The organism is Cellulomonas sp. P4_H4, from assembly GCF_056400865.1.
In genome coordinates this window covers 511,827-569,497 of the sequence record NZ_JBFUKL010000002.1, presented here as the reverse complement: position 1 = coordinate 569,497, position 57,671 = coordinate 511,827, and the positions used below count along the sequence as shown (strand labels likewise).

42 protein-coding genes and 1 tRNA gene (2 of these 43 cut by a window edge) are annotated in these 57,671 nt (G+C 71.2%); 14 read left to right on the top strand and 29 right to left on the bottom strand.

The genetic code is table 11. The annotated features are described in order from the left end of the window. The 4 genes from AC1DPN_RS08820 to AC1DPN_RS08805 form a co-directional block, all read right to left on the bottom strand. On the bottom strand, positions 1 to 4,136 hold the 5' portion of the coding sequence (locus tag AC1DPN_RS08820; RefSeq protein WP_477084358.1) for a LamG-like jellyroll fold domain-containing protein. The gene continues 7 nt to the left of window position 1, outside the view; only the first 4,136 of its 4,143 coding nucleotides appear in the window; it begins with the start codon at positions 4,134 to 4,136; its stop codon lies off the left edge, out of view. A gap of 288 nt (positions 4,137 to 4,424) precedes the next feature. After that, the gene (locus tag AC1DPN_RS08815; RefSeq protein ID WP_477084357.1) at positions 4,425 to 9,170 is read right to left on the bottom strand and encodes a PKD domain-containing protein; all 4,746 of its coding nucleotides are present in this window, start codon (positions 9,168 to 9,170) and stop codon (positions 4,425 to 4,427) included. Between the two features lie 165 nt (positions 9,171 to 9,335). Continuing rightward, positions 9,336 to 14,057: a PKD domain-containing protein gene (locus AC1DPN_RS08810; RefSeq protein WP_477084356.1), complete on the bottom strand. Its 4,722-nt coding sequence runs from the start codon at positions 14,055 to 14,057 to the stop codon at positions 9,336 to 9,338. A gap of 140 nt (positions 14,058 to 14,197) precedes the next feature. Next, positions 14,198 to 14,869, bottom strand: a complete 672-nt coding sequence (locus AC1DPN_RS08805; RefSeq protein ID WP_477084355.1) for a hypothetical protein — start codon at positions 14,867 to 14,869, stop codon at positions 14,198 to 14,200. A gap of 426 nt (positions 14,870 to 15,295) precedes the next feature. Between AC1DPN_RS08805 and AC1DPN_RS08800 the strand changes: the two genes are divergently transcribed. Both AC1DPN_RS08800 and AC1DPN_RS08795 read left to right on the top strand, forming a co-directional pair. Further along, a complete protein-coding gene (locus tag AC1DPN_RS08800; protein WP_477084354.1) occupies positions 15,296 to 16,507 on the top strand; it encodes a Coenzyme F420 hydrogenase/dehydrogenase, beta subunit C-terminal domain in 1,212 nt (403 codons plus the stop codon). Further along, entirely contained in the window at positions 16,504 to 17,964 is a 1,461-nt protein-coding gene (locus tag AC1DPN_RS08795) for a lipopolysaccharide biosynthesis protein (protein WP_477084353.1), read from the top strand. The genes AC1DPN_RS08800 and AC1DPN_RS08795 overlap by 4 nt, the downstream gene beginning before the upstream one ends. Here the strand turns inward: AC1DPN_RS08795 and AC1DPN_RS08790 are convergent. Next, positions 17,944 to 18,870, bottom strand: a complete 927-nt coding sequence (locus tag AC1DPN_RS08790) for a glycosyltransferase family 2 protein (RefSeq protein WP_477084352.1) — start codon at positions 18,868 to 18,870, stop codon at positions 17,944 to 17,946. The two genes, AC1DPN_RS08795 and AC1DPN_RS08790, sit on opposite strands and share 21 nt — an antisense overlap. Continuing rightward, positions 18,867 to 19,913: a glycosyltransferase gene (locus tag AC1DPN_RS08785; RefSeq protein ID WP_477084351.1), complete on the bottom strand. Its 1,047-nt coding sequence runs from the start codon at positions 19,911 to 19,913 to the stop codon at positions 18,867 to 18,869. The genes AC1DPN_RS08790 and AC1DPN_RS08785 overlap by 4 nt, the downstream gene beginning before the upstream one ends. 127 nt (positions 19,914 to 20,040) lie before the next feature. Here AC1DPN_RS08785 and AC1DPN_RS08780 point away from each other — a divergent pair, with 127 nt between their 5' ends. Beyond that, positions 20,041 to 20,937, top strand: a complete 897-nt coding sequence (locus tag AC1DPN_RS08780; protein WP_477084350.1) for a glycosyltransferase family 2 protein — start codon at positions 20,041 to 20,043, stop codon at positions 20,935 to 20,937. Continuing rightward, complete coding sequence (locus AC1DPN_RS08775; RefSeq protein ID WP_477084349.1) at positions 20,934 to 22,085, top strand: glycosyltransferase family 4 protein; 1,152 nt, start codon at positions 20,934 to 20,936, stop codon at positions 22,083 to 22,085. Before AC1DPN_RS08780 ends, AC1DPN_RS08775 begins: the two co-directional genes overlap by 4 nt. Here the strand turns inward: AC1DPN_RS08775 and AC1DPN_RS08770 are convergent. Continuing rightward, on the bottom strand, positions 22,063 to 22,818 hold the full coding sequence (locus tag AC1DPN_RS08770) for a right-handed parallel beta-helix repeat-containing protein (protein ID WP_477084348.1): 756 nt from the start codon (positions 22,816 to 22,818) through the stop codon (positions 22,063 to 22,065). The two genes, AC1DPN_RS08775 and AC1DPN_RS08770, sit on opposite strands and share 23 nt — an antisense overlap. A 61-nt stretch (positions 22,819 to 22,879) precedes the next feature. Here AC1DPN_RS08770 and AC1DPN_RS08765 point away from each other — a divergent pair, with 61 nt between their 5' ends. After that, positions 22,880 to 23,086, top strand: a complete 207-nt coding sequence (locus AC1DPN_RS08765) for a hypothetical protein (protein ID WP_477084347.1) — start codon at positions 22,880 to 22,882, stop codon at positions 23,084 to 23,086. Positions 23,087 to 23,173: 87 nt separating this feature from the next. Then, positions 23,174 to 23,557 (top strand): hypothetical protein, encoded by a 384-nt coding sequence (locus AC1DPN_RS08760; protein ID WP_477084346.1) that lies wholly within the window; start codon positions 23,174 to 23,176, stop codon positions 23,555 to 23,557. 248 nt (positions 23,558 to 23,805) lie between these two features. Here the strand turns inward: AC1DPN_RS08760 and AC1DPN_RS08755 are convergent, their stop codons facing one another. Continuing rightward, positions 23,806 to 24,555 (bottom strand): CDP-alcohol phosphatidyltransferase family protein, encoded by a 750-nt coding sequence (locus tag AC1DPN_RS08755; RefSeq protein ID WP_477084345.1) that lies wholly within the window; start codon positions 24,553 to 24,555, stop codon positions 23,806 to 23,808. Next, positions 24,552 to 25,754, bottom strand: a complete 1,203-nt coding sequence (locus AC1DPN_RS08750) for a DUF1972 domain-containing protein (RefSeq protein ID WP_477084344.1) — start codon at positions 25,752 to 25,754, stop codon at positions 24,552 to 24,554. Before AC1DPN_RS08750 ends, AC1DPN_RS08755 begins: the two co-directional genes overlap by 4 nt. Positions 25,755 to 26,099: 345 nt before the next feature. On the opposite strand from AC1DPN_RS08750, the gene AC1DPN_RS08745 reads away from it, so the two are divergent. From AC1DPN_RS08745 to AC1DPN_RS08735, 3 genes are all read left to right on the top strand, one after another. Next, positions 26,100 to 29,567, top strand: coding sequence for a PKD domain-containing protein (locus AC1DPN_RS08745; protein ID WP_477084343.1), 3,468 nt, complete (start codon positions 26,100 to 26,102; stop codon positions 29,565 to 29,567). Positions 29,568 to 29,796: 229 nt separating this feature from the next. Further along, on the top strand, positions 29,797 to 30,870 hold the full coding sequence (locus tag AC1DPN_RS08740; RefSeq protein WP_477084342.1) for a polysaccharide pyruvyl transferase family protein: 1,074 nt from the start codon (positions 29,797 to 29,799) through the stop codon (positions 30,868 to 30,870). Between the two features lie 46 nt (positions 30,871 to 30,916). Then, positions 30,917 to 32,983 (top strand): acyltransferase family protein, encoded by a 2,067-nt coding sequence (locus tag AC1DPN_RS08735; RefSeq protein ID WP_477084341.1) that lies wholly within the window; start codon positions 30,917 to 30,919, stop codon positions 32,981 to 32,983. A 388-nt stretch (positions 32,984 to 33,371) separates the two neighbouring features. Here the strand turns inward: AC1DPN_RS08735 and AC1DPN_RS08730 are convergent, their stop codons facing one another. The 12 genes from AC1DPN_RS08730 to AC1DPN_RS08675 all read right to left on the bottom strand — a co-directional run bounded on the left by AC1DPN_RS08730 (position 33,372) and on the right by AC1DPN_RS08675 (position 45,326). Next, positions 33,372 to 34,901 (bottom strand): sugar transferase, encoded by a 1,530-nt coding sequence (locus AC1DPN_RS08730; RefSeq protein WP_477084340.1) that lies wholly within the window; start codon positions 34,899 to 34,901, stop codon positions 33,372 to 33,374. A gap of 145 nt (positions 34,902 to 35,046) precedes the next feature. Next, positions 35,047 to 35,664: an aminoacyl-tRNA hydrolase gene (pth, locus tag AC1DPN_RS08725; RefSeq protein WP_477084339.1), complete on the bottom strand. Its 618-nt coding sequence runs from the start codon at positions 35,662 to 35,664 to the stop codon at positions 35,047 to 35,049. Positions 35,665 to 35,748: 84 nt separating this feature from the next. Continuing rightward, positions 35,749 to 36,372, bottom strand: coding sequence for a 50S ribosomal protein L25/general stress protein Ctc (locus tag AC1DPN_RS08720; RefSeq protein WP_477084338.1), 624 nt, complete (start codon positions 36,370 to 36,372; stop codon positions 35,749 to 35,751). 286 nt (positions 36,373 to 36,658) lie between these two features. Next, positions 36,659 to 37,327 (bottom strand): SIMPL domain-containing protein, encoded by a 669-nt coding sequence (locus tag AC1DPN_RS08715; RefSeq protein ID WP_477084337.1) that lies wholly within the window; start codon positions 37,325 to 37,327, stop codon positions 36,659 to 36,661. 8 nt (positions 37,328 to 37,335) lie between these two features. Next, positions 37,336 to 38,319, bottom strand: coding sequence for a ribose-phosphate diphosphokinase (locus tag AC1DPN_RS08710; RefSeq protein ID WP_477084336.1), 984 nt, complete (start codon positions 38,317 to 38,319; stop codon positions 37,336 to 37,338). After that, positions 38,316 to 39,917 (bottom strand): bifunctional UDP-N-acetylglucosamine diphosphorylase/glucosamine-1-phosphate N-acetyltransferase GlmU, encoded by a 1,602-nt coding sequence (gene glmU / locus AC1DPN_RS08705; protein WP_477084335.1) that lies wholly within the window; start codon positions 39,915 to 39,917, stop codon positions 38,316 to 38,318. Before glmU ends, AC1DPN_RS08710 begins: the two co-directional genes overlap by 4 nt. Before the next feature lie 101 nt (positions 39,918 to 40,018). Continuing rightward, a complete protein-coding gene (locus AC1DPN_RS08700) occupies positions 40,019 to 41,701 on the bottom strand; it encodes a SulP family inorganic anion transporter (RefSeq protein ID WP_477084334.1) in 1,683 nt (560 codons plus the stop codon). A 109-nt stretch (positions 41,702 to 41,810) separates the two neighbouring features. Beyond that, positions 41,811 to 42,023: a hypothetical protein gene (locus tag AC1DPN_RS08695; protein ID WP_477084333.1), complete on the bottom strand. Its 213-nt coding sequence runs from the start codon at positions 42,021 to 42,023 to the stop codon at positions 41,811 to 41,813. Continuing rightward, positions 42,020 to 43,915 carry a ferrous iron transporter B gene (feoB, locus tag AC1DPN_RS08690; RefSeq protein ID WP_477084332.1) on the bottom strand — a complete coding sequence of 632 codons (1,896 nt, stop codon included), beginning with the start codon at positions 43,913 to 43,915 and terminating at the stop codon, positions 42,020 to 42,022. Before feoB ends, AC1DPN_RS08695 begins: the two co-directional genes overlap by 4 nt. Beyond that, the gene (locus tag AC1DPN_RS08685; RefSeq protein ID WP_477084331.1) at positions 43,912 to 44,136 is read right to left on the bottom strand and encodes a FeoA domain-containing protein; all 225 of its coding nucleotides are present in this window, start codon (positions 44,134 to 44,136) and stop codon (positions 43,912 to 43,914) included. Before AC1DPN_RS08685 ends, feoB begins: the two co-directional genes overlap by 4 nt. A gap of 381 nt (positions 44,137 to 44,517) precedes the next feature. Further along, positions 44,518 to 44,973, bottom strand: a complete 456-nt coding sequence (locus AC1DPN_RS08680; protein ID WP_477084330.1) for a DUF6325 family protein — start codon at positions 44,971 to 44,973, stop codon at positions 44,518 to 44,520. Between the two features lie 281 nt (positions 44,974 to 45,254). Beyond that, positions 45,255 to 45,326 (bottom strand) — tRNA-Gln (locus AC1DPN_RS08675). 135 nt (positions 45,327 to 45,461) lie between these two features. On the opposite strand from AC1DPN_RS08675, the gene AC1DPN_RS08670 reads away from it, so the two are divergent. From AC1DPN_RS08670 to AC1DPN_RS08655, 4 genes are all read left to right on the top strand, one after another. Continuing rightward, complete coding sequence (locus tag AC1DPN_RS08670; protein WP_477084593.1) at positions 45,462 to 46,073, top strand: TetR/AcrR family transcriptional regulator; 612 nt, start codon at positions 45,462 to 45,464, stop codon at positions 46,071 to 46,073. 9 nt (positions 46,074 to 46,082) lie between these two features. Further along, positions 46,083 to 46,598 (top strand): MarR family winged helix-turn-helix transcriptional regulator, encoded by a 516-nt coding sequence (locus AC1DPN_RS08665; RefSeq protein WP_477084329.1) that lies wholly within the window; start codon positions 46,083 to 46,085, stop codon positions 46,596 to 46,598. Continuing rightward, positions 46,595 to 47,764 carry an MFS transporter gene (locus tag AC1DPN_RS08660; protein ID WP_477084328.1) on the top strand — a complete coding sequence of 390 codons (1,170 nt, stop codon included), beginning with the start codon at positions 46,595 to 46,597 and terminating at the stop codon, positions 47,762 to 47,764. Before AC1DPN_RS08665 ends, AC1DPN_RS08660 begins: the two co-directional genes overlap by 4 nt. A 120-nt stretch (positions 47,765 to 47,884) precedes the next feature. Next, positions 47,885 to 48,331 (top strand): hypothetical protein, encoded by a 447-nt coding sequence (locus tag AC1DPN_RS08655; protein WP_477084327.1) that lies wholly within the window; start codon positions 47,885 to 47,887, stop codon positions 48,329 to 48,331. 3 nt (positions 48,332 to 48,334) lie between these two features. Here AC1DPN_RS08655 and AC1DPN_RS08650 read toward each other — a convergent pair whose 3' ends face one another. Beyond that, positions 48,335 to 50,173 (bottom strand): ABC-F family ATP-binding cassette domain-containing protein, encoded by a 1,839-nt coding sequence (locus AC1DPN_RS08650; RefSeq protein WP_477084326.1) that lies wholly within the window; start codon positions 50,171 to 50,173, stop codon positions 48,335 to 48,337. Positions 50,174 to 50,266: 93 nt separating this feature from the next. On the opposite strand from AC1DPN_RS08650, the gene AC1DPN_RS08645 reads away from it, so the two are divergent. After that, positions 50,267 to 51,259, top strand: coding sequence for an NAD-dependent epimerase/dehydratase family protein (locus AC1DPN_RS08645; protein WP_477084325.1), 993 nt, complete (start codon positions 50,267 to 50,269; stop codon positions 51,257 to 51,259). A 16-nt stretch (positions 51,260 to 51,275) separates the two neighbouring features. On the opposite strand, the gene AC1DPN_RS08640 is transcribed toward AC1DPN_RS08645, so the two are convergent. The 7 genes from AC1DPN_RS08640 to AC1DPN_RS08610 all read right to left on the bottom strand — a co-directional run. After that, on the bottom strand, positions 51,276 to 51,749 hold the full coding sequence (locus tag AC1DPN_RS08640) for an SRPBCC domain-containing protein (RefSeq protein ID WP_477084324.1): 474 nt from the start codon (positions 51,747 to 51,749) through the stop codon (positions 51,276 to 51,278). Between the two features lie 44 nt (positions 51,750 to 51,793). After that, complete coding sequence (locus tag AC1DPN_RS08635; RefSeq protein WP_477084323.1) at positions 51,794 to 52,129, bottom strand: ArsR/SmtB family transcription factor; 336 nt, start codon at positions 52,127 to 52,129, stop codon at positions 51,794 to 51,796. A 50-nt stretch (positions 52,130 to 52,179) separates the two neighbouring features. Continuing rightward, a complete protein-coding gene (locus AC1DPN_RS08630) occupies positions 52,180 to 53,118 on the bottom strand; it encodes a 4-(cytidine 5'-diphospho)-2-C-methyl-D-erythritol kinase (protein ID WP_477084322.1) in 939 nt (312 codons plus the stop codon). Further along, complete coding sequence (gene rsmA / locus AC1DPN_RS08625; protein ID WP_477084321.1) at positions 53,115 to 54,065, bottom strand: 16S rRNA (adenine(1518)-N(6)/adenine(1519)-N(6))-dimethyltransferase RsmA; 951 nt, start codon at positions 54,063 to 54,065, stop codon at positions 53,115 to 53,117. Before rsmA ends, AC1DPN_RS08630 begins: the two co-directional genes overlap by 4 nt. Before the next feature lie 137 nt (positions 54,066 to 54,202). Then, positions 54,203 to 55,474, bottom strand: coding sequence for a transglycosylase family protein (locus AC1DPN_RS08620; protein ID WP_477084320.1), 1,272 nt, complete (start codon positions 55,472 to 55,474; stop codon positions 54,203 to 54,205). A 375-nt stretch (positions 55,475 to 55,849) separates the two neighbouring features. Further along, positions 55,850 to 57,028 carry an aggregation-promoting factor C-terminal-like domain-containing protein gene (locus AC1DPN_RS08615; protein ID WP_477084319.1) on the bottom strand — a complete coding sequence of 393 codons (1,179 nt, stop codon included), beginning with the start codon at positions 57,026 to 57,028 and terminating at the stop codon, positions 55,850 to 55,852. A 153-nt stretch (positions 57,029 to 57,181) separates the two neighbouring features. Next, positions 57,182 to 57,671: the 3' portion of a TatD family hydrolase gene (locus AC1DPN_RS08610; protein WP_477084318.1), read on the bottom strand. Its footprint extends 422 nt past the window's final position; the window shows 490 of its 912 coding nt (coding positions 423–912); its start codon lies beyond the right edge, outside the window; the stop codon is at positions 57,182 to 57,184.

Genomic DNA, 57,671 nt, shown 5'->3' with positions numbered 1-57,671 from the left:
ATGCCGCGCGCGGTCACGTCGTCCCAGATGAACAGGATCGGACCGTTGGTCGTGGCGGATGGAGAGTAGCCGCCGATCCCGATCCCGCCCGGGACCTGGAGCTCAGGCGCCGAGTCGGTGGCCGTGATCTGCCACGCGCCCGGTTCAGGCTGCCCGGAGATCCACACCTTCGCGCGGACCGTCGTCGGCGAGACGCCCTGAGCCTGCAGGCGCAGGTTGAGCTTCTGGCCGGGCACGTAGACGGTCCCCGGCAGCGACACCGTCGCGAGGCTCGTCTCGACCCCCGCGATCCTGCGCTGGAGCTGCACGGACACGGCGCCTGTCGTCGCGTACCGAACGTTCAGGTAGTAGTCGGTGTTCGTGCCGACCGTTCGTGCGGCCAGGAACGCGCGGGCGACTCCCGCGTCGGAGAGGTGGTCGAGCGTGACGTTGACCGTGACGTCAACGTCCTGCTGCACGATCGGCAGCCGGGCTCGAGGCGTGGATCCCGGTCCGACCGAGACCCGGCCCGCGTTCGCCTGCACCGTAAACAGCGTCGCCGAACCTGTCAGGCCCCACGTCCCGCCGAAGTCGGCGGTCCCCCAGCCGCTGGCCGACGTGCGCGTGAACGTGTCAGTGCCGAAGACCGGCGGCCCGGCCGGAGCCGTCACCGTGACCTGTGCGCTGGTGCTCGCGGTGCCGCCGTTGTTGTCGGTGACCGTCAACCCGATCGTGTACGTCCCGTCGGCCGGGAAGGTGTACGACGAGGTCACACCGGTACCGGTGCCGCTCGGCCCGAAGGTCCAGGCATAGGACGCGATCGTGCCGTCCGGGTCGTCGGACGCCGAGGCGTTCACGCCGACCGTCCGGCCGTCGGCGCCGACCGACGTGGTGAACGACGCCGTCGGGAGCACGTTGGCCGCCGAGAGGTTCGCGGTCTTGGTCAGCGTGCCCGTGACACCGTCGTCGTCGGTCACCGTCAGCGTCACCGCGTGGTTGCCCGCTGTCGTGAAGGTGTGGTCCGTCACCGGACCGGACGCCGTCGCGCCGTCGTCGAACGCCCAGGCGTAGGACACGATCGACCCGTCGTCGCTCGACGTCGAGGCGTCGACGTGCACGCTCAGGTTCGTCGGCGTCAGCGAGAACGCCGCGACCGGCGGGTTGTTGACGGTGTTGGTGCCCAGCTGGAAGTGCTGCAGCACGACCGACGCAGGCAGAGCGGTGGAGTACACGGCGGCCTCGTCGATCGAGCCGCTGAACCACGGCTGCGGACCCCAGGTGGTGTCACCACCGACGCGCCAGAAGCCCGTGTACACCTGCGCCCCGCTCTGCGGGTTCGAGGCCCGCAGCGCGCCGTCCACGTAGAGCTTCATGCCGTCGGCGGCCTGCGTCGCGACCATGTGGTGCCACTGCCCGTTGTTGTACGCCGACGGCGTGGTGATCGTGGTGGTGGCAGAGGCGCCGGTGCGGACTCCGAACGTGAGGCGCCCGTCGGTCCCCATGTACACGTGCCGGTCGTAGGTGGCCGACACCCCGGTGTTCGCACTGCCGAAGCCGATCAGCTTCCCGCCGTTGGTCGTCGTCGTCCTGAACCACAGCTCCTCGGTGTAGACCCGCGGGCTCGAGAGGCTCGCCTTCGAGACGACGAAGTTGTTCGCGGAGCCCGAGAACGAGACCGCGGTGTTCGCCACCGAGGCCAGGGCGCCCGGGACGTTCTTGGTGACCGTGCCGACGTACCACCCGTCCGACGGCCACGGGCCCGCGCTCGCGGCCGTGGAGCCCGACGACTCACCGAGACGCCAGTAGACCTCGGGGGCGTCGCCGCTCTGCCCGAACACCGCTGCGCCGTACGCGTCCGCCGGGGCCGCCGGGAACGTCGACGCACGCCCGGACTTCACCCAGTGCGCGTTGATCGTCGCCGCAGGAAGAGCCGAGGGGTAGATCGCGACGTCGTCGATCGAGCCGTTGAAGTAGGCGGCACCGGACCAGGACGAGTCACCACCGATCCGCCAGTAGCCCGAGTACGGCTGGGCGGACGTCGTGTCCGTTCGCAGCGCCACGCGCCGACCGTCGACGAAGAGCTTCTCGCCCGACGGGCTCAACGTGCCGACGACGTGGTGCCACGCGCCGTCGTTGTACGACGCGGGCGACGTGACGATCCGGCTGGCGCCCGGGTGCACCCCGAAGGACACGCGACCGCTGGTGTCCATGTAGATGTGCCGGTCGTAGTTGTTGCTCAGGCCCGTGTTCGCGTCGCCGAAGCCGACGATCTTGCCGCCGGCCGTGGTCGTCGTCTTGAACCACGCCTCGACGCTGAACACCTGCGGGCCCGGGACGGTCGTCTGGGTCGCCGCCATGCCCGAGCTGCTCCCGGAGAAGGTCGACGCCGTGTTGGAGTCGGCGCCGATCGCGCCGGCAGCACCGCGCGTCACACCTGTGCCGGCGACCGCGTTCGCGCCACCCGCCCAGTCCTCGACCGTCGTCCCCGAGGGCTCACTGAGCCGCCAGAACGCCGAGGCGCCGTCCTGCAGCACCGCCGCGCCGTACTGGCTCAGCACGTAGCTGTTGTTGACGTTGACCGAGACCCACGGGCTCCTGGCGACGTTGTTGAACGGGTCGGTCGCCGTCACCCGGTACTGCTGGGTCGTCCCGGCGGGCGCGTTCATGTCCGTGAAGGCCGTCAGCTGCGGCTTCCAGAACGGCGTCTTGATCGTCACGACCTGCAGCGGGGTCGAAGCCTCCGTGCCGCGGTAGAGACGGTAGGTGAGGGTCTCGTTGTCGCGGTCCCAGTTGGACCGGTACGCGACGTGCACCTGACCCTTGATGTGCGAGCTGACCGTCGGCGTCCAGTTCGCGCCGGAGAGCATCGGCCCCTGCTTGTTGGGTGCCTTGCTCGAGACGGCGAACCGTACGAGGCCCTGCTGGGCTCCCCCGTTGACGGCCGGGAACTCGCCGCCGTACACGATGTAGTCGTCGTTGCCCGTGACGCTCCAGCCGGCCTGGCCCTGGCCCGTGAACTGGCCCGTGGTGAACGTCGGATAGAAGTTGAGCAGCGTCGGGGCAGGCTCACCGTCGTGGTCGGGGTAGCCGTAGATGTCGGGCGTGTTGATCCCCGTGGCCACCTTCGTGAACGCGGTGGCGTGGTACATCGTCCACGGGTTGGTCTGCGGGAAGCCGCCCATGTTGCCGCAGTAGTGCTCGTGGCTCGAGACGTACACGACGCCGCCCACCGGGAACGACGAGTAGCTGTCGCCGTGGCAGTCCGCGACCCAGATGAGCGCCCCCGTCGTCGCGTCGATCCGGAACGGGCCCTCGGAGTTGCCGCCGCCGCCGAAGTGGTAGCTGGTGCCGTAGATGCCGGTCGCGTCCGCGTACAGGCTCGTGATGCCGGAGTCGTCTCCAGCATTGCGGATGTAGTTGTTCGCCGGGAACGAGACCGGCGCACCCGTCGTCGGGTTCACCGAGCCGAGCCCGTAGAACGGGCTGCCGCTGAGGTTGGTGAACCGGCCGCCGACCGCGACGCGTTGCCCGTCCGTCGTGACCGCGAGGGCGGTCACCGGGGCGTTGGCGTCGGCGACGAACGACGTGAGGACGCCCGTCGTGCCGTTCAGCGCGGCCAGGTACTTGCGGGGCACCAGCGTGCCGCCGGTCGTGCTCGCGACGGTCTGGAAGTTGCCGCCGACGAAGACGGTCGTGTCGGAGGCCGCGATGGCGAGACCCGCCGACGCGAGGGTGGGCTTGAAGCCTGCGATGATCGCGTTGTTGGACGTGGTGAAGGCCGCGATCCGCACGTGGTAGACGCCGTCGACCCTGCTGAAGTCACCCGTGATGTAGATCTTGGACCCGTCCGGGGAGCGCGTGATCGAGCGCACCTGGCCGTCGGTCACAGGTGCCCACGGGAGGAGCTGCCCGGTGCTGATGCTGAACGCCAGCAAGTTGCTCCGCAGGACCGTGTTGACCCCTGCCGGCGAGCCCGCCGGTCGCGCGTTGGTGAAGCTTCCCGCGGCGTAGACCGTGTCACCGACGACGGTCTGCGACCACACCACACCGTTGATCTGAGGCGCGGGCAGCGCGTCAGCCGCCACGGTGGGCGGCGAGGCGGGGTCCGACGGGTCGGTCGGGGCCGTGTCGGCCTGGGACGACGTGCCGAGCCCCATGCCAAGCAGTCCTGCCGTCGCCACGATGGCAACGACACGTCTGGTGATGAGCCTCGTCCTGGACACGTCCACCCCCACGCCCCTGCGCCCGCGCTGATCGCGACGCGCCAACGTCCGCCAAAACGGACATTAACCGCATATTGACCACCTGAGGGCCGGCCGGCCGGTACTTCACCCCGTGACTTGCGGGCGAACCCGCTACGACCGACCGCCTCACTCGGGCACGTCGTGACACGACGACGGCCTCCCGAGGAGTCGAAGGACTCCCGGGAGGCCGTGCGTCGTGCACTACGCGATGCCGCGGGCGCTCACGTCGTCCCACGTGAAGCTGATCGGACCGTTGCCCGTCGAGGCCGGCGAGTAACCGCCGATCCCGATGCCACCCGGAACCTGGAGCTCGGCCGCCGAGTCGGTGGCCGTGATCTGCCACGTGGCCGGCTCAGGCTGACCCGCGATCCAGACCTTCGCCCGGAGCGTCGTGGGCGAGACACCCTGGGCCTGCAGCCGCAGGTTCAGCTTCTGACCCGCGCCGGCCACCGTGCCCGGCAGCGACACCGACGCCAGGCTCGTCTCGACGCCGGCGATCCTGCGCTGGACCTGCAGGGACACCGCACCCGTCGTCGCGTACTTGACGTTCAGGTAGTAGTCGGTCGTCGTGCCGACCGTGCGAGCCGCCAGGAACGAGCGGGCGACGCCCACGTCGGACAGGTGGTCGAGCGTCACGTTCGCGGTTACGTCGACGTCCTGCTGCGCGATCGGCAGCCGGGCGCGAGGCGTGGACCCCGGTGCGACCGAGACCTTCCCGGCTCCCGCGTTGACCGTGAACAGCGTCGCTGAACCGGTCAGGCCCCACGTGCCGCCGAAGTCGGCGGTCCCCCACCCGCTGGCCGAGGTTCGGGTGAACGTGTCGTTCCCGAAGATCGGCGGCCCGGTCGGAGCGGTCACCGTGATCGGCGTGCTCGTCGTCGCCGTGCCGCCGCGGTTGTCCGTGACGGTCAAGGTGATCGTGTACGTCCCGTCAGCCGGGAACGTGTACGACGAGGTGACGCCCGTGCCCGTGCCGCTCGGCCCGAACGCCCACGCGTAGGACGTGATCGTCCCGTCCGGGTCGTTCGACCCGGCCGCGTTGACGTTGACCGTGCGGCCGTCAGGCTGCACGGCGGCCGAGAAGGCCGCGTTCGGGAGGACGTTCGCCGGGATGGCGACCGTGACCGGGACGCTGGTCGTCGCGGTGCCACCACGGTTGTCCGTGACGGTCAGCGTGATCGTGTACGTCCCGTCGGCCGGGAACGTGTACGACGAGGTGACACCCGTGCCCGTGCCGCTCGGCCCGAACGCCCACGCGTAGGACGTGATCGTCCCGTCCGGGTCGTTCGACCCGGCCGCGTTGACGTTCACGGTCAGGCCGTCAGCGGCGACCGCCGTGGTGAAGGCGGCCGTCGGCAGGACGTTCGGCGCCTGGGTGACCGTCACGTCGTGCGTCACCGTGGTCGAGATCGCGCCGTCGTCGTCGGTGACCACGAGCTTCACCGGGTAGGTGCCGGCCGTGGCGTACGGGTGCGACGGTGTCGCGTTCGGACCGGTGAGCGTCGCCCCGTCGCCGAAGGTCCACGCGTAGGACGCGATGGTGCCGTCCGAGTCCGTGGAGGCCGTGGCGTCGAGCTGAGCGGTCAGGTTCGTGTTCGACCAGGAGAAGCCCGCCGTCGGGGTCACGTTGGGGGCGCTGTACGTGTCCGTCGTGGAGAGCGTCGCCGTGGCGCCACGGTTGTCGGTCACCGTGAGGATCGCGGTGTGGAGACCGGGCGTCGCGAACGTGTGGTCCACGACCGCGCCCGGCACCGTGGTGCCGTCGTCGAACGCCCAGGACCAGGACGCGATCGTCCCGTCCGGGTCGGTCGAACCCGAGCCGTCGAGGTGGATCGACAGGTCCGTGACGGACTTGGTGAACGCGGCGACCGGCGAGTCGTTGGGCACCGTGTTGGTACCGATCTGGAAGTGCTGCAGCACCACCGCCGGCGTCAGAGCCGTCGAGTAGACCGCGGCCTCGTCGATCGTGCCCTTGAACCAGGCCTGCGGACCCCACGTGGTGTCGCCGCCGACGCGCCAGTAGCCCGTGTAGACCTGCGCCCCGGTCTGCGGGTTGGAGGCCTGCAGGGCGCCGTCGACGTAGAGCTTCATGCCGTCGGATGCCTGCGTCGCGACCATGTGGTGCCACTGACCGTTGTTGTACGAGGTCGGCGTGGACACGGTGGTCGTGCTCGAGCCGCTGGTCCGGACGCCGAACGTGAGGCGCCCGTCGTTCTCCATGTACACGTGCCGGTCGTAGCTGGTCGACGTACCCGTGTTCCGGTTGCCGAACCCGATGAGCTTGCCGCCCGTGGTCGTCGTCGTCTTGAACCACAGCTCCTCGCTGTAGACCGACGGGCTCGAGAGGCTCGCTTTCGAGACGACGAAGTTGTTCGACGAGCCCGAGAACGAGACCGCGGTGTTCGAGACGCCGACGAGCGCGCCGGAGGCTCCCTTGGTGACCGTGCCTACGTACGAACCGTCGGACGACCAAGGTCCGGCGCTCGCGGCGGTGTTGCCCGACGTGTCGCCGAGCCGCCAGTAGAGCTCAGGTGCGTCACCGCTCTGCCCGAGCACAGCCGCGCCGTACGCGTCGGCCGGGGTCGCCGGGAACGTCGATGAACGGCCCGAGGTCACCCAGTGAGCGTTGACCTTGGTGGCGGGCAGCGCCGTCGGGTAGATCGCGACGTCATCGATCGAGCCGTTGAAGTAGGCGGCACCGGACCAGGAGGCGTCGCCACCGATCCGCCAGTAACCCGCCGTGATGACCTGAGCGCCCGTGGTGTCGGTCCGCTGCGCGATCCTGGCGCCGTCGACGTAGAGCTTCTCGCCCGTCGGGCTGAGCGTGCCGACCACGTGGTGCCAGGCGCCGTCGTTGTACGACTTGGTCGAGGTGAGGATGCGCCGCTGGCTCGGGTTGACGCCGAACGACACGCGACCGCTGGTCTCCATGTAGATGTGCCGGTCGTAGTTGCCGCTGTTGCCGGTGTTCTTGTTGCCGAAGCCGACGATCTTCCCGCCGGCCGTCGTAGTCGTCTTGAACCACGCCTCGACGCTGAACGTCTGCGGACCCTCGATCGGGGTCTGGGTCGCCGCGAAGCCCGTGCTCGTCCCGTTGAAGACCGACGCCGCGTTCGGGTCGGATCCGATCGCACCGGAAGCACCACGCGAGACCCCGGCACCGGCGACCGCGTGCGCGCCACCGGCCCAGTCCTCGACCGCACTGGTCCCGGACGGCTCACCGAGCCGCCAGAACGCCGAGGCTCCGTCGTTCAGGACCGCGGAGGAGTACGGGCTGAGCGGGTCCGTCGCGTTGACCGTGACCGAGACCCACGAGCTCTTCGTGACGTTGTTGAACGGGTCCGTCGCCGTCACCCGGTATTGCTGGACGCTTCCCTGTGGTGCCGTCTTGTCGGTGAAGAGCGTCGTCTTCGGCTTCCAGAACGGCGTCTTGATCGTGACGACCTGCAGCGGCGTCGTGTTCTCGGCCCCGCGGTAGAGCTTGTAGGTCAGCGTCTCGTTGTCCCGGTCCCAGTTGGTCGGGTACGAGATACGAACCTCGCCCTGGACCTGCGAGACGACCGAGAACGCCCACTCGGAGGTCGAGTTCATCGGACCCTGCTTGTTGGGCGCCTTGCTGGGCACGGCGAACCGCGTCAGACCCTGCTGCGCCGCACCGTTCACGCCGGGGAACTCACCGCCGTAGACGACGTAGTCGCTGTTGCCCGTGACGCTCCAGCCCGCCTGCCCCTGCCCGGTGTACGTGCCGGTGTAGAAGGACGGGTAGAAGTTGAGCAGCGTCGGGGACGGCTCACCGTCGTGGTCGGGGTAGCCGTAGATGTCGGGGGTGTTGACCCCGGTGGCCGCCGTGCTGAACGCGGTGAACCGGTAGGTCGTCCACGGGTCGGTCTGCGGGAAGCCACCCATGTTGCCGCAGTAGTGCTCATGGCTGACCACGTAGACCACGGGTCCCACCGGGAACGACGAGTAGCTGTCGCCGTGACAGTCCGCGACCCAGATGAGCTCGCCGGTCGTCGCGCTGATCCGGAACGGGCCCTCGGAGTTGCCACCCGAGCCGAAGTGGTAGCTGGTGCCGTAGATGCCCGTCTCGTCGGCGTAGAGGTACGGGATGCCGGAGTTCGCGCCCGCGTTGCGGATCTGGTTGTTGGCCGGGAACGAGACTGGTGCACCCGTCGTCGGGTCGACCGACCCGAGTCCGTAGAACGGGCTGCCGCTCAGGCTCGTGAAGCGCCCACCGACAGCGACCCGCTGCCCGTCCGGCGTGACCGCCAGCGCGGACACCGCGTCGTTGGCGTCCGCGACGAACGGCGTGAGGACGCCCGTCGCTGCATCCACCGCGGCCAGGTACTTGCGCGGCACGAGCGTGCCGCCGGTGGTGCTCGCGACGGACTGGAAGTTCCCGCCGACGTAGACCGTGCTGTTGGACGCCGCGATCGCGAGACCGGCCGAGGCCAGCGTCGTCTTGAACCCGGCGACGACGGTGTTGTTTGCCGTGTTGAACGCCGCGATGCGCACGTGGAAGACACCGTCGACCTTGCTGAAGTCACCCGTGATGTAGATGCGGGACCCGTCCGGGGAGCGTGTGATGGCGCGCACCTGCCCGTCGGTGACGGGCGCCCACGGCAGGAGCTGACCCGTGCTGATGCTGAAGGCGAGCAGGTTGGTCCGAGGAACCGTGTCCACACCTGCCGCCGCCCCTGCGGGGCGCGCGGTCGTGAAGCTGCCGGCGACGTAGACCGTGTCGCCGACCACGGTCTGCGACCACACGACGCCGTCGATCTGCGGGGTGGGGAGCGCGTCGGCCGACACGGTGGTCGGCGAGGCCGGGTCCGACGGATCGGTCGGCGCGGTGTCGGCGGAGGCCGCCGTGCCGAGCCCCGCTCCGAGCAGTCCTGCCGCAGCCACGATCGCAACGAGGCGTCGGGTGATGAGCCTGGTCCTGGACATCGAGTCCTACCTTCCGGCGGCGCTGTTGGTGTGGCGGCTCAGCGTCCGACCAATCCGGACATTAGCCGCATATCGTCCTGGAGAAACCCTGCTTGACCGGAGTTCACCCAGTGGCTCCGGTGTGCGTGCGGCCCCCCGAGGTCTCGAGGGGCCGCACGCGAGCTGCTACGCGATGCCGCGGGCGCTCACGTCGTCCCACGTGAAGCTGATCGGACCGTTGCCCGTCGAGGCCGGCGAGTAACCGCCGATCCCGATGCCACCCGGAACCTGGAGCTCGGCCGCCGAGTCGGTGGCCGTGATCTGCCACGTGGCCGGCTCAGGCTGACCCGCGATCCAGACCTTGGCGCGGAGCGTCGTCGGCGAAGCACCCTGGGCCTGCAGGCGCAGGTTGAGCTTCTGACCGGGGACGTAGACGGTTCCCGGCAGCGACACCGTCGACAGCGTCGTCTCGACGCCGGCGATCCTGCGCTGGAGCTGCAGGGAGACCGCACCCGTCGTCGCGTACCTGACGTTCAGGTAGTAGTCGGTCGTCGTGCCGACCGTGCGAGCGGCCAGGAACGAGCGCGCGATGCCCACGTCGGACAGGTGGTCGAGCGTCACGTTCGCAGTCACGTCGACGTCCCGCTGCACGATCGGCAGCCGTGCACGAGGCGTGGACCCTGGTGCGACCGAGACCTTGCCCACGCCTGCGTTGACCGTGAACAGCGACGCAGCGCCGGTCAGGCCCCAGGTGCCACCGAAGTCGGCGGCACCCCACCCGCTGGCCGACGTACGAGTGAACGTGTCGGTCCCGAAGATCGGCGGGCCGACCGGAGCGGCCACCGTGACTGGTGCGCTCGCCGTGCCGGTAGCACCGCCGTTGTCGGTGACCGTGAGCTCGATCGTGTACGTCCCATCAGCCGGGAACGTGTACGACGAGGTCACGCCGGAGCCGGTCCCGCTCGGACCGAACTTCCACGCGTACCCGACGATCGAACCGTTCGGGTCGTTCGACGCCGCCGCGGTCACGTTGACCGTCCGGCCGTCGGGCTGGACCGTCGCCGAGAACACCGCGTTGGGCGGCGTGTTGACGGGGGCAGCGACGTTGACCGATGCGCTGGTCGTCGCCGTGCCACCGCGGTTGTCGGTGACGGTCAGCGTGATCGTGTACGTCCCGTCAGCCGGGAACGTGTACGACGAGGTGACACCCGTACCGGTCCCGCTAGGACCGAAGGTCCAGGCGTACGACGTGATCGACCCGTCCGAGTCGTTCGACGCGCCGGCGTTCACGTTCACGGTGCGACCGTTGGCCGCCACCGACGACGTGAAGGACGCCGTCGGCAGCTGGTTCGGCGGGTCGGTGACGATGACGTCGTGCGTCACGGTCGCCGTCGCGCCGTCGTTGTCCGTGACCACGAGCTTCACCGGGTAGGTGCCGGACGTGGCGTACAGGTGCGACGGCGTCGCGTTGGCCCCGGTGAGCGTCGCCCCGTCGCCGAAGGTCCAGGCGTAGGACGCGATGGTGCCGTCCGAGTCCGTGGAGGCCGTGGCGTCGAGCTGAGCGGTCAGGTTCGTGTGCGTCGACGAGAAGCTCGCCGTCGGAGCGACGTTCGGTGCGGTGAACGTCGCCGTCTTGGACGTCGTCGCCGTGGCACCGTCGTCGTCCGTCACAGTGAGCGTCACCGTGTGGTCACCCGGCGTCGTGAAGGCGTGCTGTGCGGTCTCACCCGTCAGCGTGGTGCCGTCGTCGAACGACCACGAGTAGCCCTCGACCGTCCCGTCCGAGTCCGTCGACGCCGAGGCGTCGACGTCCGCGGTCAGGTCGGTGACGGTCATCGCGAACGCGGCGACCGGGTCGTTGTTGGGGACCGTGTTGCTGCCCAGCTGGAAGTGCTGCATCACGTCGGCACCCGAGATCGCGCTGGAGTAGATCGCCACCTCGTCGATCGTGCCCTGGAACCACGGCTGGGGTCCCCAGGTGTTGTCACCGCCGATGCGCCAGTAGCCGACGTAATCCTGCGCGTCCGTCTGCCCGTTGGTACCACGCAGCACGCCGTCGACGTACAGCTTCAGGCCGTCGGTCGTCGACTGCGACGCCACCAGGTGGTGCCACTGTCCGTCGTTGTAGGCGAGCGGCGTGGTGATCGTGTTCGTGAAGCCGGTCCAGACGCCGAACGTGAGGCGCCCGTCGTTCTCCATGTACACGTGCCGGTCGTAGCCACCCGACGTCCCGGAGTTCGAGGCCCCGAAGCCGATCAGCTTTCCACCGTTGGTGGTCGTCGTCTTGAACCACAGCTCCTCGCTGTAGGCCCGCGGGTTCGAGTAGGTGCCGTTCGAGACCACGATGTTGTCGGGCGAGCCCGAGAACGTGACCGCAGAGTTCGTCACGCCCGCCAGCGCACCAGCGGCGCCTCGCCCGACGGTGTTGACGTACGTGCCGTCCGACTTCGTCGGACCCGAGTCCTTGGCCACCGAGCCGGAGGCCTCGTTGAGCCGCCAGTAGATGTCCGGGGAGAGCCCGAACACCGCCGCGCCGTAGGCGTCGGCCGGGGGCTGGACGAGGGTCGTCGCGTTACCGGCCTTCACCCAGTGCGCGTCGACCTGAGCAGCGGTCAGAGCGCCCGGGTAGATCGCGACGTCGTCGATGGAGCCGGCGAAGTACGCGTTGGCGGCCCACGGCGAGTCGCCGCCGATGCGCCAGTAGCCGGAGTACGACTGCGCCGACGTGGTGTCGGTGCGCTGGGCGACCCGTGCACCGTCGACGTAGAGCTTCTCGCCCGCCGAGCTCAGCGTTCCCACGACGTGGTGCCAGGCACCGTCGTTGTAGGCCTGCGCCGAGGTCACGGTCCGAGAGGTCCCCGGGTAGACGCCGAACGTCACCTGGCCGGAGTTCTCCATGTAGATGTGCCGGTCGTAGTTCGAGCTGTTGCCCGTGTTCGCGTTGCCGAAGCCGACGATCTTGCCGCCGCCGGTCGTGGTCGTCTTGAACCACGCCTCGATGGAGAAGACCTGCGGGCCTTCGATCGGGGTCTGCGTCGCGACGAGGCCGTTGTCGCTCCCGGAGAAGGTCGACGCCGTGTTGGTGTCACCGACGCCGCCGGCAGCACCGCGCGTCACACCCGAGCTGGCGACGGCGTTCGCGCCACCGGCCCAGTCCTCGACCGTCGAGCCCGAAGGCTCACCGAGCCGCCAGTACGAGGAAGCCCCGTCGTCCAGGACCGCGTTCGCGTACGGGCTCAGTGCGTCGGTGGAGTTGACCGTCACCGAGACCCACGGGCTCTTCGACACGTTGTTGAACGGGTCGGTCGCGGTGACGCGGTACTGCTGCACCGTTCCCGCCGGAGCGGTCTTGTCGGTGAACAGCGTCGTCTGCGGCTTCCAGAACGGCGTCTTGATCGTCACGACCTGCAGCGGGGTCGAAGCCTCCGTGCCGCGGTAGAGACGGTAGGTGAGCGTCTCGTTGTCCCGGTCCCAGTTGGACGGGTACGAGATCCGGACCTGCCCCATGACCCGCGAGCTCACGGCCGGCGTCCAGTTCGCGCCGGACAGCATCGGCCCCTGCTTGTTGGGCGCCTTGCTCGAGACCGCGAACCGCACGAGGCCCTGCTGGGCGCCACCGTTCACGCCGGGGAACTCCCCGCCGTAGACGACGTAGTCGCTGTTGCCCGTGACGCTCCAACCAGCCTGGCCCTGGCCCGTGAAGGAGCCGGTGTAGAAGGTCGGGTAGAAGTTGAGCAGCGTCGGGGAGGGCTCGCCCGCGTGGTGCGGGTAGCCGTAGATGTCCGCGGTGTTGACCCCGGTCGCCGCCTTGCTGAAGGCGGTCGCGTGGTAGACCGTCCACGGCTCGGTCTGCGGGAAGCCGCCCATGTTGCCGCAGTAGTGCTGGTGGCTGGCCACGTAGACGACCGCCCCGATCGGGAAGGCGGAGTAGCTGTCACCGTGGCAGTCAGCCATCCAGGTCATCGCACCCGTCGTCGCGTCGATCCGGAACGGGCCCTCGGAGTTGCCGCCGCCACCGAAGTGGTAGCTGGTGCCGTAGATGCCCGACGCGTCGGCGTACAGGCTCGTGATGCCGGACTCGTTGCCGGCGTCGCGGATCTGGTCGTTGGCCGGGAACGAGACCGGGGCCCCCGTCGTGGGGTCCACCGCGCCGAGACCGTAGAACGGGCTGCCGCTCAGGCTCGTGAACCGGCCACCGACGACGACCCGCTGCAGGTCGGCCGCGACCGCGACGGACATCACCGCGGCGTTGGCGTCGGCGACGAACGGCGTGAGGGCACCCGTCGTCGCGCTGAACGCGGCGAGGTACTTGCGCGGGACCAGGGTGCCGCCCGTGGTGCTGGCCGCGGTCTGGAAGTTTCCGCCGACGTACACCGTGGTGTTCGATGCCGCCACGGACAGGCCGGAGGCCGCGAGGGTGGGCTTGAACGCGGCGACGATCGTGTTGTTGGACGTGTTGAAGGCCGCGATCCGCACGTGGTAGACGCCGTCGACCTTGTTGAAGTCACCCGTGATGTAGATGCGTGACCCGTCCGGGGAGCGCGTGATCGAGCGCACCTGGCCGTCGGTCACGGGCGCCCACGGGAGGAGCTGCCCGGTGCTGATGCTGAACGCGAGGAGGTTGCTGCGCGGGACCGTGTTCACGCCCGCCGCAGAACCCGCCGGTCGCGCGTTCGTGAAGTTGCCGGCCACGTAGACCGTGTCACCGACCACCGTCTGCGACCACACGACGCCGTTGATCTGGGGGGCCGGCAACGCGTCCGCCGCCACGGTCGTCGGCGACGCCGGGTCCGTGGGGTCGGTGGGCGCCGTGTCGGCGGATGCCGCAGTGCCGAGCCCGATGCTGAGCAGTCCCGCCGCGGCCACGATGGCAACGAGGCGTCGGGAGATGAGCCTGGTCCTGGACATGTGTCCCCTCACCCTTCGGCCGCGCGGATTCGCGGCTGGTCATAGTCGGCCAAAGCGGACATTAACCGCTATTCGACCAGCGCAGACCATGGGCGACGGGACTTCACCCACGGGCGTCCGGGGATTCACCCGGACGCTCGTCAAGAAGGGTGAACGCCCTGGTAGACGACGGGGGCGGTGTCGGGAGAGACGTCGATGACGACCGCGTAGACCTCGTCGTCGGAGCCGGTGGAGACGAACCGGTACGTGCCGGTGCTCGTCGCGCCCGCGTCCAGCTTGGCCGGAACCGGACGATTGTCCTGGTCAGACGTCACCGTGGCGAGCGGGATGCCCTCGGCACCCTGGTACACGTTCACCGTGAGGGCCGACAGGTCGGCGGCCTCGGAGCCCGTGTTGGTGATCGAGATCGCGACCTCGACCCCCGGTCCGGAGATCTCCCCCGGACCCGTGCCCGACGTCGTGACGTTCGTGAACCCCGTCAGCGTCACCTGCACGCCACCGGCGTCGACCACCTCGTCCGGCGGAACGACGACGGGCGGGCGCGCATCGATCGGCGGCACCGGGACCGGCGACTCGACGGGAGCGTCGGGCGTCACCTCCGGCGTGGCCGACGAGGTGGCCACCGGCGGCGCCGTCGACTTCGACGGAGTCGGTGAGGCGGACTGCGACGTCGACGGGTCGGTCGCCTGGTCGTCGGCGTCGGACGGGCCCGTCACGGCGAGCACGATCGCGACCCCCGCGGCGACGACGAGCGCACCACTGCCGATCAGCACCGCCAGGCGCCGGCGTCGGTTGGTCTCGTCGTCAGTCATGTTCGGGCTCCTCGTGCAGGGGTCGCGGACGCGTGGGGTTGTCAGTATGGCGAGGTTGTACGGACCGTCACCGGCTCGGGCAGCGATTCCCCCTACAGCCCCCGGACCCAGACGACGGTTCCGGGCGGCAGGTCGAAAGCGCGCGGGCTCGGAGCGGCTCCGACGCTAACCCAGACCGGGACGAACGTGACAGAACGCACTCGGGTGATCTCCTGCTCACACCCACCGAACGGGGTGGTCCGCCGCCTAAACTTCCGCGGAGCCGAGGCTGTCCGACACGAAACCCTCGGCTGCCCCGTCACGACTTGGAGGCTCCATGCGGGTGCTCGTGCTCAGCGCAGACGATCCGTCGTCGATCCTCGGCGTCCGCACGCTCGCCCACGGTGCAGCATCGTTCGAATCTGCCGCCGCACTGCGGGCCACGAGATGAACGCACCCACGCTCGACGATCAGGTCCACCAGGTCGTGGAGACGGGCCGCTGCACTGGCTGCGGAGCGTGCACGCTGCTCGACGACGGCCTCGAGATGCGGCTCTCGGGCCAGGGCTACCTGCGCCCGGAGCGGGTGGGCGCCTCGACTGCCTCTCCCGACGCCGCCCGCGCGTTCGGCCGTGCCTGCCCAGGTCGCACGGTCCGCGCCCAGCGTCCGCCAGGTTCCGTCTACCACCCGACCCTCGGGCCCGTCGCCGGATGCTGGGAGGCCGCGGCGGCCGACCCCGAGATCCGGCACCGCGGCAGCAGCGGTGGCGTGCTCACCGCCCTGTCCGCGTGGCTCGTCGAGAGCGGCGAGGCCGTCCGCGCGGTCGGCGCGTCCGCCGACCCGGCCGAACCCCGACGGACCGTGCCCGTCACCATCCAGTCGCGCGACGAGGCTCTGGCCGCCGCGGGCTCGAGGTACGCACCCGTGGCCGTCGCCTCGCACCAGCAGGCGCTCGACGCCGACGGCGTGACCGTCGGCAAGCCGTGCGAGGCTGCGGCGCTGCGCTCGCTGTCCCAGGGCTCCGAGGCGCCGCTGATCATGTCGTTCTTCTGCGCCGGGACGCCGTCGGCCCTCGCGACCGACGCGATGCTCGAGCAGCTGGGCGTCGGTGCCGACGAGAAGGTCGACGACCTCTGGTACCGCGGTCGGGGCTGGCCGGGCCGCTTCACGGCCCGGACCGGCGACCGCGAGGTGTCCGCGACCTACGACGAGTCGTGGGGCGGCACGCTCGGACCGACCGTCCAGTGGCGGTGCAAGATCTGCCCCGACGGGATCGGGGAGAGCAGCGACATCACCGCCGGCGACTTCTGGCGCAGCGACGACCGCGGGTACCCGGTGTTCACGGAGACCGACGGCTTCAGCGCCCTCATCGCCCGCACCCCGCGCGGGCTCGACGTGGTGCGCCGCGCGATCGCCGCTGGTGTGGTGGTCGTCCGTGAGATCACGCCCGACGAGGTCGCGGGCGTGCAGCCGCTCCAGCGGAACCGCCGCGGAACGCTCGCTGGCCGGCTGACCGGCGCACGCCTGGCCGGCGCACGGATCCCGAGGTACCGCGGGTTCGGGCTCGTGCGGCTCGGCCTGCACCAGGCCCGCGCGACGGCACGGACCGCCCGGGGCACGTTCCGCCGCGTCCGAGGGGGCGCAGCGCAGCACTCATGACCACCGACCTCGGAGGCCGCGCAGCCCGCGGCGCCCTGTCGACCGGCGTCGGCCTGATCGTGCGCCTCGTCATTCAGCTGAGCACCGTCGTCGTGCTCTCCCGGCTGCTCGCCCCACGCGACTACGGCCTCGTCGCGATGGTGCTCGCGATCGCCGGGGTCGGCGACATCCTGCGCGACTTCGGGCTGAGCTCGGCAGCGATCCAGGCGCCCACGCTCTCGTTCGCGCAGCGCTCCAACCTGTTCTGGACCAACACCGCGATCGGGTTCTTGCTCGGGATCGCCATGTTCGCGCTCGCCGTCCCGATCTCGCACTTCTTCGACGAACCTGCTCTCGTCCCGGTCGCCCGGGCGATCTCCGTGACGTTCCTGTTCAACGGGATGATGACGCAGTACCGGGCGGACCTCGTGCGGTCGATGAAGTTCCGCCGGGTCGCGACGATCGACGTCACCGCCCCCGCGCTCGCCCTCGTGGTCGCGGTGGGCCTCGCGGTCGCCGGTGCCGGCTACTGGGCGCTCGTCTCGCAGCAGATCGTGGTGGCACTCACCGCGCTGGTCGGGTTCGGGCTCTCGGCGCGCTGGCTGCCCCGGTGGTTCGACCGGCGCGCGCCGATGAAGAGCCTGTACGTGTTCGGTGGCGGCCTGCTCGGGTCGCAGCTGATCGGCTACGTGGCCAACAACGTCGACGCGCTGACCATCGGCCACCGCTTCGGTGCCACGCCGCTCGGCATCTACAACCGCGCGTTCCAGCTGCTCATGAACCCGCTCAACCAGGTCCGGGCGCCCAGCACCACGGTGGCCCTGCCCGTGCTGTCCCGGGCGAGCGCGACCCCGCAGTTCGACTCGATCGTGCGCAACGGGCAGCTCGTCCTCGGCTACCCGATCGCGATCGGCCTGGCCATGCTCGTCGGGGTCGCCGAGCCCACCGTGACGATCGTGCTCGGCCCGCAGTGGGAGCAGGTGCCGCCCATCCTGCGCTTCCTGGCCGTGGCGGGGATCTTCCAGACGCTCGCGTACGTCGGCTACTGGGTCTACCTCGCCCGCGGGCTCACGCGGCAGCTGCTGCAGTACACGCTCATGTCGGCCGCGATCCGGATCGTCTGCGTGATCGGCGGCAGCGCGTGGGGCGTGGTCGGCGTCGCGGCGGGTTACGCCCTCGCGCCTGCGCTGGCCTGGCCGTTGTCGCTGTGGTGGCTCAACCGTTCGACGAAGCTCGACGTCCGGTCCCTGTACAGCGGCGCCGGGCGGATCCTCGTCGTGGGTTCTGTGGCGGGAGTCGCTTCCGCCGCGGCCGCGTGGGGCCTGCGGGAGGAGAGTCCGTGGCTGCAGGTGCTCGCCGGTGGGCTCGCCGGCCTCGCGGCCGTGGCGCTGGTGGTCCTGCCGATCCGCCCCCTGCGCCGGGACATGCTGGTCCTGCGCCGCGCCGGGACCGCCGCGCTACACCGCCCGCGCGGCTGAGGCGCTCGGGCGCTTGTACTCGTAGACGACCCGGCCGAAGGCGCCGGAGATCATGCCGCGCCCACGCATCACGTTGCGTCGCCCGGTGAGCTGCTGCACGTCCTGCCGGCGCAGAGCTCCGAGCACGACGCGGGCCGCGCCGCCCGCCACGCGCACCAGGCCGCGTCCGACGTAGCGAACGCGGACCCCCAGCCTCTGGCCCGCCGACGAGGCCAGCGCCAGCTCGGCGCGGCTCGCAGAGTTGCCGCTGCGGCGGGCACGCGCGAGCACCCACGACCGGGTCATCCGTGCGGCGGGCACCATGTCGATCACGACGGCCTCGTCGCACCAGACCATCGGCAGCCCGGCGCGCTCAAGCGTGCGCGTGAACAGGGTGTCGCTGCCGCCGCTCAGGCCGAACGCCTCGTCGAACCGAGCGCCGGTCGGTCCCACCCGAGCCATGTCGAGCAGCAGGTTGTTGGTCGCCGCGACGTCGACGCGCGTGCCGGTGGGGAGCCGTCGACGGTCGAAGAACCCGCCTGCGACCACCCACTGCGGGGGCGGCTCCTCGAACTCCGAGACCACGGCACCCACGACGACGGCCGCACCGGTGGCCTCACGGCAGTCCAGCAACGCCTGGAGCCACCCGTCAACGGGACGCTCGTCGTCGTCCACGAAGACCAGCAGCTCGTCGGTCACTTCGGCGAGAGCGCGGTTGCGACCCGCGGCGATCCCGGGCCGCGGTTCGTGCACGTACCGGACCGCAGGGTCGGCGAGGCCGACGACATAGTCACGGGCGCTCCCCTCGGGGTCGTTGTCGACGATCAGGAGACTGCCGCCGAGCGGGCGCGCCTCGGCCAGGAACGCCGGCACCGCCACGCGCAGGTCCTGCGGGCGGCGGTAGGTCAGCATGGCGACCACGATCATCGGGCGGCACCCTGCTTCTGGACGTGGCCCGCGAGCGCCTCCTCGTACAGCTCGAGGTGCTGCAGGCCCAGGGCCGGCCACTGCCGTGCCGAGAGGTCGGGTGCACCCGACGCCGGAGAAGCGCGCAGGTCGGCGAGAGCCTGGGCGAGCACGTCGCTGGTCAGCGGTCCCGTGTACCGGTGCACCCAGGCGGGCCCGACCTCGGCCGCCAGGTCGTCGTTCACCTCGTTGCCCGGCACGAGCACCGGACGCCCGAGCGAGAGGGCCAGCAGGACGGCGCCGGAGTTGTGCATCGAGCGGTACGGCAGCACGACGAGCTCGGCCGACGTCACCCAGGCGACGAGCTCGTCGTCGTCGAGGTGCCGCAGCTCGACGTCCACCCGGTCGTCGCGGGCCGCGAGCGTGGTCACGGCCTGCCGCAGTGCCTCGGTGGTCGGCCTGCCCGCGACGACGAGCCCGGCACCCGGGTCCGCGAGGTCGGCGAAGGCGCTCAGGAGCTCCTCGGCGCCCTTGTAGGGCTTGATCAGCCCGACGTGCACCATCCGGCCCGGGACCACCTCGCTGCGGCGCACCCCGGCGAACCACTGCGTGTAGTCACCGTGCAGGACCGTGCGGGCCAGGGCCCCGGGGGGCGTCGGCGTGTGGTCGTTCAGCCGGATCCACGCCGCGGTGCGGCGGTCGCACAAGGCACTGACCAGGCGCGTCGGCCGGTCGACCTCGTCGTGCGGTGCACGGTTGTGCACCGTGCGGACGAGCACACGCCCTCGTCGCGACGCCTGCAGGACCGTTGCCGCGAACGCTGCGCATGCCGCCCAGTGGCGCATCCTGCTGCGCCGTTCGACGACGACCTCGGGCCAGTGCACGTGGAGCACGTCGTAGCGGCCGCCCAACGCGCGGGGCCACGAGAAGGTCGTGACGTCGGCGACCTGGTCGAGCGAGTCGCGCAGCTGCACGAGGTACGGGTTCGTCGTCCGTCGGGGCTCGCGGAACGACTGCAGGACGCGCACGGGCCGGTCGCCCTCGTGGTCCCGACCTGCCGTCACACGCCGCCCCTGTCTGAGTGTTCACCCGGTTTGTCCCGGTCCGGACAGTACCTGCTGGGCTAGCATCCGTGCAGTCCCTGACCTCGCCATCCGTGCGTTTTCATCCCATGACACCGGAGGTACGCCAGTGGCTTCCCCAACCGCGCTGGTGGTGGTCAACCACGGCTCTGCGGAGCTCCTCGACACCCACCTGCGGGCGACGGCCGACGGGCTCGACTCGTTCGTCGTCGTGGTCGACAACTCGTCGACGGTCGAGGCGACCGAGGCGGCGCGGCAGGTGGCCGACCGGCACGGGTGGCACCTGGTGACGTGCCCCAACGACGGCTTCGGCGCCGGGGTGAACAGAGGCGTCGAACGGGCGCGCGAGCTCGGCGCGGAGGCCGTCCTGATCCTGAACCCGGACCTGTCGCTGGCCCCGGCGTCGGCGCAGGTCCTGCTCGACGCCGCGCTGACCGCCCCCGGCCGGCTCGTCGCTCCCGTGGTCCTGCGCCCGGACGGGTCGGTGTGGTCGCGCGGCGGCACGATCGACCTCGGGCGCGGGGTCACCCGCGGGGTGCCTGCACCCGACGGTCGCATCGACTGGGTCACCGGCGCCTGCCTGGCGGTCTCGGTCGAGACCTGGACGTGGCTGGGCGGGTTCGACACGCGCTACTTCCTCTACTGGGAGGACGTCGACCTGTCCTGGCGGGCTCGCGCGGCAGGGGTGTCCCTCGAGGTGCGGGCCGACGTGGAGGCCATGCACGACGTCGGCGGCACCCAGGAGCACGCCGGGTCGCGCCGCAAGTCCGACCTGTACTACGAGCAGAACTGCCGCGGACGGCTCGTGTTCGCCGCGCACCACCTGCCCGCGGGTCGGCGCGTCAGCTGGATCCTGCGCTCGCCCCGGTACGGCTGGCGCGTGGTCAAGCGCGGTGGCCGACGGCAGCTGCTGTCCGGGCCCGGCCCGCTGATCGCGGCGGCTCGGGGAACCGTGTCGGGCGCCTGGTACGCCCTGCTCCGACGCGCCCCCTGGCCGGCCTCGTGAGCGGGCGCCGGCTGGTCGTCGCGCACCCCTCGACCGAGCTCTACGGCTCAGACCTGCAGCTCGTCGAGTCGGTCGCAGCGGCGACCGGTGCCGGGTGGGACGTGCTCGTCGTCGTTCCCGCCGAGGGCCCGCTGGTCGAGCGGCTCACCGCGGCAGGCGCGACGGTCCGGCTCGCCCCGTTCCCCGTCCTGCGCAAGTCCCTGCTGACGCCCCGCGGCCTCGTGGGTCTGAGCGTCACGATGGCACGGTCGACGTGGCAGACCGCGCGATGGCTGCGCCGGTCGCACGCCGACGCCGTGTACGTGAACACGCTGACGATCCCGTCGTGGATCCTGGCGGCCCGCGCGGCCCGGGTCCCCGTGGTCTGCCACGTGCACGAGGCCGAGGAGGACCAGTCGAGGGTCATCACGGCCGGTCTGACCGCTCCCGTGCTGCTCGCGCACCGGGTCGTCGCCAACAGCGAGGCGTCGCGGCGAGCCACGGGTCGCGCGTTCCACGCCCTGGCACGCCGGACGACCGTCGTGCACAACGGGGTCCCCGGACCGCCGGAACCGCCCGTCCCGAACGTGCGGGTGCCAGGACGGCGGCTGCGCCTGGTGCTCGTCGGACGGCTCTCGCCGCGCAAGGGCACCGACGTCGCGGTGTCCGCGATGGCCGAGCTCGTCGCCCAGGGGCACGACGTCGAGCTACGACTGGCCGGCGACGTCTTCGAGGGCTACGAGTGGTTCCGCGACCAGGTGCGCGAGCAGATCGCCCACGAGCACCTCGAGGACCGCGTCACGTTGCTCGGCTTCGTGCACCCGACGTGGCCCGAGCTCGCAGCCGCCGACGTGGTGCTGGTGCCCTCGCTCGTGGAGCCGTTCGGGAACACGGCCGTGGAGGCCCTGCTCGCGTGTCGACCCGTCGTGGTCAGCGAGACCCAGGGCCTCGCCGAGATCATCAGGGACGGCGAGAACGGTCTCCTGGTCCCGCCTGGGGACCCGCACGCGCTGGCCGGGGCCGTCGCCCGTCTGGACGACGACCCCGGACTGGCTGACGACCTGGCGCGACGTGGACTCGCGGACGCGACCGAACGCTTCAGCCGCGAGCACTACGCCGCTCAGATCGTGACGGTCCTCGACTCGCTCAGGACCCGACGCGTGAGGTGACCGTGACGGCCGAGCCGTTCGCCCAGGTGTTGCTCTTGAGCGAGAGCAGCGGGATGGTCGTCGGGTCGGAGACGATCGCGCAGTTCTTGAAGGTCTGCGTCGGCTGGAACACGTTGTTCGCGATCGACACACCCTTGATCGCGCCCAGGCCGGCCTCGGCGAAGTTCAGCGAGCACGCGCCGCCACCGATCGAGTTGCCGGAGATGGTCATCCCGGAGACGGTGCCACCGCTCTGCGCGACCATGATCGCGGCGTTGTGCGTACCTTCGAAGACGTTATTCACGAACGTCAGGTTCGTACCCTTGGAGATCTGGACGTTGTCGTCGTGCGTCGGCGTCCCGTTCCAGGTCGGGTCCTGGGCGTAGTACAAGTTGGCGTGAAGCCATGAGTCCTGGACCCGGACATTGTCGCCCGTGATCATCAACTGGTCCGTGACGTCGTGGATGTCGACGCGTGTGAGCGTGAAGTTTGCACCGATGACACCGCGGACCCAAGCGGACGGATCCTTGGCGTAGATCTCGGAGTCCTCCACGGCGACCGAACCTGCAGCCGTGATGTAGATCAGGCTCATGCTGCTGGTCAGCGGTCGACCCGTGATGAGCGTTCGCTTGATGACGACACCCGGCGCCTCGATCCGGACGATGCCCCGGATCTCCATGCTGTCAATGACGGTGCCCGGCGTCTTGATGGTGAGGTCACCCTCGTGCACCGTGAGACGCGTTCCGGTCGGCACGCCTGTGTTCGCGGCACTCGGGCGCGCACCGGCGGGCGCTGGGGCCGGGGCTGGTGCGGGTGTGGGCGTCGCGGTCGGCGTAGCCGTCGGCGTCGCGGTTGGCGTAGCCGTCGGCGTCGCGGTTGGCGTCGCCGTCGGCGTCGCCGTCGGCGTAGCCGTAGCCGTAGGCGTAGCGGTAGCCGTCGCGGTCGGCGTCGGCGTAGCCGTCGGATTCGACGTCGCGGACGGCGTGGGTGCGGCGGTCGTAGGCATCGGCGCGGGGCCGTAGACGTAGTCGACGAGCCGGATCGTGATGCTAGCGCTGGCAGAGGAGTTGTAGACGACGATCTTGCGGTCCGCGCCGACGATGCCGAGCGTGATGTGGGCGAACGCCGCCGTCGTGATGGGCGTCGTCAACACCGGGGAGGCCTTGCAGGCCGCCGTGACGACAGATCCTGCACAGACCGAGATCTTCGTGGGACGCCAGGCGAGTTGGCCCGCGACTACGAGCCGGACGCTCGTCGCGTCAGCGGACACCGGCAACGGGACGACGAGCGATCCGCTCGGCTTGATGACCTTGTGGTCGAGGATCACGACGTTCGCGGCGGCCGTGGCGGCGGTGGATGCCTGTGGGGCGACGATGCCGGCCAGGGTGGCACCGAGCATCCCGGCGGCGAGCCCGGTGGCGATGAATATGTTTCGGCGCGGGGGGCGAGGCGTCATGTCGTGGCTCCTGCTCGGCGTCAGCACGATCGTCTGAATGCGGCAGACGGAGCGGGAGGGGCTCCGCCGTCTTACTGGTGGGGAGCCTATGGGTGACGCCCGATCTAGTGAACACGTGACCAGTTCGGGCGAGGGAACCGGGCACTAACGACAGAAGGGTAGGTTTCGCGCAACAGGTCCGCGAGCAGCACGTTTACATCACGAACTGGTGACGGTGTTGTGGAAATGTGATGTCGATCACACTCGAATGGCGGAGCCCGAGTTGTCCTTTATGCCTTGGTGTGCCTATGCCGAGATCTCTCGGAACCATCGGACGGAGGCCGCCAGGAGGAACAACGCGGTGCACGCGACGATCGCCGTGTACACCGCGAAGAAGACCGTCGGGGCTGCCATCAGCACAAACACCAGGCAGAGCAGGCCGTAGTCGGTGGGTACCACGAGAACGGACCGAAGCCACGGAAGCCGACCGCTCGTGTCGGCCACGCTCTGGGTGCCGCGAGCGCGCCGGAGCTGCTCGGTCAGGATCATCATGAAGAAGAGGACGGACCACACGACGGTGTGGACCAGGGGAACGACGAGCCACGGCACGCTGACCGTCTCGAAGCGGTACATGCCCACCAGGAGCGCCAACGGCAGGCACACGATCTTCGTCGCATCGACGACGTGGTCCAGCCACTCCCCCGCCGGGCTGCCGGTCCCCGTGAGGCGGGCCACCTGGCCGTCCGCCGAGTCGAGCGCGTACCCGAGCACCAGGAGCGCGGCGACCAGGACGCCGAGCAGGGCACCGGGCGCCATGAAGAGCAGCAGAGCGATGCCGGTGAAGGTGGCCAGAGCGCTCAGGCCCGTGACGCCGTTCGGCGAGATGCCCCGGCGGTACGCCCACGCCGCGAGGTACTTGCCGAGCCGCCGGTTGACGTAGCGGGAGTACGCCGGAGCTCCGCGGGCCGCGACCTTCTGGGCCGCGGAGAGCCTGGCTACCGTCTCCTTGTACGACTCGTTGGTTCGAGCCGTGCGATGCGCCGTTCGCTGGTTCACGGGACGAGACTCCTTGGCTGCGCGGCCGCCGGTGGCGTCGGGGTCTGACGGCGACGGCCCCGCTGCGGACCGGGCACGTTGCGGGCGACGAGGTCGCGGGCGAGGGCCTCGTAGCCCAGCGCGACGTCGTCCCAGTCGTACGAGCGCGCACGGTCCCGCAGAAGCGCACCGACCTCGGCAGCCGCTGCGGGCTCCCGCTCGACCACCTCGATCTCGCGCGCGACGTCCGCCGGACCGGCGAAGTAGCGGCCGAGGTCGCCGAGCACGTCCCGGTTGAAGGCGACGTCGAACGCGATGGTCGCCGTGCCCGCGCCGATGGCCCGCAGCAGGGACGGGTTGGTGCCGCCGACGCTGTGGCCGTGCAGGTAGGTGAGCGCGTGCGCGTAGAGCTGGTCGAGGAGCTCGGCGTCCCAGACGCTGCCGATCAGGTGGACGCGCGGGTCCCCCGCTGCGGCCGCGCGGATCCGGTCGGTGTACTCCTCGGCGTACGGTGCCGCACCGACGACGACGAGCGGGAGCGTCGCCCCGGAGGCGACGTAGCCGTCGACGATCACGTCCACGTGGTTCTCGGGCTCGAACCGCGCGACGACCAGGTGGTAGGCCCCCGACCGCACACCGACCTCGGCGAGCTTGTCGTCCCCGATCTGCTCGATGATCGGCGCCCCGTAGGCGATCTGCCGCGTCGTCGCCCCGAACTCGTCCGTGTAGTAGGCGGCGATCCCCGGTGCGTCCGCGATCAGCGCGTCCGACCACCGCACGGCGGCCGACTCGGCGCCCCGGTAGTAACGGCGACCGGTGCCGCCCCATTTCGCCCGCTTCCACTCCAGCCCGTCGACGTGCGTGGCCACCGGGATGCGGGCCACGCGCAGGACGGGCAGCAGCGGCGCGTTCGCCGCATTGAAGACGAACGCCGCATCGACACGGTGTCCGAGCAGGTGCCCGACCGACAACGCGGTGTGGCTGAGGGTCTCGAGCGACCGCTTGCGCATCGCGGGCAGGCTCACCCGGCGCATGCCCAGGTAGGGCTCGTCCTTGGCCAGCTCCGACCCGTCGGCGCTCCGGCAGTAGACGACGACATCGTGCCCGCGGTCGGCGAGCCGTCGGCCGACCTCCTCGACGGCGGTCTCGAACCCGCCGTACCGGGCCGGCACGCCGCGCGTGCCCACCATCGCGATCGAGAGAGCTCCCCGCTCCGACATGAGGCCCCCTCCTGTGCGCGAGCTCAGCGCTCCTGCCGCGTGCTTGTCAGCAGCCGGCGCGTCCGATTTGTCACCAGTTCACCTGGAGGCTAGTCGCCGATCCGCCGGCCAGAGCCGTGGGAGGCGGTTTTCACCCGACAAAGTCACCCAGATCACTTTCTCGGAAATTCGGCGCCTGACCTGCGGCTCTGCGGGGCGGCGGGGGGTTCGTCCGACTGGTCCCCAAATCTGTCGCACAAGTTCCCTTCGCAATCGGGACAACCAGCCGATGGGGACGACAGAACCACCCAAGAGGCGACGAGTTCGCCCAAGTCCCCCGATGTCCCCCACTCACGGAGCTTCCACATGTCTCGAACCTTCCGCAGATCGCTGACGAGCACGCTCGTGTCAGCCGTCGCTGTCGGAGCCGTCGTCCTCGCACCGATGTGCGCGACCGCAGCCACGCAGCCGCCGGTCGTCTACCACGACGAGTGGCCGCAGGTGGCGGCAGACGCCTTCACCCGGACGACGACGGCAGGCTGGGGCTCGGCAGACGCGGGAGGCACGTGGACGCACGCAGGGCTGGCGACCAACTACCGGGCCAACGGCACGGCCGGCACGATCACGGTGCAGAAGGCGGGCTCGACGCTCTACTCCTACCTGGACGGCGTCGCCTCGACCGACACCGACGTCACCGTCGCGATCTCCGCGGACAAGCTCCAGACCGGCTCCGGCAGCTACCTGTCCGTCGTCGGCCGCCGCGTCGGCACGGTCGACCTGGGCACGAAGCTCCGCCTCAAGAGCGACTCGACCGTCACCGTCTCGCTGCTCGACGGTGCCACGAGCACCGGCCTTGTGACGATCCCGGGCACGTTCGGCGTCGGCACCAAGCTGATGGTCCGCACGCAGGTCACCGGCACCTCCCCGACGACGCTGCGCAGCAAGGCCTGGATCGCGGGAACACCCGAGCCGACCACGTGGACCCTCGAGGGCACGAGCGCCGCGGCCGGCACGCAGGCCGGCACCGTGGGCGTCTCCGCGTACCTGACCGGCACGGTCACCAACGCGCCGATCACCTACACGTTCGACGACTTCGCGGTCACGACGACCAAGCCGGTGCAGGTCGGCAACTTCGTCCCGACCGGCCAATTCACCGCCGCGGTCACCGATCTGTCGGCCGCGCTCGACGCCAGCGCGTCGAGCGACCTCGACGGCACGGTCGTGTCGTACGCCTGGACGTTCGGCGACGGCGCGACGGGCACCGGGGCGAAGGCCTCGCACTCCTACACGACGGCCGGGACCAAGGACGTGGCGCTCACCGTCACGGACGACGAGGGCGCGTCGAGCACGACGACGTCCAAGGTCGTCGTCACCGAGCCCAACAAGGCCCCGACCGCCGCGATCGTCGCGGCCACGACCGACCTCAAGGCCGTCCTGGACGGCACGACGTCGGTCGACTCCGACGGTACCGTGGCGTCCTACGCCTGGACCTTCGGCGACGGCACCACCGGGACCGGCTCGAAGCCGACGCACACCTACGCCAAGGCCGGCACCTACACGGTCGGCCTGACGGTCACCGACGACGACGGCGCCACGGCGTCGGCGAGCTCCAGCGTCACGGTCAAGGAGCCCAACAAGGCACCGACCGCCGCGATCGTCGCGGCCACGACCGACCTCAAGGCCGTCCTGGACGGCACGACGTCGGTCGACTCCGACGGCACCGTGGCGTCCTACGCCTGGATCTTCGGCGACGGCACCACCGGCACCGGCTCGAAGCCGACGCACTACTACGCCAAGGCCGGCACCTACACGGTCGGCCTGACGGTCACCGACAACGAGGGCGCCACCGCATCGGCGAGCACCTCGGTCACCGTCAAGGAGCCCAACCAGGCACCGACGGCCCGGTTCACGTCCAGCGCGAACGGCCTCGCGATCGCGGTCGACGGCTCCACCTCGACCGACACCGACGGCAACGTGGCGTCGTACGCCTGGACTTTCAGCGACGGCAGCATCGGGACAGGGGCTACCGCCGGACACAACTATACGGCGGCCGGTACCTACACTGTCGGCCTCACCGTCACCGACAACGAGGGCGCGACGCACGCGACCACCGCGGCCGTGACCGTCCGAGTGCCCAACAAGGTGCCCACTGCAGCAATGACTCCGACGATGAACGCCCTGACCGGCGCGTTCGACGCAGCCGCGTCGAGCGACCCCGACGGCTCGCTCGCGTCTTACACCTGGACGTTCGGCGACGGCAGCGCAGGGGCGGGCGTCTCAACGACCCACACCTATGCGACGTCCGGCACCTACACCGTGACCCTGATCGTCACGGACAACGAAGGCGCCACGGGCCGCTTCGTTGGCACCGTCGTCGCGACCGCACCAGCACCGCAGTTCGCCACAGTCGCCAGCGACACCTTCGCCGCGTCTCGGACCAACGGCTGGGGCGCCGCAACCAAGGGCGGCACCTGGACGCACGCCGGGCTCATTGGGAACTACTCGACGTCGGGCGGCGTCGGCCGTCAGGTCGTCACGACTGCGGGCTCGACCCGCAGCAGCGAGCTGCTCGCAGTCGCGACGACGGACGCCGACCTGCGCGTCACCGTCGCCGTCGACAAGGCCCAGTCCGGGTCCGGCACCCAGCTCGCGTTCTGGGGTCGCAAGGTGGGCAACTACTCCTACGGCGCGCGCATCAAGCTCACGTCCGACGGGCTCGCCACGCTCAGCGCGATGGACAATTCGACCGCGCTGAGCTCGGCTAGCCTCGGCGCCTACACGCCCGGCAGCAAGCTGAACGTCCGGGTCCAGGTGACCGGTGTCAGCCCGACCACCGTCCGCGCCAAGTCCTGGGCGGTTGGCAAGGCGGAGCCGACCACTTGGCAGGTCACAGGCTCGAGCTCCACCGTCGGTCTGCAGAGCTCGGGCTCGGTCGGCGTCAGCGCCTACGTCGCCGCCTCCGTGACGGCGATCCCCGTCACTGTCTCGTACAGCGACTTTGCGGTGGTCTCCAACGGGTCCTCGGCGACCGAGGTCGTCGCACCCAAGCCGACGCCCGCCGGGATGCCAGGGCCGGACACCACCGGCGTGCCCACCAGCGCGGTGATCAGCAAGGTCGTCGAGGGCAACGTCACGGTCGATAAGGACGGCACGGTCATCGACGGCTGGGACATCCGCGGCTACGTGCTGATCAAGGCGAAGGACGTCGTGATCCGCAACTCCTACATCCGCGGTGCATCGGTGCCCGAGGTCAACGACCTCGTCAGGGTGCAGAACATCGCGTACTCGGTGACGATCGAGGATTCGACCCTCGTCGCCCAAACCAAGAGCGCGAACGTCGACGGGGTCAAGGGCTGGAACTTCACACTGCGGCGCGTCGAGATCGCCAACGTCATCGACACCGTACACATCCACGGCCCGAACGTGCTGGTGGAGGACTCCTGGCTGCACGACAACGCGCACTACGAAAGCGACCCAAACTGGGGCGGCGGACCTAGCCACAGCGACTCGGTGCAGATCCAGGCCGGCTCGAACATCACGGTCCGCCACTCGACGATCACCGGATCGCACAACGCCGCCTTTATGGTGACGCAGGGCTCGGGCGCCGTCTCGAACCTCGCCATCACGGGCAACTACCTGGACGACGGTGCGTGCACGATCAACGTCTCGACGGCGGCGGTCGGCTCGCCGACCGGGATGTCCGTGGCGAACAACGTGTTCGGCCGGGGGATGCAGTTCGCCGGCTGCGCCGTGCGCACCCCGCAGGACTACACCCTCGACCTGCGCAACAACACCTACGAGGACGGGGCGGTCGTCACCCGCAGCTACAGCTGACCTGTGCGACGTCCTGCCACCTTGCAGGGTGAGGCGCCTGTCCCGAGTCGATCGGGGCGGGCGCCTCGCGCATCGTCAAGGGTTCCGTGGCGCCCCGCGCCGAACGGCTGACAAGCACCCTGGAAACGAAGTTCACCCGAGCGCGCCAACAAGGCTTCGTACCCCTTTGGGTAGATTCGTCCACTCGAGGCGGCAGCGTCTGTGCCGCGGTCACTTCGAAAGGGAACTGGTGCGCGCACTCGTCCTGTGGGCCGACGACCGATCGCCGAACCTGGGCGTCCGTGCGCTCGCACACGGCTCCGCGGCGCTCGTGCGTCGCGCGTTCCCGGAGGCCGAGGTGGACCTGCAAAACTTCGGGCGCGGAGCCGCCCCCGTCCCGATAGGCGGCTGGCGTCCGCTGGTGCGCGAGCACATTACGGGCCGGCACGGCCTGCGCGAGTGGCTCACGACGTACGACCTGGTCGTCGACACCCGCTCCGGCGACAGCTTCGCCGACATCTATGGGCTGCAGCGCCTGACGGCGATGACCGCCCTATCGGACCTCGCCGTGCGCGCCAAGGTGCCGGTCGTTCTCGGTCCGCAGACCATCGGCCCCTTCGGCACGCGGCGCGGTCGGGCGATCGCGAAGCACGTCCTACGTCGGGCGACGACCGTCATGGCCCGCGATCACCTGAGCGCCGAAGGCGCGCGAGCCCTCGGCCGCGAGGCAGACGTGCTCACCACCGACGTGGTCTTCGCCCTCCCGGTGCCCGAGGTCGAGCGGTCCCGCGACGTCTTGCTCAACGTCTCCGGCCTGCTCTGGAACCCCGGACCGCACGTCGACGCCAGCAGCTACCGCGAGATGGTCGGGAGGCTCTGCGACGCATTGACCGCGGCGGGTCGTCACGTCACCCTGCTCGCGCACGTCCTCGCGTCCAAGTCGTCCGACGACGACGTCCCGGTCGTGACCGAGCTCGCAGACCGACGCGGCGACGTGGAGCTAATCGTGCCGACGGACCTCGCGGATGTGCGCAAGGCCGTCGCGTCAGCCCAGCTGGTCATCGGCTCGCGCATGCACGCCTGCCTCAACGCGCTCTCCGTCGGCACGCCCGCCATCCCGCTGGCGTACTCCCGCAAGTTCGCCCCCCTGCTCGACGACCTGGGCTGGGCGGCGACGATCGACCTGCGCACCGCGACGGACCCGGTCTCCGACGTGCTCCGCCTCAGCGACGACGCGACACTGCTCACGCGGGCCGGTGACGTCCGCGAGCGGGCCCAGGCGGCGCTCGGCCCGGCCGAGTCGACCCTGCGCAAGCTCGGGTGACACGGGTGATGGGCGAGGCACGCCCCGAGGTCACGGGAGGCCACCCATGACCGTCTCCACGAGCCCGTCCACGCTTCGCGCTCCCGAGGTCACTCGCGCGATCCACCCGGAGATCCAGGCGCTGCGCGCAGGGGCCGTGCTGCTCGTGCTCGCGTTCCACGTTGCGCCCAACGGGCTTCCCGGCGGGTTCATCGGGGTCGACGTCTTCTTCGTGATCTCGGGATTCCTGATCACCGCGCACATTGCGAAGCCTCTGCGACGCGGCACGTTCTCGTTCGGGGGCTTCTACGCGCGCCGCGCGGTCCGGCTGCTTCCCGCCTCGATGCTCGTCCTGCTGTTCACGCTGGTGGCGACCTGGTTCGTGGTCCCGAGGACGCTCTGGCCGACGTTCACCGAGCAGATCGCCGCGAGCGCTGTCTACGTCGAGAACTGGGTGCTCGGTGCCAACGCAACGAACTACTCGGCTCCAGCCGCCGGGGTGAGCCCCGTGCAGCACTTCTGGTCGCTGTCCGCGGAGGAGCAGTTCTACCTGGCCTGGCCTGCGTTGCTTGTGCTCGCGCAGGTCATCGCCATGCGCTGGCACAGGTGGCGCCGAGCCTTCCTCGCCGTGCTCCTGCCCCTCGCCGTGGCGTCCCTCGCATGGTCGATCTACGCCACCGGGCACGAGCCGGCCCCCGCGTACTTCGCGACGACAACCCGGGCTTGGGAGTTCGCCGCGGGCGGCATCCTGTGGCTCGTCGTCCACCGGCTCGTGACGCTGCCGAGTTCGCTGCGCGCCGCGGCGAGCTGGGTCGGCGTGGCGTTGATCGGCTTCGCCGCCTTCACGTTCGACGCCGCCACCCCGTTCCCGAGCTGGCGAGCCGCCGTGCCCGTCGTCGGGACCTGCCTGATCCTCGCCGCCGGACTTCCCCGCGAGCGGTGGAGCCCGTCGGGGTTGATGGCTTTGTCGCCGGTGCAGGCGACCGGCGACATGTCCTATTCGCTGTACCTGTGGCACTGGCCCCTGATCGTGCTGCTGCCCTACGCGGCCGGCTCTGCCCCCGGTCTCGCGTGGCGCGTGGTCGCGGTCGCGCTCGCGTTCCCCCTGGCGTACCTGACCCGGCGCTTCGTCGAGGTCCCCGTCCTGGCGCACTACAAGCCGACGGGCGGGTCCTTCTGGCGCCGCAAGTCGACCGTGGCCCTGCTCGTCGTGACGGGCATGCTCCTCGTGTGCCTGCCGGCCCTCGCCATGAAGCAGCAGGTCGTCGAGGAGAAGGCCGACGCGGAGGCGTCGCTCGAGGCCGTGCTGGCCGACCCCGGTGCGTGCTTCGGCGCCGCCGCGCTCGAGCCCGGTGCCGCGTGCGACACCAGCGCCTCAGGGCCGATCCAGCCCGACCCCGTCATCGCCGAGGGCGACGACTTCGGCGTGCAGAACCCGGGCTGCCAGATCCGCGGCCTGACGACGACCCCCCAGACCTGCACGTTCGGCACGCCGGGCGGCACGCCGGTCGCGCTCGTCGGCGACTCGCACGCCGCGCAGTGGACCCCGGCGCTGGCCGCGCTGGCGACGCAGCGCGGCTGGGAGCTCACCACCTACCTCCGGTCCGGCTGCCCGCTGTCCGCCACCCCGCCCGCGGGGACCGGCGCCACCAAGGCGGCGTGCGCCACCTGGCAGGGGAACGTCGTCGACGAGCTCGCGAGCCACGACTACACCTACGTCTTCACCTCGGCCATGTCGAGCACCGACTACCGCGACGACGCGACCCAGGGCTTCGTCGACGCCTGGAGCCGTTTCGCGGCCGACGACAAGCGCGTCGTCGTGATCCGCGACAACCCGGACCCGACCGCCTCCGGTGTCGAGGCCGTACCGGTGTGCGTCGCCGAGAGCGGCCCGGACGCCTGCTCGGTGCCCGAGAGCACGAGTCTGCTGCCCGACCCGCTGGTCGCCGCCGCCGAGCAGTCGCCCTTCGCCGAGGTCGTGGACCTCACGCCGTACTTCTGCCAGGACGGCACGTGCCCCGCAGTCGTCGGCGGCGTCCTCGTCTACCACCTCGACCAGCACCTCACGATGACCTACATGACGACGCTCGAGCCCATGCTCGACGACGCAGTCAGCGCCCTGCCGGCGAGCTGACCCAGCCCGACCCGCACCGGGCCACGGTGCCGCGCCACGCTGCCCGACACTCGGCAGATGCGCGTGGCGAGCCGCTCGTTGATCTGGTCCGGCCCGCCGCCGCCGGCGTGATGTGTGCACTGGTCGTCCGACGCCGACCCGGCGCCGAGCTGGCACAGATCCTGGCCACGGACCGCGAGTGGGAGCGCACCGAGAAGCCGACCCTGCTCGCGTTCGGCGACGAGGTCTGGGACTGGGGCTGCAGCGACCTCTATTACTGCCCGCTGAGCACGGAGGTCGAGTGCCCACGGCGCAGCGGGTTCGGGACGTGCTGCGCGGCACCGAAGGACCGTCTCCCCGTACGACGTTTCTGCCCGAGGCGCCGTGGCGCGGGCCGTGGCGCCAGAGGTCAGTACGCGCCGGAACCGGTGACGACCGCGCGACCGGTCTTCCAGAGGATCAGCAGGTCCATGGTCACGGACCAGTTGTCCACGTAGCGCAGGTCGAGGCGGACGGACTCGTCCCAGTCGAGGTCCGAGCGGCCGCTGACCTGCCACAGGCCCGTGAGGCCGGGCTTGACCCGCAGGCGCCGGTGCACCTCGTCCTCGTACTCGCGGACCTCGGACTCCAGCGGCGGGCGGGGGCCGACGAGCGACATGTCCCCGCGGACGACGTTCCAGAGCTGCGGGAGCTCGTCGAGCGAGTACTTGCGCAGGAAGCGCCCCACCGGGGTGACCCGCGGGTCGCTGCGCATCTTGAAGAGCAGGCCTGCACCCTCGTCCTCGGCAAGCAGCTCACCGCGGCGGGCGTCGGCGTCCATGAACATGGTGCGCAGCTTGAACATCGTGAACTTCTTGCCGTCGACGCCGATGCGCGTCTGGCGGAAGAACGCGGGACCGCGCGACGTCGTCCGGATGGCCAGCGCCGCGAGCCCGAGGAACGGGAGGACGACGACGAGGCCGATGCTCGCGAGCGTGACGTCGATGACCGACTTGGCGACGAGCCGACGCCGCGGGGAGTCGACCTCGACCTCGAGCAGCGACAGTCCCGCGGTCGGGCGGACTGTCAGACGCGGTCCGGCGACCTCGATGATGTCGGGGGCGACAACCATCTGCGCACCGGCCCGGCCGAGGGCCCAGGAGAGCCTGCGCAGCGCGCTGCCGCTCAGCGTCGATCCGGTGACGATGACGACCTCGGCGGCGCGGTCCGCGACCACCTGCACGACGTCTGCGGTGCCACCGACGACGGGGACGCCGTCGAGAGCGACCGGTCCGTCGAGGGACGGGAGGCACACGCCGTCCACGCGGTAGCCGTGGTGCGGCGCAGCGGTCAGGTCAGAGATCAGGTGGCGGGCCGACTCGGCATCGCCCAGGACGATCGTGCTCCGCATCGCCACGCCCTCGCGACGACCGTGGTGCAGGCGACGACGGTGCAGGTGGCGGGCCAGGCAGGCGAGCGCGGCGACGACGGGCACACCCACGACGACCAGCAGGCGCGGCACCGCGATCTCGAGCAGGAAGCCCATGGCCATGAGCACGGCGGCCATCAGTGCAGCGGAGCGAAGGACGGCCTGGAACTCCCGCGGGCCGTCTCCCAGGATCTCCTGGCGGTATCCCTGCGACGCCGCGATGCCACCCACGAACGCAGCCGTGCCGGCCACCGAGAGGAGCAGCGCGGGGACGAGCGCGAACGACGGCGTCAGGATCGCCATCGCGACGCCGAAGGCGACCGCGGTGTCGATCGCGCCGCTGACCGCGGCATATCGGTGACCGACGGAGCGCCACGACAGCGCGCGCAGCGTCGCGTCGGCGTTCAACGGGGTCCGGCGGAGCTCGAACGGCTGGCGGGAGGCCCAGGAGCGGCGCGGCTCGACGGCGTCGGAACGGCGTTCGAAGGAGTCGCCCGACCACTCGACGCCACGATCGGCGGTCAGAGTCATGGTTCCTCCGGAAGTCGGACACGGGTCAAGGACTTCCCGAAGGCTATAGGTCCCGGTCTGTACCCATCAGTACCTTGTGTCCGATTTCACCCCATTAAGGGCTGTTTCACCCACGGATGAGTGACCTCCAGGCGAACGGCCGGAGTCAGCCCTTGGTGTGGAACCGCAGCTGCGCAGCCTCGAGGCCGTCGACGACGACCGCCTCGACCGCGTCGGCAGCCCGGTCCAGCAGCCACGGGAGCTCCTTGAGCTCGACCTTGGCGAAGTCCCGCAGCACGTAGTCGGCCGCGTCCATCCGACCGGGCGGTCGCCCGACCCCGACCCGGACGCGGACGTAGTCCTTGCTGCCCAGGGCCTTGCTCGTGTCGCGCAGACCGTTGTGGCCGCCCTCACCGCCGCCGCGCTTGAGCCGCACGTCCGCGAACGGGATGTCGAGCTCGTCGTGCACCAGGATCGTCCGCTCGAGCGGCACGTCGTAGTACTTCGCGAGCGCCGACACCGGTCCGCCCGACACGTTCATATAGGTGGTCGGCTTCGCGAGCACGACCCGCGGCCCCGGGACGCCGCCCGGCAGCACGCCCAGGCGCGCCTCGGCGACTGCCGCCTGCGGCCGTCGCGACAGGAGGCCGCTCTTCGAGCCGAACGTGGCGCCGGTGCGTCTGGCCAGCTCGTCCAGGACCATGTGGCCCACGTTGTGCCGGTTGCCGGCGTACTGGGCGCCGGGGTTGCCCAGGCCCACGACCAGCCACGGTCCGTCGGTCATGTCGCCTCCTTCGGGCACGTACAGAGCACGACGCCCGGCACCGTCAGGAACGGTACCGGGCGTCGGACGGTGCTACTGGAAGGCTCAGGCCTCGGCTGCGGCGGCCGCCGCGGCCGACTGCGACGCAGCGATCTCCGACGCGGCAGCCTCGGCGGCCAGGTCGTCGGCGGACGCGTGCGGGACGCTGATGGCGACGACGGTCAGGTCCGGGTCGCTGAGCAGCGTGGAGCCCGCAGGCAGCACGATCTCGCCGGCCGTGACGGAGGAACCGCCGGCCAGGCCCTCGATCGAGACCTCGATCTCGTTGGGCAGGTGCGTGGCCTCGGCCTCGAGCGACAGGGTCTGGGTCTCGACGACGTGGATGGTTCCGGGGGCGGACTCGCCGACGACCGTCACGGGGATGTCGACGGTGACCTTCTCGCCGCGCTTCACGATGAGCAGGTCGACGTGCTCGATGGTGTTCTTGACGACGTCGCGCTGGACGTCCTTCGTGATCGCCAGCGTGGTCTTGCCGTCGAGCTCGATGGCGAACAGGGCGTTGGCCTGCTTGACCGCGAGCATCGTCTGGTGGCCCGGGAGGGCGACGTGCAGCGGGTCCGAGCCGTGCCCGTACAGAACGGCGGGAACCTGGTCGGCACGACGCAGGCGGCGCGCGGCGCCCTTGCCGAACTCGGTGCGGGTGGTGGCGACGAGCTTGATCTCAGACACATGGACTCCCGGAGATACGGCGCCCGCGCAGTGTCGCGGGCGGTTCGACGAAGCTGAGGCGTCGTGCAGCACGACGCGAGACAAGACAGAGGTGGTGGCCTCGACGCGGGACGCAGGACGGGCACGCGGAGGCGGCTCGCCCAGTCGATCACGGAGCTCAGGGGCCGTTCCAGTGGGCGACGCTCAGAATGAGAACTGAGCGCCGATCCGGTCGACCGTCCTTCGTCCCTCGCCGAGGCAACCTGAAGAGCCTACCCGAGAGAGCAGGGTGCTCCCAACCCCCTGGTCAGGTGCGGTCGGCGCCGGGCGGGACCTCGTCGTCGGCCCACGTCCATCGGATGGTCACCGACGCGGCGACCTCGACGACGCCGGACTCGACCGGGACGGACATCACGGCCGAGACGCCACCGCGCGGGCGGAACGCCGGCGACAGCTCGGCCCCGCCCTCCTGGATCCACTGCACCTCACCGAGCCGCCGTCCGGAGAGCCTCGCCCAGTCGTCGCCCCGGGCGACGGCGTCCGCCCAGGCGACCTCGCGCGCGCGAGACTCGGCCTGGGCCGGGTCGCTGACGCCGAACGTGATGCCGTCCATCCGGGCGGACTCGCCTCCGGCGCCGACGGCAGCGCCCACGACTGCGCCCGCCGACGCGACATCGGTGAGCGTGACCCGCAGCCCGAGACGGGCCACGACCCGGGACGACCCGAGCGCGGACCCGTCCGTCCACGTGCTCGACTGGGTGGTCTGCATCGCGCGGTCGTCGACACCCGCCTCGCGCAGCACCGTGCACATCCGGTCGATGCACTGGCCGGCCAGCACGAGGGCTCGCTCGGCATCGGCGGACCGGGCCTCCGCGCCGAGGGACGCGACAGCCACGTCGGGATCGACCTCGACCGAACCGCTGCCGGTCACCGTGACCCCGCCACGCGGTCCCCGGGACCGGTGCTCGTCGCCCATCGGGACCGTCAGGCCTGGCCGTCGAACAGCGACGTGACCGAGCCGTCGTCGAAGACCTCGCGGATCGCGCGTGCGATGAGCGGGGCGATCGACAGGACCGTCAGCTTCGGGAACCGGCGCTCGTCGGCGATCGGCAGCGTGTCGGTGATGACGACCTCGCGTGCGCCACAACCCTGCAGACGCTCGGCGGCCGGCTCGGAGAGCACACCGTGCGTCGCCGCGACGATGACGTCCTTGGCGCCTGCCTCGAGAATCACGCGGACGGCGCCGGCGATCGTGCCCGCCGTGTCGATCAGGTCGTCGACGAGCACGCAGCTGCGGCCCTCGACGTCACCGACGACCCGGTTGGCCACGGTCTTGTTGGCGCTGCGGATGTCGCGCGTCTTGTGGACGAAGGCCAGCGGCCCGCCGCCCAGCTTCGCGGCCCACTGCTCGGCGACGCGGATGCGGCCGGCGTCGGGCGAGACGACCGTGACGTTCGAGGTGTCCACCCGGCTGCGCACGTAGTCCGTGAGGATCGGCATGGCCCACAGGTGGTCGACCGGACCGTCGAAGAAGCCCTGGATCTGCGCGGCGTGCAGGTCGACGCTCATGAGCCGGTCGGCGCCGGCCGTCTTGAACAGGTCCGCCATGAGCCGCGCGGAGATCGGCTCGCGGCCGCGGTGCTTCTTGTCCTGGCGCGCGTACCCGTAGAACGGTGCGACGACGGTGATCGTCTTGGCGGACGCGCGCTTCAGGGCGTCGACCATGAGCAGCTGCTCCATGATCCACGTGTTGATCGGAGAGGCGTGCGACTGGAGGACGAACGTGTCCGCACCTCGCACCGACTCGCCGAACCGCGTGTAGATCTCACCGTTGGCGAACTCGTACGCCGTGGTCGGCAGCAGCTCGATGCCCAGGTGGGTGGCCACGTTGTTGGCCAGGTCGGTGTGCGCGCGTCCGGAGACGAGCACCAGACGCTTCTCACCGTCCGAGGAGATGATCCCGGTCATCGTGCGGAGTCCTTCGCGTCGGTGGGTCGTTCGGAGGGCACAGAGGGCGGCGATGCGGGCGGTGCGGCTGCGGCGGCGCGACCGAGCTCGGCGCGAGCCTGCGGGGAGAGGTCTTCGTCGCGCGGTCGGACGACCGCACGGGCGGACGGGGTTCCGGCACGCGACCGAGCGACCCAGCCCTCGATGTTGCGCTGCGCACCCGCGCTGACGCCCAGCGCCCCGGAGGGCACGTCGCGACGGATGACGCTGCCGGCGCCCGTGTAGGCGCCGTCACCGATCGTGACCGGCGCGACGAACATGTTGTCCGCGCCCGTGCGGGCGTAGGAGCCGATCGTCGTGCGGTGCTTGTTGACGCCGTCGTAGTTGACGGTCACCGAGGCGGCACCGATGTTGGTGTGGTCACCGATCGTCGCGTCCCCCACGTAGGAGAGGTGCGGGACCTTCGAGCCGGTACCGATCTGCGCGTTCTTCGTCTCGACGAAGGTGCCGATCTTGCCCTCGTCGCCGAGGACGGTGCCCGGGCGCAGGTAGGCGAACGGTCCGACGCTCGCGTCCGCGCCGATGACGGCCAGCGTGCCGTGCGTGCGCACGACGCTCGAGCGCGGGCCCACCTCGACGTCGGTCAGGGTGGTGTCAGGGCCGACCGTCGCGCCCTCGCGGACCACGGTCGCACCGTGCAGCTGCGTGCCCGGCAGGAGCGTGACGTCGCGCTCGAGCTCCACGTCGACGTCCACCCAGGTCGTCGCAGGGTCGACCACGGTCACGCCCTCGCGCATCCAGTCCTCGAGGATCCGGCGGTTCATCTCTGCGCGCAGGACGGCCAGCTGGACGCGGTCGTTGACGCCCTCGACCAGGATCGGGTCGTCGGTGCGCAGCGCGCGGACATGACCGCCGTCGGTGCGCGCGATCGCGAGCACGTCGGTCAGGTAGACCTCGCCCTGCGCGTTGTCTCGGCCCAGCCGGCCGAGCGCACCACGCAGCACGTCGGCGTCGAACACGTAGATGCTCGAGTTGATCTCGGTGATCTCACGCTGCTCGTCGGTCGCGTCCTTCTCCTCGACGATGCCGAGCACGTCACCCGTGCCGGGCTCGCGCAGGATGCGGCCGTAGCCCGTCGGGTCGGACACCTCGGTGGTGAGCACCGTGACGACGTTGCCGTCGGCGTGGTGGGCCTCGAGCAGCTCGTGCAGCGTCGCGGCGTCGAGCAGGGGCACGTCGCCCGCGATCACGACGACAGCTCCGGTGACCTGTGCGTGGGTCGCCGAACCGATCGTGCCGTCGCCGGCCGCGCTCGCCTGTGCGTTGGCGTCCAGCCCGGTCATCGCGACCTGGACCGCGCGGCCCGTCCCGGGGGTCTCGTCCTGGTCGGCGAGCAGCGCCTGGGGGTCGGTCTCCCTGACGTGGGCGGCGACGAGCTCGCGCTCGTGCCGGACGACGACGAGCACCCGACCCGGGTCCAGCGCGCGTGCCGTGGCAAGTGCGTGACCGAGCATGCTGCGACCGGCCAGAGTGTGCAGAACCTTGGGAGTCGCCGAGCGCATCCGGGTTCCTTCACCTGCGGCGAGGACGACGACGGCGGCCGGGCGGGGGAAAGTCACCTGGAAGGGCTCCTCGCGGATCTGCCCGAGAGCTCGGGCGGTGGATCTCGTGCGCAACCCGGAGTCTACCGTCGCGCCGGGGCGGGTCCCGCCGCGCCCGTTCACGCTCCGACGGCGCGGTGAGCCTCCACCGCTCGGTGCACGCTGCCGTGGACCCGGTCCGCGCCGAGCCTGTCCAGCACCCCGTCGCGCTCCAGGGTCTCGCGGACCGCAGGCTTGACGCGTGCCAGGCGCACCGTGAGGCCCTGGTCGTCGGCCAGGTCGAGGATGGCGTGCACGACCCCGGCACCCTGGGAGTCCACGATCGCGATCGCACCGCAGTCGATGATGATCGCGCTCAGGCCCGGGTTCTGCGCCGCGACCTCGCGGACCCGGTCCTCGAGCGCGTCGGCGGTCGCGAAGAACAGCCCGCCGTCGATGCGGATGACCGCGAGGTCGGGCTCGGGCACGTCGTCGGGGTACTCGTCGGCCTCCCGGAACACCTGCGTGCCCGGCTCGCGGGCCATCAGCGGCAGCGACGGCCGCGTGGCGACCGAGACGAGCCACAGCAGTGACAGGCCGATCCCGATCAGCACGCCGGCGAGCACCCCGACGACGAGGGTGCTGACGAGCGCCGCGATCGCGATCCAGAAGTCGAACCGGTGCACCCGGTACAGCCTGCGCAGGCCGGCCACGTCCATCATCCCCATGACGACGGCCTCGATGATTATCGCCGCGAGCACCGCGGTCGGCAGGCCAGAGAACAAGGGGGCGAGCAACAGCAGCGTGAGGATGACCATGACGCCGGACGTCAGCGACGCGAGCGGCGACCGCGCGCCCGTGCGGTCGTTCAGCGAGCTCGCCGACAGGCTCGTCGAGACCGGCATGCCCTGGAGCACACCGGCGCCGATGTTGGCGGCGCCCTGCGCGAACGACTCCTGGTTGATGTCGACCCGGTAGCGGTGCCGGGCGGCGAACGTGCGGGCATCGCCCGCCGTCTGCGAGAAGCCGATCATCACGAGCGCGACCGAGGCCAGCACGACCGTCGCGACGTGGTCGACGAGCACGGAGGGATCGGGCACGACGACCGACGGCAGTCCCCTCGGCACGTCGCCGACCAGGGCGACCCCCCGCTCTCCCAGGTCGAGCAACCAGTTCGCGAGCAGCCCGCCGACGACCAGGACGAGGGCGCCTGGGACCTTGGGCGCGACGCGACGCAGGCCGAACACGGTCACGAGCGCGGTCACCCCGACCACCGCGGTCGCCGTGTTCAGCTCACCGAGCGTGCCCAGCCACGAGACGAGCTCCTGCGGAGGCGTGTCGCCGGACGCACTCGTGCCGGTGATCTTCGGCAGCTCGCCGATGACGACGTCGATCGCGGCACCGAACAGGAACCCCGTCACCACCGCGCGCGAGAGGAACTGGGCGATCCAGCCCATCCGCGCGACCGCGAGCAGGACGAACACCAGGCCGGACACGAGCGTGATCCCGGCGACGAAGGTCGCCACGTCGTCGCCCACGATCCCTGCCGCCAGCACCGCGCTCGCGGCGACGGCGGCGAGCCCAGAACTCGGGCCTGTCGAGATCTGCTTGCTGGTGCCGAAGATCGCGTAGAGGATCGCGCCGGCCGCGGCCGCGTAGAGGCCGTTCTGCAACGGGATCCCTGCGATGCCCGCGTAGCCCAGGTTCTTGGGCACGATCAGCGCGGCGACCGCGACACCCGCGGCGACGTCGGCCCGGAGCCAGGAGCGGTCGTAGGTGCGCATCGCGCCGATGATCGGGACGTGGTCGGCCCACCTGCTCATCGTCGGTCCGTCCCCTCGGCAACCAGCGTCGCCCGCGGCGTCTCTGCCACTGCCACCCCCTGATCGTGCTCGGAAAACGCACGCTAGCAGGGACGACGCCGGCCACGACCTAGCGCGCTGAGGGACAGCCCGCGCAGCCCGGCGAACGCTCGCCCGTCCCACAGCCGGAGCAGTCCGTGGAGAACACGACGACGAGGCCCACGGCCCGGGCGTGCTCGAGCGCCGCGGAGACTACGCCGACGGGGAGCTGCAGGCGTTCGGCGACCCGCTCGGGGCGCAGCCCCCGGTCCGTCTCGCGCAGGATCTCCGCCAGCCCGCTCACAGGAGCCTGCCCACCTGGAAGACGAGGACCGCCAGCACCCAGGCCAGTGCGAGCTGAGCGCCCACGGCCGCTCCCGTCCAGCGCCAGCCGTACAGCCGCGCCTGCTCCGCGAGGGTCGCCAGGCACGGGGTGTACGCGAGCACGAAGACCATGAACGCCAGCGCGGCCGGACCGGGTGCCCCCCCGGAGGTTCGCTCGAACGTCGACCGCAGCTCGGCTCCGAGGTCACCGGGGTCCGACCCGTCCGTCGGCTCCGCGACGGCGTAGGTCTGGGCCATCGACCCCACCACGACCTCCTTGGCGACGAATCCCGTCATCAGGGCGGCGGAGGCGTGCCAGTCGGCGAAGCCGGCGGGCCCGAAGGCTGGCGCGACGCTCGCTGCCACGCGCCCGTAGAGGCTGTCCTCCACGGGGACGTCGGCCAGGGCGTGGCCCGGGACCACCGGAACCGCCATGAGGACCCAGACGACCGAGAGCGTCGCGACGATGATCGTGCCCGCCTTCGTGACGAACGCCCGCACCCGTACCCAGGTCGAGGCCGCGATCGCTCGCAGCCGGAGGCGCTGGTAGGCGGGCAGCGCCAGGACGAACGGCTCGCGCTCGACGTCGCGGAACGCGGTGAGCCGGAGCAGGGCGCCGACCCCGACCACGAGCACCGCCGAGCCGACGTACATGGCGAGGACCGCGAGGCCGGCGTCTTGAGGGAAGAACACGGACGCGAGCAGCAGGTACACCGTGAGCCGGGCCGTGCACGAGGTCAGCGGCACGAGAAGTCCGGTCAGGAGACGCTGTCGCGCGTGCGGGAGCACCCGGGTCGCCGCGAGCGCAGGCACGTTGCACCCGAAGCCGACGACGAGCGGGAGCACCGCCCGGCCCTCCAGGCCCAGGGCGCGCATCGCCCGGTCAGCGGCGAAGGCCGCTCGCGCGAGGTAGCCCGAGTCCTCGAGCAGCGCCACCGCGACGAACATCAGCGCCATCAGCGGGACGAAGGACGCGACCGTGGCGACGCCCGCCAGCACGCCGTCGACGAGGAACGAGCTGACCCAGTCCGGGGCCCAGCCGAGGGCGCGGGCCAACGCGGGTCCGAACCAGCCGTTGATCGCCGTGTCGACGGCGCCCATCAGCGGCGCAGCAGCCGAGGTGACCAGCTGGAACAGGGCCCACATCACCGCGAGCAGCACCGGGAGCCCGACCCACGGTCGGAGCAGCACCTCGTCGACGCGGTCGGACCGCGTACGTGTGGCAGGGGTCGCCGGTCGGTCGAGCCCCGCCTGCCGGCTGACGTCCAGGACCCACGCGAAGAGGCTCTCGGCGTCGTGCATCGCCTCGCCGACCACCGCGGGCACGGCCGCCCTCGGCAGCGTGACCAGCGCGGCCCCGACGGCCTCGGCGAGCGCGGGGGCGCCGTCGCCGCTCCTCGGGTCGACACCGACCACGGGCAGGCCGAGGGCCGACGACAACCGGCCCGCGTCGACCTCGATGCCACGCGTTCTGGCGACGTCACGCATCGTCAGCGCGACGAGGGTCGGCATGCCTGCACGGGCGATCTGGCCCACCAGGTACAGCGAACGGGCCACGGCCGTCGCGTCGACGAGCACGATCGCGAGCGTGACGTCGCCGTGCACGGACGTCACGGCGTCGGCGGTCACCTGCTCGTCGGGCGTGCGCGCGAGCAACGAGTACGCGCCGGGCAGGTCGAGCACCCCGACTCCCGCGTCGCGCCAGTCGCCGGACGCGAGCTCGACGGTCGTCCCCGGGGCGTTCACGACGCGCTGCCGGGCACCGGTGATGCGGTTGAACAGCGTCGACTTGCCGACGTTCGGACTGCCCACGAGAGCGACCGTCGCTCGGCTGGTCTGCAGCGTCGGGGTACCCGTGTCGTGGCAGCTCACCGGAGGACCTCGACCCGGATGCCCCCGCAGGTCCGCTGGTCGAGCGCGAACCGCTCGGCGCCGACCGCGACGACCCGTCCCTGGGAGCGGACGTCGTGGGTCACCTCGACCAGGGCACCCGGTCGCAGCCCCAGCTCGCTGAGCCGCAGGCCCGAGCGGACGTCGACGTCGACGTCGACGATGCGGACCATGGCCCGGCGGCTGCAGGTTGCGAGGTCCACCCTTCGCACCCTAGGAGTGAGGGTTGCCTACCCTCAGGGCCAAAGGTCCCGGGTGCGCCACCATCCCGACCTCCCTGCCGGTCTGAACACATGTCCACATCGGTAGCGGGCGGCGCGCGCAGTGGTCACAGCTAGGTCAGCCGACCCAACCGGCGAAGGCCCGCCGCGATCCACGGCGGGCCTTCGGGTCGGAACATGCAGCGACGTCAGATGCGGCGGCGACCGATGCCACGCCCCGGCGTCACGGCCGCGGCAACCACAGCAGTTTTCGCGATCGGTGCAGGCCCAGGAGACGAGACCACGGCAGCGACAGCGGCCGTCTTGGCAACCGGATGGCCGATGACCCCGACCCGTCCGACACGTGCAGGGCGAAGCGGCATGTCAGGCTCCTTCGATGAGTGCTTCGTCGGCAGCGATCGAGGCGATGATCGCCTGGATCGGGATACGTCCGTCGGCGATCAGCTGACCGCCGGCGCGACGTGCAGCGGACGCGAACGGCGCCGCCCACAGGTTCTCGTAGATCAGGACGCCCGCGACGCTGCCCGGGTCCATGGCCGCGGCCAGGTTCTCGACATCCTCAGCCGCGAGGAGCTCGGCAAGCTCGGCCTCGATGGCCTCCAGCTCGCCGAGCTCAGGGATGTCCGACAGCTCAGCAGCGTCGACCGACCCGTCCTCGTTCTTCGTCAGGATCAGCACGTCGATCACGCGGATCGTGCCGGCCTCCACGAGTGCGAGCAGCTCCTCGACCATCTCTCCGGTGAAGTTCTGCGCCCCCGCCGGGAACTCGACGACGACATAGTCCACGGGGCCCAGCTCGTCCAGCGACGTCTCAGTCATCGTGCGTTCCTCCGAGTGGATGGCGGTGCCCTGACCAGGGCAGACAGTGCAGATTGCGCACCCACACCATGGCACGCCGACCTCGCCCACGACCAGAGATTCGACACATCGTCTAGCCGAACGCGCATGGACCGACGTGGGCCGGTCAGTCCGAGAGCGCGCCGCCCTCGGCGAGCGCTGATGCCCTCGAGGCGGGCGTCAGCGAGTCGGAGCTGACGGTCCATCTACTCGACGAGCTGGTCCCCTCGGCGTCTCGCGAAGCACTCCCAGCTCCAGCCCAGCTCCGCCCCCAGGATTCGAACCTGGACTGCACGGCTCCAAAGGCCGGCGTGCTGCCGTTACACCAGGGCGGACCGGCGGGCTGAGCCGCCAGGGGCAAGTCTGCCAGGACGCAGAGACCGGATTTTGCACCACTGCCCAGGGATCTGACGGCGGACCGGCATGATGGGCGCGTGGCCACCGACCCCAAGCGCGCATCCCGACCTCGCATGACGGGGACGCAGCGCCGAGCACAGCTGCTCGACGTGTCGCGACGCCTGTTCGCCGAGAAGGGCTTCGACGGCACGAGCGTCGAGGAGATCGCCGCGCGCGCGCAGGTGTCCAAGCCGGTCGTGTACGAGCACTTCGGCGGCAAGGAGGGCGTCTACGCCGTCGTCGTCGACCGCGAGATCCAGGCCTTGACCCGCGCGCTCAGCGGACCACTCGAGGAGGGCGGCCACCCCAAGGCGCTCGTCGAGCGGACCACGCTGGCGCTGCTCGGGTACATCGAGACCTCCGAGGACGGGTTCCGGATCCTCGTGCGCGACTCCCCCGTGGCCCAGGCGACCGGGACGTTCTCCAGCCTCATCGGCGACGTGGCCACCCAGGTGGAGCACCTGCTGGCGGACCAGTTCAAGAAGCAGGGCCAGGACCCGAAGACCGCCCCGATGTACGCGCAGATGCTCGTCGGGATGGTCGCCCTGACCGGGCAGTGGTGGCTCGACGCTCGACGGCCCAGCAAGAACCAGGTCGCCGCTCACCTGGTCAACCTCGCCTGGAACGGGTTGTCCGGGCTGGAGCGGCGGCCGGAGCTGACACGACCTTCTGTCGACGTCGAGTAATCTCGCCGTATGGCTCTCCCGGATCGCGACGGCGCACGGGACGAGGTCGACAAGATCGTCCTCGCCTGGCAGCGCGAGCGGCCCGACCTGGACGTCCGGCCGCTCACGGTGCTGTCGCGCGTCAGCCGCCTCGCCCGCCACCTCGACCTGGCGCGCCGCTCCGCGTTCGAGCGGCACGACCTGGAGACGTGGGAGTTCGACGTTCTGTCGGCGCTACGCCGCGCAGGCTCCCCGTACCAGCTCTCCCCCGGTGCGCTGCTGACCCAGACCCTGGTCACGAGCGGAACCATGACCAACCGCATCGACCGGCTCGCCGAGCACGGGCTGGTCCACCGGCTGCCCGCGCCGGACGACCGCCGCGGCGTGCTCGTGCAGCTCACTCCTGCCGGTCTCGCGCGGGTCGACGCCGCGTTCGCCGACCTGCTCGACGTCGAGCGCGGCCTGCTCGGCGAGCTCGGCGAGAGTGACCGCGAACAGCTCGCGGCGCTCCTGCGCGAGGTCGTCGCCCCGTTCGACGCGTCTTGACGTCCTTCCGCTCTGCGACACGAGGGCTCCTTCTTGCTGCCGTCCTGCTCTATGCGCTGAACCTGCGCGCGCCGATCACGGCGCTCGCTCCCGTGGTGGACGACGTCCGTTCGGCGCTCGGCCTGTCCGCGGCCGGCGTCGGCCTGCTGACCGGGATCCCTGTGCTCTGCTTCGCGCTCCTCACGCCCCTCATGGCCGTGCTGCTCGGGCGGCTGGGGACGTCGCGCGTGGTGTTCGTGTCGCTCGTGACGGTGCTCGTCGGGACGCTCCTGCGCTCCTCCGGCGGGTTCGCGACCGCGCTGGCCGGGACGGTCCTCATCGGCGTCGCGATCACCGCCGGGAACGTCGCGGTGCCCATCGTGATCGGGCGCGACTTCCCGTCCTCGGTCGCGCGGGTCACCGGGCTGTACACCGCCGCCCTGAACGGCGGATCGGTGCTCACCACCGTGTTCACCGCACCGTTGGCGGCGGTCATCGGCTGGCGCTGGGCGCTCGCCTCGTGGGGCCTGATGGCGGTGGTCGCGCTCGTCGTGTGGCAGCGCGCGTATCCCCTCCGGGGCGCCGCGGCGGCTCCCGTGCTCGCCGCGTCGGGCGGCTCGGTCTGGCGCCTGCCCGTCACCTGGTTCCTCGCGGTCGCCTTCGCCGGGCAGGCCTTCGGGTACTACGCCGTGAGCGCCTGGCTGCCCTCGATCCTGCACGACACGCTCGGCCTGGCCCCGACCGGCGCGGGCGGTGCCGCCGCGCTCTTCCAGCTGTTCGGGATGGTCGGCGGTGTAGCCGTCCCTCTCCTGCTCGCCCGACGCCTGCCGCTGCCGTTCGTGTCCCTCGGGATCGCCGTGGGCTGGCTCGCGCTGCCGCTCGGTCTGCTCTTCGCGCCCTCGCTCTGGGCGCTCTGGTGCACCTGCGCCGGCGTCGCGCAGGGTGGGAACTTCACCGTGATCTTCACGGTGATCGCGTCGTCGTCGCACTCGCAGGCCGCGGCACGGCGGATGTCGGCGACCGTGCAGTCGATCGGGTACACCGCCGGGGCGGTCGGGCCGTCGGTGCTCGGGGCCGTGCACACCGCGTCCGGCGGATGGTCCGCACCGTTGACGGTCGTGCTGGGCGTGATGGTGTCGATGGCGTGCGCGTCGGGGCTGGCGCTGCGCAGCGTGCGGGCCCGCTAGGCCGTCCGGGGCATCACGGATCTGCCCGGGCGTTCCGGTGGGTACAGTGCGCGCGCGGGCCTGCCAGCCTGGCCACCGACGCTCTGAGAACGACGAAGACTCGAGGAACGAGGGCACGTGATGATTGCCGCGATCGACCCGTACAGCCAGACCGAACCGTCCGCAGGCCTTGCGGCCGGCGCGTTCATCGGGTTCGCGGTCTTCTATGCGGCGGCGCTCGCGTTCGGCGTCTACTGCTACGTCCGCATCGCCCGCAAGGCGGGCTACTCCGGCTGGTACGCGGCACTCCTGTTCGTGCCGGTGGCCAACCTCGTCGTCATGCTGATGTTCGTGTTCAAGGAGTGGCCCATCGAGGCCGAGCTCCGCATGCTGCGGTCCGGCGGGTACGGCGGGCACCCTGGGTTCGCTGCGCCCACGGCCGCGTACCCCTCGCCCTACCCGTACCCCGAGGCGTCCCCGTACGGGCAGCCGTGGGGGCAGGCGCCCCAGCAGCCCGGCGGCTACCCGCCTGCCGGCCCGGGTCCGCAGACGCCCGGCAACCCCTGGACCGGGCAGCAGCAGGCCTGAGGCTCAGCCGACGATCTCTGCGGCATCCATCCACGCCGACTCGAGCTCGTCCTTCTCGACCGCGAGCGCACGAAGCTCCGCGTCGAGCGCGAGGACGGCCTGGTGGTCGGTCGCCTGCTCCGACATCTTCAGATGCAGCGCCGACTCCTGGTCGGCGATCCGCGAGAGCCGACGCTCGATGCGGGCGATCTCCTTGCGTGCCGTGCGGAGCTCCGCCTCGGTCGGGGCGGGCGCGTCGGGCGTCGGCGCAGGGGCCGCGCCGCCCTCGGCGGCTGCGTCGACGCGGGCGGTCGGGCGGGCGTCGAGCACCGAGGTGACCGAGCCGCCGGCGGCGATCGCGGCCCGGCGCAGCGTCAGGTACTGCTCGACACCGCCGGGCAGCTGGCGGAGCAGGCCGTCGCCGAGCAGGGCCATCTGCGTGTCGCAGACGCGCTCGAGCAGGTACCGGTCGTGCGAGACGACGATCAACGTGCCGGGCCAGCCGTCGAGCAGGTCCTCGAGGGCCGCGAGCGTGTCGGTGTCCAGGTCGTTGGTCGGCTCGTCGAGCAGGAGCACGTTGGGCTCGCCGACGAGGAGCCGGAGCAGCTGCAGCCGTCGCCGCTCGCCGCCCGACAGGTCACGCACGGGCGTGCTGGCACGCTCGCGGGTGAACCCGAGCCGCTCGACGAGCTGCGCCGCAGTGAGCTCCTTGCCGCCGACGACGACGGACCGCTTCTCCCGCTCGATCACCTCGAGGACCCGCAGGTGCGCGAGCTCGTCGAGGTCCTCGACGTCCTGGCGCAGCTCGGCGACCTGCACGGTCTTGCCTCGCTTCACGCGGCCGGTGGTCGGTTCCAGCCGACCGGACAGGAGCCGCAGGAGCGACGTCTTGCCGGCGCCGTTGACGCCCACCAGCCCGACGCGGTCGCCGGGGCCGAGCCGCCAGGTGACGTCGTGCAGGAGGACACGGTCGCCGTAGACGACCGACGCGTCCTCGATGTCGAGCACGTCCTTGCCCAGTCGGGCGGTGGCCATCCGCGTCAGCGAGAGCTGGTCGCGAGGCGGCGGCTCGTCGGCGATCAGCTCCGCCGCAGCATCGAGCCGGAACTTGGGCTTGGACGTCCGCGCGGGCGCACCGCGGCGGAGCCAGGCCAGCTCCTTGCGCAGCAGGTTCTGGCGCTTCTCCTCCACGGTCGACGCGTTCCTGGCCCGCTCGGCCCGCGCGAGCACGTAGGCCGCGTAGCCGCCCTCGTACTGGTCGACGCCGCCGTCGTGGACCTCCCAGGTGCGCGTGCAGACCGCGTCGAGGAACCAGCGGTCGTGCGTCACCACGACGAGTGCGCCCTGGCCACGCCCGAAGCGCGCGACCAGGTGCTCGGCGAGCCAGGCGACGCCCTCGACATCGAGGTGGTTGGTCGGCTCGTCGAGGACGAGGACCTCCTCGTCGCGCACGAGGAGTGCGGCGAGGGCGACCCGGCGCCGCTGCCCGCCGGACAGCATGTCGACCTCGGTGTCGAGCGACACGTCCGCGAGCAGCCCCGCGTGCACGGAGCGGATGCGCGAGTCGGCGGCCCACTCGTGCTCGTCGGCGGACCCGTGCACGACGTCCAGCACGGTGCGGCCGGGCGCGAGCTGGTCGCGCTGGTCGAGCACCGCGACCTGGACGCCACCGGCGCGGGTGACGCGACCGGAGTCGGCCGCCTGCTGACTCGACAGGACGCGCAGGAGCGTCGACTTGCCGGCGCCGTTGGGGCCGACGACGCCGATCCGGGCACCGTCGTCCAGCCCGAGGGAGACCTCGTCCAGCAGCGTCCGGGTGCCCAGCGTGAGCGTGACGCGGTCAGCGCCGAGTAGGTGAGCCATCGGCGTGAAGGCTACCCGCACCCGCACACAGGTCCTCGACGTGCAGCACCGCGGCCCGTTGCGGCAGGGCCCCGACCCGGACACGATCGGGGCATGCGACTCCTGGTGCTCGGTGGGACCCACTTCGTCGGTCGTGCGCTCGCCGAGGCCGGCCTGGCCCGCGGCGACGAGGTCACCACGCTCAATCGTGGAGTCTCCGGCTCGCAGGTGCCGGGCACGGAGGCTCTCGTCGCTGACAGGCTCGTGCGCGACGAGCTCACCCGGGTCCTGGACGGTCGCTCGTGGGACGCCGTGGTCGACACGTGGTCGAGCGACCCCGCCGTCGTCGAGACCAGTGCCGAGCTGCTGGCCGGGCGGGTCGGCCACTACGGGTACGTGTCGTCGGCGTCGGTGTACCGGTGGCCGATCCCGCGCGGCGCCGACGAGACGACACCGACCGTCGACGTGGACGCTGCCGAGGAGGGCGACTACGCCGCGAACAAGCGCGGCGGCGAGCTGGCCGTGCTGCGGCACCTGGACGGCCGGGCCCTGCTGGCCCGGGCCGGGCTGATCATCGGGCCGGCCGAGAACGTCGGGCGGCTGCCGTGGTGGCTGCGCCGCGTGGAACGTGGCGGGCGCGTGCCGGCCCCGGGTTCGCCGGACCAACCGTTGCAGCTGATCGACGCCCGCGATCTGGCGCGCTGGATGCTCGACTCCGCAGATCGCGGGCTCTCGGGGGCGTTCAACGCCCTCAGCCGACGGGGCAACGCGACGATGGGCCAGATCCTCGAGACGGCCCTGCAGGTGACCGGCAGCGACGCCGAGCTGGTCTGGACGACACCCGAGCAGATCGAGGCGGCGGGCGTCGAGCCGTGGACCGAGCTCCCCCTGTGGGCTCCCCCGACCGGCGAGCTCGCGGCGCTGCACGACATCGACGTGGACGCGAGCCACGCCGAGGGCCTCCGGTGCCGGCCGATCGCCGAGACCGTCGTGGACACGTGGGCCTGGATGCAGACGCCGTCCGCCTCCACGTCCACGCCTCCACGGGCGGCTGTCGGGCTCGACGCCGACGCGGAACGGCGCCTCCTTGCTCAGGCCGGCGTCTGACCCAGAAGGTCTCGGTTCAGCGGGCGAGGTAGGCGGCGAGCGTGTCGAAGATGCCCTGGAACCCCACCTCGCGCTGCGAGCCGTCCTCCAGGCCGTCGAAGAACGCCCCGTGCTCGGTGTAGGTCACCAGCGTCCCGCCCTCGACCGCCTCGAACTCCGTCGAGTTCAGCGACGTCGACAGGTGCGCGCCGTCCACCCACATGTCGTAGGTCGCGACGATGCGCTGCTGGTCGACGATGTCGGTGTAGGTCGCGACGTAGCGGCTCGTCGGGCCGCCGTGCCACTGACCGTCCTGGACCGCCCTGCCGCCGACGCGGAAGTCGTTCGTGTCCTCGGTCGCCGTGAAGCTCTCCTCGGCGCCGAACCACTGCGCGTGCTGCTCCGGGACGGCGAACGCGTCCCACACGCGGTCGAGCGGCGCGTCGAAGGTGCGTTCGACGACGAACATCGAGTGGGCGACGGTGCTGGCGGTGCTGGTCTTCGTGGACATGAGGTGCTCCTTGAGGGGTGGCCGAGGATCGGCGGGATGGACGTTCAGGGGGTCTCGGTGGCGGGTCCGGCCAGGAAGCTGCCCAGCCGGTCGAGTCGGCGCTCGGCGGGGAGACGCTGCCGGCCCATCCACTCCCCCGCGGGCGCAAGTGCGTCCGGGACGAGCTGGACCGTGCGGACCCTGCCGATCTTGTGGGAGGTCACGATCCCGGCCTCCTCGAGCACGGCGAGGTGCTGGTGGACCGCCGGGAGCGACATCTGGAACGGCTCGGCGAGCTGGCTGACCGACGTCGGTCCGCGGACGAGGCGCTCGACCATCGCCCGCCGGGTCGCGTCGGACAGGGCCCTGAAGACCTTGTCCAGATCGCTATTGTTAAGCATGTGCTTAAGTATTGTCGCCCGCGACGAGATGTCAAGAGGAAGGAACGAGGTCAGTCGGTCGAGCTGATGACCCGCGCACCGGCGACCGGGCCGGCGGCGGTCAGGACGCGGTCGGCGACGCCCGAGGCGGTGAACGCCGCGGCGAGCACGAGCGCGTGCTGGCGGCTGCGTGCGAGGGCGGCGACGGTCGGCCCGGAACCGGACACGACGACGCCGAGCGCCCCGGCGTCCTGCGCGACGGCCAGCGGCTCGGCCAGGCCGGGGTCCAGGGACAACGCGGCGAGCTGCAGGTCGTTGTGCAGGGCCGCACCGAGCGCGCGCGGGTCACCGGCGCGCAGGGCCTGCATGAGGGGGACGTCGTCCTCGGAGTCGGGCACCCGGGGTGCGTCGGTGATCTCGTCGAACGCGGCGTAGACGGCGGCGGTCGACAGGCCACGGTCCTGCACCGCGAACGCCCAGTGGAACTCGCCCCTGCTGAGCGCGGGCGTGAGCAGGTGCCCGCGACCGGTGCCGACCGCGGTGTGACCCGACAGAGCGAACGGCACGTCCGATCCCAGCTCGGCGGCCAGCTCGAGCAGGTCGTCCCGGCTGAGGCCCGTGCGCCACAGCAGGTCGCACGCGACGAGCGCGGCGGCCGCGTCTGCGGATCCGCCGGCCATGCCTCCAGCGACGGGCACGCCCTTGAACAGGTGCAGGTGGACGCCGTCGTCGATCCCGGCGCGCCTCCCGAGCAGCTCGGCAGCCCGGAGCGCGAGGTTCGAGGGGTCCGTCGGCACGAGCTCGGCCTGCGGTCCGCTGACCGTCAGCGTGCGGTCCTGCGCCGGCGTCGCGACGACCTCCTCGAACACCGACACCGCCTGGAACACGGTCGAGACCGGGTGGAAGCCGTCCCCCTCGCGTGGGCCGACGCGCAACGCCAGGTTGACCTTGCCCGGAGCGCGGACCTTGACCTCATGCTCGGGCAGCGGGGCCACGGGAGTCAGGGTCACGGCTCCAGCCTGCCAGGTTCGCCCGACGGCGCACGGTCGGAGGGGGCAGCCAGTGCGGATGCGATCCGGGCGAAGCCCGCGATGTCGACGACCTCTCCGCGTGCCTGCGGGTCGACTCCGGCCGCCTCGATCGCGGCGATGGCCGCCTCGGCGGACCCGGCGAGCACCGACAGCGCGGAGCGGAGCATCTTGCGGCGCTGCGCGAAGGCCGTGTCGACGACCGCGAACACCTCCTCGCGCGACGCGTCGGTCACGGGCGGCTCGCGCCTGTCGAACCGGACGAGGGCCGAGTCCACGTTGGGGGCCGGCCAGAAGACGGTCCGTCCGACGGTGGCGGTCCGGCGGGCCGACGCGTACCAGGCGGCCTTCGCTGACGGCACCCCGTAGGTGCGGCTCCCGGGCGGCGCCGCGAGCCGGTCGGCCACCTCGGCCTGGACCATCACCAGCACGCGTTCCAGAGAGTCGAACCGCTCGAGGAAGGTGAGCAGGACCGGTACCGAGACGTTGTAGGGCAGGTTCGCGACGAGGGCCGCCGGCGGCGGGCCGGGCAGGGTGCGCACCTCGAGGGCGTCGGACAGGACGATCGTCAGACGGTCGCGGCCGTCCGCGTCGCGCAGGACCACGGGCGCGTCGTCGGCAGCCTCGACCAGCGACAGCCCCGCGACGTGCGCCATCACCGTGCTCGGCAGCAGCCGGGCCAGCACCGGGTCGATCTCGACGGCGATGACGTCCGCGCCCGCCTCGAGCAGCCCCAGCGTCAGGGACCCCAGGCCGGGCCCGACTTCCACGACCCGGTCGCCCGCGACGACGTCGGCCTGCCGGACGATCTTGCGCACCGTCCCGCCGTCCAGGACGAAGTTCTGCCCGAGCTGCTTGGTGGGACGGATGCCCGCGCGGGCGGCGAGCTCACGGATCTCCGTGGGGCTCAACAGCTCGATGCTCGACATGCGCCCGAGCCTAGGCGAGTGCCGCCCCACCGCAGGCCATGGCCCGCGCGCACGCTCCGCGCGGCCGGGTCAGAACGCCGCGAGGCCCCCGTCCGGTCAGGACGGGGGCCTCGCGAAGGTCGTTCAGGGTCAGTCGCTCAGCTGAAGAGCCTCTTCCCGCAGACCGGCCACTGGCCGGCACCCGAGCGGTTGTAGAGCATCTTGGCTCGTGCGGTCTGCTCGTCGGGCGAAGCCTCCGACGGCAGTCCGGAGCCGCCCACACCGCGCCAGGTGCCCACGGAGAACTGGTAGAGCCCGTGGTACAGCCCGTTGCGCGAGACGATGGTGGGGTTGCCACCAGACTCGCAGGCGGCCAGGGCGGCCCAGTTGAGGGAGTCGGCGGACCCGCCGGCCGTGACGGGCGACCCGCCGGAGGACGCAGCGACCCGGACCGGACGCGCCTTGGTGCCGACGCCCACGACCTCGTCGACCGGCATCTGCGTGACCGCGTTGGACACCGGGACGCGTGCCGACTCGACACCGTCGATCGTGGTGACGTGGTCGACCGCGGTGCGCACGCCCGGGACACCGGCCGTGAGGATCGCCTTCTGGCCGACGTAGCGGGTCGCGTCGTTCTGCTGGATGGACGCGAACGGGACGGGGAAGGTCGTGGTGACGTCCTGCTCGACGACCCGGTTCACGACGACCTGGACGCGGCCGGCGTCGGCGTGCCGGACCGAGACGCGGTCGAGCGGCTGGAGAGTGACCTTGAGCTCGGAGAGCACGTCGGCGACGGTCGTGTCGGCGTCCGGGACGGCGAGCGTCTTGCCGTCGACCAGCACGTCGGCCGGACCGTCGACCGTGAGGTCGAGCGGCAGCTCGGCGCGGCCCGAGGACCGCGACGCGACGAGCGCGACGGACTCACCGCGGCCGGACAGGCTGTCCAGCGCGTCGTCCGCGGACAGGGCGGTCGTCCAGAGCTCGGTCTCCGCGCCGTCGACGAGGACGGTCACCTGGTGCGCGTGCCGCACGACGATGTCCGCACCTTCGGTGAGCGACCCGGACGCGCTCACGTCGTCGCGGTGACCGACGACGACGTCCTGCGCGTCGAGGAGACCCTCGACCGAGCCGGCGAACGTGGTGACCTCGATGACGTTCCCGTCGACGTCGAGCGTGACCGTCTTCTGGGCGTGGGCGAAGGCCGCTGTGCCGCCCGCGAGGACGAGGACCAGGGCGCCTGCCGCGATGGGAAGAGCACGGGTGCGAATCGACCGATGGCCCTTCGCGGGGGTGCCGTCGGAGGCTGTGCCGTCCGGGCCTGTGTGCTCGAGAGAGCTCTCGTGCGAGGTGTCGGAGGCGGCGTTGCCGCGCGCGAAGGGGTTCAGGGTCGAGAACTGCACGTGGCTCCAGCCGTCGAGGTGCCCGGGCACGGGGTGCAGGTCGTGCCGCGTGTGCGACACCCGCCGGTGAGCCCGGACTGCGACTCGTGCAGACGCCTGGAGGGAGGCGTCAACCGTCGGTCCCGGATCCCCGATCCGGCCGTCACGGCGGCCCATCGAGCACGGGCCCCGTCGGCTCCTCGATCACGGATGGCGGGCCCACATGGGCCACCGTCCAGCTAGAAGAGCGTCCCGACCGTAACCGTCTCGTGACCAAGTTGGCAAAATCCGTCGCCCGGAACACCTGTCCCGGCGGCCCCTCAGGCCGATGATCACGCGGATCTTCGGGCCATCCCTGCACGTCAGCGCGACGCAGACGCCGAACGGGGAGATCTCGTGAACATCGCTACCCGTGAACCGGGTGCGTCAGTACCAGCCCTTGGACTGGTGCGCGGCATAGGCGCCGCAGGGGTTGCCGTAGCGGGCCTCGATGTAGTTCAGGCCCCAGGTGATCTGGGTTGCCGGGTTGGTCTGCCAGTCGGCACCGACGGAGCCCATCTTCGAGCCCGGCAGGGCCTGCGGGATGCCGTACGCACCGGAGGACCTGTTGGCCGCGTTGACGCGCCAGCCGCTCTCCTTGTTCCAGAGCGTCAGGAGGCAGGCGAACTGGTCGTCGCCCCAGCCGCGGGCGGCTGCGAGCTCCTTGCCGAGGGCCTGCGCGGTGCCCGGTGCCACGACGACGATGCTCGGGTCGGGCAGCTCCTGCGTACCCACCTTCGTCACCTGGGTGACGGGCGGGACGGTCAGGACCGACGCGATCGGCGTGCGTCCGGTGACGACTCCGCCGACGACCTGCAGCTCGTACGTGGTGGTCTTGACGCCTGCCTTGCCCTTGGTCGTGATGACCTTGGTGCCCTTGATGGACGAGGAGTCCTGGACCTCGGTCGACTCGAACGGCACGGCTTCCGTCACGGTCGTGGCGGTGGTGCTCGCCCGAGTCACCAGGACCATGAGCCCGTCGACGGACGTCGAGTCGAGCGGGACGGAGACCTGGTCGCCCTCCTCGAGCACGAGCCCGATGTCCTTGAGCGCGTCCCGGACGGTCGCGGCGCTGCTCACGCCGTCGATCACCGCGCCGTCGACCACGAGATGGATCGTCTTGAGAGTCGAGACCCTCAGGGTGCTGCGACCGAGAGCGGACGAGCGCGACGCCGAGAGGCGCACCTCGTCGTCTCGGAGCCCGAGGCCGTCGATCGCTTCACCGACGGTGAGCGCGGTCGTCCAGACCTTGCGCTCCGCGCCGTCCACCTCGACGGCGAGGTTGCGACCGTGCCGCACGACGATCTGCGCGTCGGACGAGATCGGCTCCCCCAGGGACGGCGCCACGAGGTCGCCCTCGCCGACAGCGATCCCGCCGCTGGCCAGGACGTCGGCGACCGTTCGACCGAAGGCCTCGACCTGGACGGGCCTGCCGTCGACGTCGACCGTCACCTGCTTGTGTAGGACGGCGAACGCGCTGGTCACCCCCGCGACGATGGCGAGCACGGCGGCCTGCGCGACGAGGCGGCTCAGGCGTCCACGAGGCACGAGGCGACGAGTGGTCACTCTCTCCTCGGCTGGACTCACGCGGTGGCTCCTCGGTCTGCTGCTGTGGGGTGCCGTCCTGGACGACGGTCCGACCGTAACCGATCCGTGATCATCCCGGAAACCCGGTGTCCGAGTTGCGGTACCTGTGGGTACGGGCGACCCGGGCTTCGCTCACCACGGGCCGTAGACCGCCTCGGACGTCGCGGAGACCGACGCGCAGACGTCCTCCAGCGAGCGGCCCGTGACCTGCGCGACCGTGCGCACGGTGCCCGGCAGCAGGTACGGCGCGTTGGGCCGCCCACGGAACGGGTGCACCGTCAGGTACGGAGCGTCGGTCTCGACGAGCAGCTGCGACGGCGGGACCTCGCGCAGCGCGTCCCGCAGCGCCTCGTTCGGGCCGAACGACACCGGTCCGGCGAACGACAGGAACCAGCCCTGAGACACGGCGAGGCGCGCGAGGGCCGCGTCGCCCGAGAAGCAGTGGAAGACGGTCCGGTCAGGGGCGCCGTCGGCGAGCAGCACCTCGACCACCTCGTCGTGCGCGTCCCGGTCGTGGATCTGCAGCGCCAGGCCGAGCTCCTTGGCCAGCGCGATGTGCGCCCGGAACGCCTCCCGCTGGACCGCCCGGCCCGCCGGACCCGCCCGGAAGTGGTCCAGGCCC

What these genes read in the sequence shown, in the direction of transcription:
- AC1DPN_RS08715 (WP_477084337.1), bottom strand. Translation starts at nt 37,327, where the DNA reads ATGGGCGACGAGCACCGGTCCCGGGGACCGCGTGGCGGGGTCACGGTG.
- AC1DPN_RS08680 (WP_477084330.1), bottom strand. Translation starts at nt 44,973, where the DNA reads ATGACTGAGACGTCGCTGGACGAGCTGGGCCCCGTGGACTATGTCGTC.
- AC1DPN_RS08650 (WP_477084326.1), bottom strand. Translation starts at nt 50,173, where the DNA reads ATGGCTCACCTACTCGGCGCTGACCGCGTCACGCTCACGCTGGGCACC.
- AC1DPN_RS08810 (WP_477084356.1), bottom strand. Translation starts at nt 14,057, where the DNA reads ATGTCCAGGACCAGGCTCATCTCCCGACGCCTCGTTGCCATCGTGGCC.
- AC1DPN_RS08800 (WP_477084354.1), top strand. Translation starts at nt 15,296, where the DNA reads ATGAACGCACCCACGCTCGACGATCAGGTCCACCAGGTCGTGGAGACG.
- AC1DPN_RS08745 (WP_477084343.1), top strand. Translation starts at nt 26,100, where the DNA reads ATGTCTCGAACCTTCCGCAGATCGCTGACGAGCACGCTCGTGTCAGCC.
- AC1DPN_RS08750 (WP_477084344.1), bottom strand. Translation starts at nt 25,754, where the DNA reads ATGTCGGAGCGGGGAGCTCTCTCGATCGCGATGGTGGGCACGCGCGGC.
- AC1DPN_RS08670 (WP_477084593.1), top strand. Translation starts at nt 45,462, where the DNA reads ATGACGGGGACGCAGCGCCGAGCACAGCTGCTCGACGTGTCGCGACGC.
- AC1DPN_RS08805 (WP_477084355.1), bottom strand. Translation starts at nt 14,869, where the DNA reads ATGACTGACGACGAGACCAACCGACGCCGGCGCCTGGCGGTGCTGATC.
- AC1DPN_RS08655 (WP_477084327.1), top strand. Translation starts at nt 47,885, where the DNA reads ATGATTGCCGCGATCGACCCGTACAGCCAGACCGAACCGTCCGCAGGC.
- rsmA (WP_477084321.1), bottom strand. Translation starts at nt 54,065, where the DNA reads ATGTCGAGCATCGAGCTGTTGAGCCCCACGGAGATCCGTGAGCTCGCC.
- AC1DPN_RS08665 (WP_477084329.1), top strand. Translation starts at nt 46,083, where the DNA reads ATGGCTCTCCCGGATCGCGACGGCGCACGGGACGAGGTCGACAAGATC.
- AC1DPN_RS08635 (WP_477084323.1), bottom strand. Translation starts at nt 52,129, where the DNA reads ATGCTTAACAATAGCGATCTGGACAAGGTCTTCAGGGCCCTGTCCGAC.
- AC1DPN_RS08700 (WP_477084334.1), bottom strand. Translation starts at nt 41,701, where the DNA reads ATGAGCAGGTGGGCCGACCACGTCCCGATCATCGGCGCGATGCGCACC.
- AC1DPN_RS08735 (WP_477084341.1), top strand. Translation starts at nt 30,917, where the DNA reads ATGACCGTCTCCACGAGCCCGTCCACGCTTCGCGCTCCCGAGGTCACT.
- AC1DPN_RS08730 (WP_477084340.1), bottom strand. Translation starts at nt 34,901, where the DNA reads ATGACTCTGACCGCCGATCGTGGCGTCGAGTGGTCGGGCGACTCCTTC.
- AC1DPN_RS08640 (WP_477084324.1), bottom strand. Translation starts at nt 51,749, where the DNA reads ATGTCCACGAAGACCAGCACCGCCAGCACCGTCGCCCACTCGATGTTC.
- AC1DPN_RS08790 (WP_477084352.1), bottom strand. Translation starts at nt 18,870, where the DNA reads ATGATCGTGGTCGCCATGCTGACCTACCGCCGCCCGCAGGACCTGCGC.
- AC1DPN_RS08795 (WP_477084353.1), top strand. Translation starts at nt 16,504, where the DNA reads ATGACCACCGACCTCGGAGGCCGCGCAGCCCGCGGCGCCCTGTCGACC.
- AC1DPN_RS08710 (WP_477084336.1), bottom strand. Translation starts at nt 38,319, where the DNA reads ATGACCGGGATCATCTCCTCGGACGGTGAGAAGCGTCTGGTGCTCGTC.
- AC1DPN_RS08645 (WP_477084325.1), top strand. Translation starts at nt 50,267, where the DNA reads ATGCGACTCCTGGTGCTCGGTGGGACCCACTTCGTCGGTCGTGCGCTC.
- pth (WP_477084339.1), bottom strand. Translation starts at nt 35,664, where the DNA reads ATGACCGACGGACCGTGGCTGGTCGTGGGCCTGGGCAACCCCGGCGCC.
- AC1DPN_RS08815 (WP_477084357.1), bottom strand. Translation starts at nt 9,170, where the DNA reads ATGTCCAGGACCAGGCTCATCACCCGACGCCTCGTTGCGATCGTGGCT.